Consider the following 55,590-nt stretch of genomic DNA (forward strand, 5'->3'; position numbering starts at 1 on the left):
TGCGCGTCCGCGCAAAGCCGTGCACATCTCGTCCGACAGCACCTGCATGTAGCGCGCGAGGACAACCAAGTCCGCCTGGTATTCATCGACCAGATCCAGCAAGCGGGCTTCGGCCTCTCGCTTGGTCGCTGGCGTGACCGGCACATGAATATAGGGCAGGCCGACAGCCTCGGCCATCGGTCGCAAATCCTCGTGATTGGAGACGACGGCGACGATCTCGGCACCGAGTGTGCCCGCGCGCCAACGGAAGATGAGGTCGTTGAGACAGTGCCCCAGCCGCGAGACCATCACGAGCACGCGTTGCGGCCGGTCGTCGGTGAGCTCGAACGTCGTGCCGAACTCGTCTGCCACTTCCTCGAACTCGGCACACAGTTGCGCAACGTCGGCTTCCTGCGCGGACACGAAAGCGGTTCGCATGAACAGCGAGCCACGGAGGACGTCGTCGAATTGCTGATGCTCGATGATGTCGCACCCGTGCCGGAAGAGGAACGAGCTGATCGAATGCACGATTCCCGGGCGTTCTTTGCAGGTCAACGTGAGCGTGAAGTTGGTTGTCATCGGTCGCCTTTCAACATTCGACGATGTTCAGCGCGAGGCCGCCGCGGGCCGTCTCCTTGTATTTGTCTTTCATGTCCGCACCGGTCTCGCGCATCGTCTTGATCGCCTTGTCGAGCGTGACGTGGTGATGCCCGTCGCCCCGAACTGCCATGCGGGCGGCGGTGATTGCTTTGATCGAGCCAACGGCATTGCGTTCGATGCAGGGAATCTGCACGAGCCCGCCGACGGGGTCGCAGGTCAGCCCGAGGTTGTGTTCGATGCCGATCTCGGCAGCGTTCTCGATCTGTTCCGGAGTGCCGCCAAGTACCGCAGCCAAGCCGGCCGCCGCCATCGAGCAGGCCGATCCGACCTCACCCTGGCACCCGACCTCGGCACCGGAGATCGACGCATTCTCTTTGAACAGCAACCCGATTGCGCCGGCGGTGAGCAAGAAATCGACGATTCCGTCGTCTGACGAGTTCAGAAATCGTCGGTAGTAGTGCAAGACCGCGGGAACGATGCCAGCAGCACCGTTGGTCGGCGCCGTGACCACCCGTCCGCCCGCGGCATTCTCCTCGTTGACGGCCAACGCGTACATGGTCACCCACTCCATAGCGCGCAACGCGTCGTGGTGATCGTCGGCCGCCTCCAGCGTGGCCAGCAGGTTGGCCGCTCGTCTGCGGACTCGCAGACCGCCGGGCAGCACCCCGCCGGTCTGCGAGCCGCGAGTGACGCATTCCTGCATCACCGACCAGATGCGCAGGAGGCCGGACCGAATCTCGTCCTCAGTGCGCCACGACAATTCGTTGGCCAGCATCAATTGGCCGATACTCAGTTCGGTTTCGTGGGTCAACGCGAGCAGTTGATCGCCGGAGTGGAAGGGATATCGCACCGGCGTAGGGTCTTCGACGATCGCAGCGTTGCCTGTGTCGTCCTCGTCGAGCACGAAACCGCCACCGACGGAGTAGTACTCGCGACTGCAGACCACCCGTCCACCAGCATTGCGCGCCTCGAACGTCATGCCGTTGGGATGGACGGCCAACTTGCGGCGACGGTGCAGCACGATGTCGTCGTCGATGTCGAATCCGATCAGGCGCGCACCGCCGAGTCGAAGCCGTCGTTGTGCACGCACAGTTCCGACGCGGGTGTGCGTGGTGGTCGGATCGACCAAGTCCGGCTGCTCACCTTCGAGGCCCAAGACGACCGCACCGACACTGCCGTGCCCGTGCCCGGTCGCGCCCAGCGATCCGAACAGTTCGACGTGCACGTGCGCCGTCGCGTCCAGCAGCCCCTTGTCGGCAAGCCTGGTCACGAAGCGATAAGCCGCGCGCATCGGGCCGACGGTGTGCGAACTCGACGGTCCGATACCGATCTTGAACAGATCGAACACGCTGATCGTCATGGGGTGCCGATGTATTCGGTCGCTGCATCGAGAAGCCAGGCGGCAAGGTAGTGCGCGAACGACGAGCGAACGAGGATCTGGAAGGTAGTGCCGGTGTCGTCGCCTGCCGCCAACACGACGTTCGCCTGGCCGAGCATGGTCTGCACTGCCGAGTTCGCCGCAAACACCCGTGGGTGCAGATCGATCGAGCAGCCCTGGGCGAGGACCTCCCTGGCGTGAGCACCGCTGAGCCACAGCGTCGTCCGTTGGGCGGACACATCGGCAGCAGTGCCACCGAGCTCGGAAACCGCTTCGCGCAGTTCGCGTTCGAAGGTCTCGGGGGCGTCGGTCGTGCTGGTGACGAGCCATTCGTCCGGGCCCATCCAGATTGCCGTCACCGTGCCCGCCACTGCATACGTCGACGCCACGGTCGGCAGGTCGATCCCCAATTGCGTGGTGAGCGCGGCCGCAGCGGCGGCGTCGGCCCGCAGGTCGATCATCGTGAGGAACGGCTCTTCGACGATGCGCACAGTGTCGGGCAGTTCCGCAAAACGCTGCGCGAATGCGTCGAGTGGGCTTGTGCGTCCCAATGTTTCAGCCATCGCGACGTGCTCCTTCGGGATCGACAAGCACGGACCCGGTGACCTCGACCGGCACCAGCGACGCACCGATCGGCACGTGCAGGGTTTCCCCGATCCGGGATCGTCCGGCCTTGACCAGTGCAAGCGCAAACGTCCGGCCGAGTTCGGCGCTGCGGTAGCTCGACGTGATGTACCCGAGCATCGGCACCGGTGGCGGAGGCAAGGTTTCGTCGGCGCGGTACTCGATGATCTGGGCGCCTTCCGGCAGGACGAAATCCCGATCCACTGGTAGCAGCCCGACGAGCTGCCGCCGCAACGGATTCTGGTTCTCGATGCGTGCAAAGGACCGCTTGCCGACGAAGTCGAGCTTCTTCTTCGAGACGGCCCAGCCCATTCCGAGGTCGTGCGGCGTGACCGTGCCGTCGGTGTCCTGACCGACGATCGGGTAGCCCTTCTCGGCACGCAGGACGTGCATCGTTTCGGTGCCGTACGGCGTGATCGCGTACGGCCGTCCGGCCTCGATCAGCCTCTCCCACAACGCAGGTGCGTACCAGGAGTTGACGTTCACCTCATAGGCAAGCTCGCCGGAGAAGCTGATCCGTGCGACTCGTACAGCCACTTCGCCGATGCAGGTGTCGCGCCACGTCATGAACGGAAACGCGTCGTTGGCGACGTCGAGGTCGGGGAAAACAGCCGCGACAACGTCACGTGACCGCGGACCCACGACGGGGAAGGTCGACCAATGCTCGGTGACCGACGTCAGCCGGACCCGCAGGTCTGGCCACTCCGTCTGCAGCCACTCCTCCATCCACTCCAAAATCTTGGCGGCCCCACCTGTAGTGGTGAAAACGATGAAGCGGTCCTGCGCGAGCCGCATGACCGTGCCGTCGTCGATCACCATTCCGTCGACGCCGCACATCACGCCGTATCGAACGCTGCCGACCTTCAGGTTGCTCATCAGGTTCGTGTAGATGCGGTCGAGGAGCTCGCCCGCGTCGGCTCCAGACACATCGATCTTGCCGAGGGTCGAACCATCGAGGATGCCGACCGACGCTCTGACAGCGCCACATTCGCGCAACACGGCGGCATCCATATCCTCGCCCGGCTGCGGATAGTACCGTGGCCGCTTCCACTGGCCGACGTCCTCGAAGACGGCACCGTGCTCGACGTGCCAGTTGTGCAGCGCGGTCGTACGTTCGGGATCGAAGAGCGCGCCCCGGCTACGGCCTGCCAACGCGGCGAACGCAACCGGTGTGTACGGCGGACGAAACGTCGTGGTGCCCAGGGTCTCGATTCCGACACCGAGAAGTTCGGCGGTGATTCCCGACGAGATCACTCCGGATGTCTTGCCTTGATCGTGCGCAGTGCCGATCGTGGTGTAGCGCTTGATGTGCTCCATCGAACGCATGCCAGCCCCGACTGCACGACGCAGGTCGGCGACCGTCGCATCGCGTTGCAGGTCGACGAACGCGTCCGCTTCGGAGCCATACGCCACGCGCCACAACACCACTGGATCCGACTCCGCGAGGCTTTCGTCGGAAGCTGTTGGCAATGAGAGGTTTCCGGCATCGTGCCCGAGATCGATTGCTGCGCGCACCCCGTCGCGCAGACATCCTGCAAGATCGAGAACGCCGTTGGCAGACCCGGCGACCTCGATGCCACCGAGCCGCTCGCCTGGCACGAACGCGCCCAGTTGGTCGTCGTAGCAAAGCTTGCCGCGCACCTGACTGAACAGATGCACCGCCGGATTCCAGCCCCCGCTGACGAGGAGCAAGTCGCAGGCAATCGACTCGTCGCCGACCAGTGCGTGGGTGATGCGATCGGTCCCGAGTGTTCCGGTCACTGCCGCATTCGTGCGGACCGCAATGCCGCGTCGAGCACACTCCTGGTGCAGCGCGACAGGTCCGTCGGCGCGGGCGTCGATGATCGCTTCGATGGTCACGCCCGCGGTCGCGAGATCCAGGGCCGCCGAGTAGGCGCTGTCGTTGGTCGTGAACACGACAGCTTTCTCGCCGGCCTTCACGCCGTACCGATGCAGGAAGGTCCGGGCACCGTGCGCGAGCATGATTCCCGGGCGGTCGTTGTCGGCGAACACCACCGGGCGTTCGTGGGCGCCTGCGGCGATGACGATCTGGCTCGCTCGGACTCGCCACACCCGTTGCCGGGAGACGTTTTTGGGAGCAGCGAAACCGAGGTGGTCGGTCCGGCGTTCCAGAGCGAGCACGAAACCGTCGTCGTAGTGGCCGAAGGCGGTGGTGCGTTGCAGGTGCCGGACCTCCGGGTAGGAAGCCAACTCGGCCACCGCGCCGGCCACCCATTCCATGGCGGGCGCGTCGTCGAGGGTGTCCGCGCTCCCGAGCAGCGAGCCGCCTGCCTCGGACTGCTCGTCGATCAGCACCACCCGAGCACCGGTGCGCGCTGCGGTGAGCGCAGCGGTCAGCCCTGCGGGGCCAGCGCCGACGACAAGGAGATCGGTGTGCAGATGCTGGGCGTCGTAGCGTGATTCGTCAGGAATATCAGCCAACCGGCCTTGCCCTGGAATGCCATGAGCGATCAGACCGTCGTACAACTCGACCGTGCTCGCGGACAGCATGGGCTCGGGAAACGGCTGCTCGATCTGGACGAGGCCACCCGTATCCTCGGCCCAGGCTGCGGTGATACCCCGCGGCCGGCCGAGCTTGATACTCGTCGTGATCGCGTGGATGCCATTGGCGAGCAGCGCCGAGGCCAAGGTATCGCCGCGTTGCCCGGTCAGGGTGCGACCGCCGAAAGTGAACTCGTACGAGGTGTTTCGGTCGATGCGGCCGCCGTCTGCGGTGCGAAATGGCGCGGTCATGGCAGTGCCGGCTTCTGCTCGTCGGGACGGTAGACACCGTGGAAGCGATAGGTGGCGGTATCGCGGAGTGCGTTGAACCATCGGCGACACCCGGCCGAGTGGTACCAGCGTTCGGCGAATGTGCCCTTGGGATTGCTGCGGAAGAACACGTAGTGCGCCCATTCCTCGTCCGACAGGTCGGCCGGATTCTCCGGGTAGGCGACATGCGCCTGGCCGCCGTAGTGAAACTCGGTTTCCTCGCGTGATCCGCACCAAGGACACTCGATCAACTGCATTTGCATCCTCCTAATGCGCGACGGCGGCAGCGCCGTGCTCGTCCACGAGCGCGCCTGTGACGAAGCGGTCGAGGCTGAACGGTGCGACGTACGGATGCGGCTCGTCGTAGGCCAGGGTGTGCGCCAGACACCAGCCGACGCCCGGAGTCGCCTTGAAACCGCCTGTCCCCCACCCGCAATTGAGATAGACGTTGTCGTATGGAGTGCGTCCGACGATCGGTGAGGCATCGGGGCACACATCGACGATTCCGCCCCAGCTGCGCAGCAAGTGCGCCCGGGCGAAAATTGGGAAAAGCTCGACAGCGGCAGCCATCTGACGCTCGATGATGTGAAATGCCCCGCGCTGACCGAACCCGTTGTAGGAGTCGATGCCCGCACCCATCACCAATTCACCCTTGTGCGCCTGCGACACGTAAACGTGCACGGCGTTGGACATCACGACGGTCGGATGCACCGGTTCCAGCAACTCCGAGACCAGCGCCTGCAATGGATGGCTCTGCACGGGAACGGCAATCCCCAGCATGTCGGTCAGCACGGACGTGTGGCCGGCCGCACACAGCGCGATCTTCCCCGCACCGATGGTGCCGAGATTCGTGCGCACTCCCGTCACCCGGTTCCCGTCGGTCTCGAACCCGACGACCTCGCAGCCCTGGATGATGTCCACCCCGGCCGCATCGGCTCGCCGAGCGAAACCCCAAGCGACATAGTCGTGTTTGGCGATTCCTGCGCGCGGCTGATAGGTCGCACCCAGTACCGGGTAGCGGATGTTGTCGGAGATGTTGACGATCGGGCACAGCTCCTTGACGCCCTCGGGTCCGACCCATTCGGCGTCGATTCCGTTGAGGCGGTTGGCTTCTACTCTGCGCACGCTGTCGCGAACGTCCTGCAGGCTGTGGGCGAGGTTCAGCACTCCCCGCTGGCTGAACAGGATCGGGTAGCCGAGGTCGTCTTCCAGCCCCTCCCACAACTTCAGCGAATGCTCGTAGATCGCCGAACTCTCGTCCCAGAGATAGTTGGAGCGGATGACCGTCGTGTTGCGGGCCATGTTGCCGCCGGCGAGCCAACCCTTCTCCAGCACAGCAACATTCGTGATGCCGTGGTTCTGCGCCAGATAGTGCGCCGTTGCAAGGCCGTGCCCACCGCCGCCGATGATCACGACGTCGTACGACGTGCACGGCTCCGGATTGCGCCACAGGAAATCTGGATGGTCGGGCAGGTCCGCGCCGGGGGCCAAAGTCATCTCGGTTCCCTTCTGTCGAACAGTTGCCGCGAACTGATATATCAGTATCAGGTTAGAGTAGAGTCACCGCTAGCCGAGGTCAACAGGTGCGGCAAGATTCGAGGAGGCACATCGTGAGCGTGGAGCCGCTGTTCGTCGAGCGCACTGTGTCGGAGGCCGACCGAGCGTACGAGATCATCCGGGAACGCCTGGTCATGCTCGATATCCGACCCAACGAGCCGGTCAACGACGAAGGCCTGGCGCGCGCACTCGGCTTCGGCAGGACGCCCGTGCGCGAGGCCCTCAAGCGCCTGGAACGCGACCGACTCATCGTGTCGTTTTCGCGTCGCGGAACCTTCGCAACCACCGTCGACATCACCGACCTGGCACACATCTCGGAAATCCGCACCCAACTCGAACCGATCGCCGCAGCCCGCGCCGCCCGGACCGCATCGGCACCTACTCGGCAGCGGCTAGCCGAACTGGCCGACGAGATCACCCAGATCAGCGACGATGACGACGACAACCGCGCCCTGCTGAAGACCGACGTGCGCGTGCACCGAGAAATCTATCGAGCGTCGGGTAACCCGTACCTCGAGGATGTGTTGATAACCCAGGACGCGCACGCCACGCGAATCTGGTGCCTGTTCTTGGACCGCCTCCCGCACGTCGCCGAGCACGTCCGCGAACATGCGCCGCTGTTGCGCGCGATCGTCGACGGCGACGCAGACCGGGCGGCCGAGCTGACTCTCGCGCACGTGATCGGCTTCGAAAAGTCGATTCGCGAGCTGTTGTAGCTAGCTGCAGCAACCGCCGTCGGGTGTCAGAGCAGCCCGAACCTCGCGGGTCGTGGTGTTGCGAGCGGCCAGTTCGTCGTCGGCGGGATAGTCGACGCCAACAAGACTCAGTCCGTGCGCCGGCGCCACGGTCACCGAGCTGGACCGCTCGCGCAATTCGAGCAGCGCGGCAATCGCACTCGGAGTGCGCCTGCCCTCGCCTACCGCGAGGACAGCACCGACCAGGCTGCGCACCATCGACCAACAGAATGCATCGGCGCTCACCCGCGCGGTCAGCAGGTCGCCGTCTCGCTCCCAGTCGAATCGCTGCAGCTCACGGACCGTGGTGGCGCCCTCACGGCGGCGGCAGAACGCTGAAAAGTCGTGCAGGCCGAGCAATCCGTCGCTGGCGGCCTGCATCGCATCCACGTCCAAGTCGCGGCGCCACGCGACCACTCCCCTGGCGGCGAGGGGCTGCGCCCCGAACGGCGCGGTCGTCAAGCGGTACACGTAGTGGCGACGCATCGCCGAGAAACGAGCGTCGAAGTCCGGCGGCGCCACAGCGATTCGCGTGATCCGGACGTCCGTCGGCAAGTACCGGGCCATGCGGAACACGAGGCGGTCAAGGTCGGCAGGCGCGTCGACGAGGTCCATGTGCGCGACCTGCCCCTCGGCATGCACGCCGGCGTCGGTCCGGCCTGCGACGGTCAGCTGCACCGGCTGCCGCAGCACGTTGCTCAGCGATTCTTCGAGCACACCGCATACGGTTCGCAGGCCGGGTTGCCGTGCCCAACCCTTGAAATCGGTTCCGTCGTAAGCGATATCGAGGCGATGACGCACAGCAGTGAGCCCGCCGTCCCCAATGGGAACGACGGGCTCACTGCGCGAATCAGTCATTGCTGGCCTACAAGCCCGACAAATCAGGACTCGTCGGTCTTCTCCCGCTGCGACGGCGGCAGCTGGTAACCAGCGGCTTCCGCGGCTTCGGCGTCGGCGAACCAGATCTCGGCGACAGTCGAGTTGTAGAAACGGCTGTCCGGCACGTGGTACAGCATCGAGTCGGCATTGCCCTTGATGGGGAAGCCCTCGGGCTGCGAACCATCTTCGAGCGGTGCGTGACTGCCTGCCGGGGCAACCTCTTCAGACGCTGCGACGGCAGACGACTGATCGGTCACGCCATCGGCAACAGCGTCCGCGTTGGCAACCTCGGCGTCGGTCGCGTCGGCCTCGACGGCCGCAACGACGTTGGCGGGTGCTGCGTCGGCCTTCTTCTTCGAAGCGGCGACGCGCGTTGCGCGGCTTGCTTCGTTGGAGACGGTCGCCTCGCGGACGAGCTCGATGATCGCCATCGGCGCGTTGTCACCCTTACGGGGAACGGTTTTGATGATCCGCGTGTAGCCACCGTCACGACCCTCGAACGAGGGACCGATCTCGGCGAACAGGGCGTGCACGACGTCCTTGTTGCGGATCACCTTCAGCACCTCGCGACGATGCGCGAGGGTGCCGGCCTTGGCGTGGGTGACGATCTTTTCTGCGTACGGACGAAGGCGCTTGGCCTTGTTCTCCGTGGTGGTGATCCGGCCATGCTCGAAGAGCGCTGTGGCCAAGTTGGCCAGAATCGCCTTCTGATGCGAAGCCGACCCGCCTAGACGGCGACCCTTACTGGGCTTGGGCATTGGAGTTTCTCCTGATTAATGTGAGCGAGCGGAGCGAGGGCCGCGCGATCTGGACTGACGAGCGGAGGAGCGAAGCGGAGGAGCGAGGAGGGAAGATCGTGCGATCAGCCCTCGCTCCGGCTCGCTCACAAATCACAACTGCTCGGTCTCGGCGAAGTCTTCGTTCGAATCGTCGCCGTGGAACGAGGCTGCGCTGTCGTCCCAGGTGCCGGTCGCGGCGTCGTAGCCCGCAACAGACGCGGGATCGAACGACGCGGGGCTGTCCTTGAGCGACAGTCCGAGCGAGTGCAGCTTGACCTTGACCTCGTCGATCGACTTCTGCCCGAAGTTGCGGATGTCGAGCAGGTCCGACTCGGTGCGGGCAACGAGCTCGCCGACCGTGTGAACACCCTCGCGCTTGAGGCAGTTGTACGAACGGACGGTGAGGTCCAGGTCTTCGATCGGCAGCCCGAACGATGCGATGTGATCGGCCTCGGCAGGCGAGGGTCCGATCTCGATGCCTTCGGCTTCGACGTTGAGTTCACGCGCCAGACCGAACAGCTCGACGAGCGTCTTACCGGCCGAAGCAAGTGCGTCGCGCGACGTGATGGAGTTCTTGGTCTCCACGTCGAGGATCAGCTTGTCGAAGTCGGTGCGCTGCTCGACACGAGTGGCCTCGACCTTGTACGTCACCTTCAGGACCGGCGAGTAGATCGAGTCGACCGGGATACGGCCGATCTCGGCACCGGATGCCTTGTTCTGCACTGCCGGCACGTAACCACGACCGCGTTCGACGACGAGCTCGATCTCGAGCTTGCCCTTGTCGTTCAGGGTTGCGATGTGCATGTCCGGGTTGTGCACGGTGACGCCCGCGGGGGGAACGATGTCACCAGCGGTGACGGTGCCCGGACCCTGCTTGCGCACGTACATGGTGACCGGCTCGTCCTCTTCCGAGCTCACGACGAGGCCCTTGAGGTTCAGGATGATGTCGGTGACGTCTTCCTTGACTCCGGGGACCGTGGTGAATTCGTGCAGCACGCCGTCGATGCGAATGCTTGTGACCGCCGCGCCCGGGATGGACGACAGCAGGGTGCGACGCAGCGAGTTGCCGAGCGTGTAGCCGAAGCCGGGCTCGAGGGGCTCGATGGTGAACTTCGAGCGGTTGTCGGCCAAGACCTCTTCGGTCAGGGTCGGGCGCTGAGAAATCAGCATGTGGTGTTCCTCCTGTTACGGGCGCCCACTATTTGACGCCCACGTGTGGGGATACGAAGCGCTGCCCGCGAGTGCGGGCAGCGACGACGCATTACTTCGAGTAGTACTCGACGATCAGCTGTTCGGTGAGCGGCACGTCGATCTGGGCGCGCTCAGGCTCCTGGTGAACCAGGATCCGCAGCCGACCGGGGACAACCTGCAACCAACCGGGAACCGGGCGGTCGCCGACGGTCTCGCGTGCAATCTGGAACGGCAGCGTCTCGAGCGACTTCGGGCGGACGTCGATGATGTCGTACTGCGAGACGCGGTAGGACGGGACGTCGACCTTCACGTTGTTGACCGTGAAGTGGCCGTGGCTGACGAGCTGACGAGCCTGGCGACGCGTGCGTGCCAAACCTGCCCGGTACACAACGTTGTCGAGACGAGTCTCGAGCAGACGCAGGAGGTTCTCGCCGGTCTTGCCCTTCTGGCGGTTCGCCTCCTTGTAGTACAGGCTGAACTGCTTTTCCATCACGCCGTAGGTGAAGCGAGCCTTCTGCTTCTCCTGCAGCTGGAGCAGGTATTCGCTCTCCTTGATCCGCGCGCGGCCGTGCTGGCCGGGCGGGTAGGGGCGACGCTCGAACGCTTGGTCTCCGCCGACGAGGTCGACGCGAAGACGACGCGACTTGCGGGTCATGGGTCCGGTATAACGAGCCATTTTGTTCTATTCCTTCCCGCTAGACGCGACGACGTTTAGGCGGACGGCAGCCGTTGTGCGGCTGTGGGGTCACATCGGAAATGGTGCCGACCTCGAGGCCTGCGGCCTGCAGCGAACGAATCGCGGTTTCGCGACCGGAGCCGGGGCCCTTCACGAAAACGTCGACCTTCTTGACACCGTGCTCCTGCGCCTTGCGGGCAGCGTTCTCGGCGGCGAGCTGAGCCGCGAACGGCGTCGACTTGCGCGAACCCTTGAAGCCGACATGGCCCGAGGACGCCCACGAGATGACGTTTCCGGCCGGATCGGTGATCGACACGATGGTGTTGTTGAAGGTGCTCTTGATGTGCGCGTTGCCGTGGGGAACGTTTTTCTTTTCCCTGCGCCGGGTCTTCTGGGTCTTCTTCGGACCAGCTGTACGTGACTTGGGTGGCATTACTTCGCCTTCTTCTTGCCGGCAATGGTGCGCTTGGGGCCCTTACGGGTACGCGCGTTGGTCTTGGTGCGCTGTCCACGAACGGGCAGCCCACGACGGTGGCGAAGACCCTGGTAGCAGCCGATCTCGATCTTGCGGCGGATATCCGCCTGAACCTCGCGGCGGAGGTCACCCTCGACCTTGAGCGAATCTTCGATGTACTCACGGAGCTTCGCGAGGTCGTCGTCGCCGAGATCCTTGCTTCGCAGGTCCGGGCTGACGCCGGTAGCCGTGAGAATTTCCTTGGAGCGGGTACGGCCGATGCCGTAGATGTAGGTCAGCGCGATCTCCATCCGCTTTTCGCGGGGCAGATCAACGCCTGCGAGACGTGCCATGTGGCAGTTTCCTTAATCGTTAGGAGGTTTTCTCCCAGCCCGTCCCCTCGTCTTGTGGGGCCCCGGCCTCCGGTCCGGGGGTGCTGCCATGCCAAGTGCATGGTTGGCGCTGGGAGGTCTTCTTTTGTTGCTGTGCCGAGCCGATTTGCGATTCGGTTGCGCGGTGGTCTAGCCCTGACGCTGCTTGTGACGCAGGTTCTCGCAGATCACCATGACTCGCCCTTTACGGCGGATCACCTTGCACTTTTCGCAGATCGGCTTGACGCTCGGGTTGACCTTCACGTCGTCCAATCTCCTGTTTCAGACCCGCCTTACGGCAGGCATGGGTTAACCCCGACGCTCGGCCGGGGAGTCGTTACTTGTACCGATAAACGATGCGACCGCGCGAGAGGTCGTAGGGCGACAGCTCGACGACCACTCGGTCTTCGGGAAGGATACGAATGTAGTGCTGACGCATCTTTCCGCTGATGTGCGCGAGAACTTTGTGGCCGTTCTCCAGCTCAATGCGAAACATTGCATTGGGCAGGGGCTCGACAACGCGTCCTTCGACCTCGATGGCTCCGTCTTTCTTCGCCATATCCTCCGCGATTCTTGGTTCATAAATCCTGGTTGGAAGCATTCGCTACCGCTACTGTGGTGCCCAGCGACGACCGCACCGGCTGAGCAGAATCCGTTCCCAGATGAGGGCACGCGAACAACCGGCACGCACAGCGCACCGTCCGCCTACTTTACCGGCATGTGACGCCCACGCCAAATGCCACATCTCGGGGCGACCTACGCTCGTCTCGTGCGGGTATTGGTGCAACGAGTTTTATCGGCTTCCGTGGCGGTCGACGGCGTCATCGTGGGCGAGATCGAACCTTCTCCAGGTCGTCAGGGCCTGCTTGCGCTGGTCGGCGTCACTCATTCCGACACCGTGGCGACGGCTGCGGCATTGGCCGACAAGTTGTGGCGGCTGCGCATCCTCGACGACGCGCGATCGGCGGCCGATACCGATGCGCCGATCCTCGTCGTCAGCCAGTTCACGCTGTATGCCGACACCACGAAAGGACGCCGACCATCGTGGTCGGCGGCAGCCCCCGGCGCGGCGGCCGAGCCGCTGGTCGAGGCCATGGTTGACGCGCTGCGAACGCTCGGCGCGACCGTGGCAACGGGAAGCTTCGGCGCTCATATGCAAGTCAGTCTGATCAATGACGGACCGGTCACTGTGATGTTAGAGTTCTAACTAGAACGATCTATCAACTCCGGGCGGGAGCTTTGATCATGGCTGTTGGCATCGAACGTCGTTCTCGTACCAAGTGGGCCTTCGTCCAATGGGCGGTGCTGGTCATAGCCGTCGCTCACGTCGTCCAAGCGATTGTCGGCTTCATCGCCGAACCGAGCTTCGCTATTGGCCCGGACGCCCCGACAGCACAAATCCTCGGCATGGATTACAACGGTTGGCACGCCGTGGCAGGTCTGCTCCTGTTCGGGCCGGCTCTGTTGTTCGCCACCCGCAAGTCGTGGTCGGTGCTCTACTGCTTCGCGGCTGGGGTGGCCGGCGGTCTTCCCGGCGTATGGGCGTTGTTCTCGCATCAGCCCGCGTACGTCTTCAACTTCCCTAACAACATTGCCGACGCGATCCAGCACTTCGTCGTCGCGGGAATCTTGATCGCCTGCGCACTGATACAGATCAGGCTCGACGGCAGCTTCGCCAAGTCGATGAGCGATCTGCGCGGCTAGCGGAGTTACTCCGGGCGCAGGGTCAAGATTCGCGGACCGTTTTCGGTCACTGCGACGGTGTGCTCCCAATGCGCGGCGCGGCTGCCGTCAGTGGTGACGACCGTCCAGTCGTCGTCGAGAATTGCGGTGTTCGACGTGCCCAGAGTGAGCATCGGCTCGATGGCCAGGACCGAACCGACGACCAGCTCCGGACCTTTCCCGGGTGGACCTTCGTTGGCGAGGAACGGCTCCATGTGCATTTCACGACCGATGCCGTGCCCGCCGTAGCCATCGACGATCCCGTATTGGCGACCGTGTTCCTTCTCCGCAGCGCGAGTACCCAACTCGATCGCGTGCGATATGTCGCTCAACCGATTGCCGGGGATCATCGCAGCGGCGCCTGCCTCCATCGACAAACGCGTGGCCTCGCTGAGCAAGCGGTCGGCTTCGATGATGTCGCCGACACCATAGGTCCATGCCGAGTCGCCATGCCAACCGTCGAGGATCGCACCGCAGTCGATCGACAGCAGGTCACCGTCGACGAGCACATCGTCTGCCGACGGAATGCCGTGCACGACGCGGTCGTTGATCGACGAACAAATGGAGCCGGTAAACCCGTGATAGCCCTTGAAGGACGGCACGGCGCCCGCGTCGCGAATCACCTGTTCGGCGATTGCGTCGAGTTCGAGAGTCGAAACCCCGGCCTTCGTCGCGGCACGAACGGCGACGAGCGCGGCCCCCACGACCGAGCCCGCAGCCGCCATCGCGTCGAGCTCGCCCGCGGATCGAAAGGGCACGACCTTACGCCGGCGGCGTATTCCCATCAGTGACCCAGCGCAGCCAGGGCCCGCTGGTTGACTTCCTCGATCTCGCCGACGCCGTCGATGCTGACAACCAGTCCGTCGTAATGGTCGAGCAGCGGGGCCGTCTCTTCGCGGTATACCCGAAGCCGGTTGCGGATGACCTCTTCGCTGTCGTCTGCGCGACCACGCGCGAGCATGCGCTCGACAACGACGTCCTCGTCGACAGTCAGCGACAGAACCGCATCGAGCTTGGTGCCCAGCGCCTGCAGAATTCCTTCGAGAGCCTCGGCTTGACCGACCGTGCGGGGGAAGCCGTCGAGAACGAAGCCTGCCTCGGCATCGGGCTCGGCCACGCGTGCCTCGACCATCCGGTTCGTGATCTCGCTCGGGACCAAGTCGCCCGCGTCGAGGTACTTCTTGGCCTCGAGGCCTACTGGCGTTTCCTCGCCGATGTTGGCGCGGAACAGGTCGCCGGTCGAGACGTGCGGTACGCCGAGTTTCTCCGCAATAAGAACGGCCTGGGTGCCTTTGCCCGCACCGGGAGGGCCAAGCAGTACGAGTCTCATTTGAGGAACCCTTCGTAATTTCTTTGCATTAGCTGGCTTTCGATCTGTTTAACCGTGTCGAGGCCGACGCTCACCATGATGAGCACCGCCGTGCCGCCGAACGGAAGGTTCTGCAAACCGCCCGAGGAACCGATGTTGAGGAACAGGTTAGGCAGAACGGCGACTGTACCGAGGTATATCGAGCCCGGAAGCGTAATTCGGCTCAACACGAAATTCAGATAGTCGGCGGTAGGTCTACCTGGGCGGATTCCAGGAATGAAGCCGCCGAACTTCTTCATCTCGTCGGCGCGCTCTTCTGGGTTGAACGTGATCGCCACATAGAAGTAAGTGAAGAACACGATCAAGCCGAAGTAGATGGCGATGTACACCGGGTTGCTGGGGTTCACGAGGTACTGCGTGATGATCTTCTGCCACCAGCTCGGTTCCGCCGCGGCGTCCTTCGAAGTGGTCAACTGTGCGATCAAGTTCGGCAGATACAGCAGCGACGACGCGAAGATGACGGGGATGACGCCGGCCTGGTTGACCTTCAACGGCAGGTAGGTCGAGGAACCGCCGTACATCTTCCGACCGACCATGCGCTTGGCGTACTGAACCGGAATTCGGCGCTGCCCCTGCTCGACGAACACCACGCCGGACACGATGGCGAGCGCCGCGAGGCAGACGAGGCCGAAGACGATGCCACCACGGGTGTCGAGGATCTGCTTGCCCTCGGACGGAATTCGCGAGGCGATACCGGCGAAGATGAGCAGCGACATACCGTTGCCGACGCCGCGCTCGGTGATGATCTCGCCGAACCACATGATCAGCGACGCGCCGGCGGTCATGACCAGGACGATGATGATCAAGCCGAAGATGCTCTTGTCGGCGATGATGTCTTTCTGGCAGCCCTGCAACAGTTGACCGCGAGACGCGAGCGCCACCAGACCGGTCGCCTGGAGGACCGCGAGAGCGATCGACAAGTAGCGGGTGTACTGCGTCATCTTCGCTTGGCCGGATTGGCCTTCTTTACGCAGCGCCTCGAACCGCGGAATGACCACGGTGAGCAACTGAATAATGATGCTGGCCGTGATGTACGGCATGATGCCGATCGCGAAAACCGACAAGTGCAGCAACGCGCCGCCGGAGAACAGGTTGATCAGCTGGTAGATACCAGCCGAATCGCCACCGGTTACTTGGTCGATGCAGCTCTTGACGTTCTTGTAGTCGACGCCAGGCGACGGAAGCGCTGCACCAAAGCGGTACAAGGCGACCAGCCCCAGCGTGAAGAGGATCTTCCGCCTCAAATCCGGGGTCCTGACGGCCGACACGAAGGCGGAAAGCACTAATCCTCCTGGGCATCACCGATTTCGGCGGCAAGCGGCAGAGCTGGACGAAACCAGCGATGGACAACATGACATAGACATACGCGCGAATCCACCAAAGCTCCGGATCACACAACCTCCGAGGATAACAGCCGCCGCGGGGTCTCCAGCACGGCCCCGTTGCCAGCCAGCGTCGGCAGGCGCTGTCTTTTTGATCAGCGATAACGCTTGCGTCACCGCGTAGGGCCGGAGCGCTTGTCCCGCCGGATTCTCTAAAAGACGTGGTAGAGCATGGGTACGGGTCCAAACCTGCTTCGTCGGAGCAATGAACGTCCGGCTTGTTTCGGTTGACGACACGTTGGACCGCGTCGCATCGGCGACAAATGTCACGTCGGTGACTGGTTCGCCTATTTGCAGGCAGATCGCAGCGACGAGCGCGATCCAGCAGTCGCTGAAACGCAGAAGGACCGCGACCGAAGCAGTGCTTCGATCGCGGCCCTCGCTGTCGGAATCTCTTTAGAGCTCGGTGACCGATCCCCCGGCAGCGGCGATCTTGTCCTTCGCCGAACCCGAGAATTTGTTGGCGCTCACCTGAACAGCGACGCCGATTTCACCTTCGCCGAGAACCTTGACGAGCTGGTTCTTGCGGACGGCTCCTGCAGCAACGAGCTCGTCGACACCAACCGTGCCCCCTTGCGGGAACAGTTCGGCAATCGCGCCCACGTTGACAACCTGGTACTCCGTGCGGAACGGGTTCGTGAACCCCTTCAGCTTCGGCAGGCGCATATGCAACGGCATCTGCCCACCTTCGAAGGCGGCCGGAACATTCTTGCGAGCCTTGGTGCCCTTGGTACCGCGACCTGCAGTCTTGCCCTTGGAGCCTTCACCGCGACCGACGCGGGTCTTGGCCGTCTTCGCACCCGGTGCGGGGCGAAGATGATGCAACTTGATGGTCATGTCAGACCTCCTCAACTGTGACGAGGTGGCGGACCGCGTTGATCAAACCGCGAGTCTGCGCGTTGTCCTCGCGAACAACGGTCTGGCGGATGCCGCGCAGACCGAGCGTGCGCAAGCTGTCGCGCTGGTTCTGCTTGGCACCGATCTTGCTCTTGACCTGGGTAACTTTCAGCTCAGCCATGGCTTGCACTCCCTGCTGCCAGTCTGCGCGCACGCAACATGCCGGCGGGAGCAACGTCCTCGATCGGCAGGCCACGACGGGCTGCCACTTCTTCCGGACGCTGCAGGCCCTTGAGAGCTGCAACTGTGGCGTGCACGACGTTGATGGCGTTGTCGCTACCGAGCGACTTGGCCAGAATGTCGTGGATACCAGCACATTCGAGGACGGCACGCGCTGCGCCACCCGCGATCACACCGGTACCCGGGCTGGCGGGACGCAGCATGACAACGCCTGCGGCCGCTTCGCCCTGAACCGGGTGAGTGATGGTGCTGCCGATCATCGGGACGCGGAAGAAGCCCTTACGCGCTTCCTCGACACCCTTCTGGATCGCCGCGGGAACTTCCTTGGCCTTGCCGTAGCCGACGCCGACCAATCCGTTGCCGTCACCGACGATCACGAGGGCGGTGAAGCTGAAGCGACGACCACCCTTCACGACCTTCGATACGCGGTTGATCGCGACGACCCGCTCGAGCTGGTTCGTCTTCTCGGCCGCGGGTCCGCGCTGGTCACGACCGCCACCGCGGCCGTCACGACCGCCGCGCTCGCCGCCACGCCCGTCAGTACTTGGTCCGTTGGCTCCGGCGGGTCCGCTTCCGCCGTCACGCCTTTGACGTCCCGGCATCAGACTGCCTTTCCGTTGTTCAAGTTCGTGCTGTTTGTCTTTGTCATCAGAACTTCAACCCGCCTTCGCGAGCTGCGTCTGCCAGAGCCGCAATCCGGCCGTGGTAGCCGTGGCCGCCGTGATCGAACACGATCGCCTCGATCCCCGCAGCCTTGGCGCGCTCCGCGATCAGCTGGCCGACCTTGGCGCTGAGCGCCTTCTTGTCGCCCTCTGCACCGCGGAAGGAGGTCTCGGTCGTCGACGCGGCAGCGAGCGTGCGACCGGCAAGGTCGTCCACAAGCTGAACGTGAATGTGACGCGAGGACCGGTTGACGACCAGACGTGGCCGCTCCGGGGTACCCGAAACCTTCTTGCGAAGACGGAAGTGCCTGCGTGCCTTCGACAAACGGCGCGCCGTGGACACATCGGTGCCCAGCGGAATTCTCTTCTTGGACTGTGCGGTCGTCATATCACTTACCCGTCTTTCCGACCTTGCGACGGACAACTTCACCCTCGTAGCGGATGCCCTTGCCCTTGTACGGGTCGGGCTTACGGAGACGGTGAATGTTCGCCGCGACCTGGCCGACTTTCTGCTTGTCGATGCCGGAGACCGAGAAACGGGTCGGCGTCTCGACAGCGAACGTGATGCCCTCGGGAGCCTCGATCGGCACCGGGTGGCTGAAGCCGAGCGCAAATTCGAGATTGCTGCCCTTGAGCGCGACGCGGTAACCGACGCCGTGGATCTCCATCTTGCGCGTGTAGCCCTGGGTCACACCGGTGATCAGGTTCGACACGAGCGTGCGCGTGAGACCGTGCAGCGCACGGCTGCGACGCTCGTCGTTCGGACGGCTGACGGTGATGACGCCGTCGTCGCCCTTCGCGATGGTGATCGGCTCTGCGACGACCAGCTCGAGGGTGCCCTTGGGCCCCTTGACCGAGACGTTCTGTCCGTCGAGGTTCACATCGACGCCCGCAGGCACCGGAATAGGAAGCTTTCCAATACGTGACATTGCGTGGCCTCCCCTACCAGACGTAGGCGAGGACTTCCCCGCCTACTCCCTGCTTGGCCGCCTGGCGATCGGTGAGCAGACCGGTCGACGTGGAGATGATCGCCACGCCGAGGCCGCCCAGGACCTTTGGCAGGTTGGTGGATTTTGCGTACACCCGCAGACCGGGCTTCGAGACACGACGCACGCCGGCGAGGCTGCGCTCGCGGCTCGGGCCGTACTTGAGGTCGACGATGAGCGTCTTTCCGACGGTCGCGTCTTCGGTGCGGTAATCGGAGATGTAGCCCTCACGCTTGAGGATCTCGGCGATGTTCGCCTTGATCTTGCTGTGCGGGAGCTTCACCTCATCGTGGTACGCCGAGTTGGCGTTGCGCAGACGTGTCAGAAAGTCTGCGATGGGGTCGGTCATGGTCATGGTTTGACCTCGACACCTTTCTCGCTGTGGTTCCCATGCAACACCGGCACGCTCGGTAAAGAGCGACCCGATCGTGGGCCTTCAGCAATTCGGCTGGTCCGCCTCGACAATTGCCTGGCGGATGAGTTCACGTCGCAACGGACACAACTGTGCCCGGGCAACCGCTCTAGTGTAGAGAACCACGCGGCGTGGGCCAAATCGAGCGTCAGAGCGGTCCGACGTGCACCAATGCTCGAACGTCGTCATCGACTGCAAAGGTCATTTCCACCGAGTCGTCGTCTGCTCGACGGGAGTGAATCCGGACCTCGTCACCCCATGTGATCGCCTTGACGTATTCGACGATCGCCCGATACGACGACTCCGGCATCGTGTCGAGAGTCTGCTGCACGCCGTGCCAGTACGCCGTGTTGTTGATGTGCTCGAAGTGGTCCAGGTCGGTGCGACGGAGCGGGAAAACCACGCCGGGTTCGTCCGATCGGCTGTCGGTGAGCCACGGCCGCCACCTCAGCCGGTGTTCCGTCGTCGTCGCCCCGAGATAGTCGAAGAAGTAATCCGTGAACCGGGACGGGCCCTTCGTCTCCATGTTCATGTTGATCCAGAAGGCCTCGGTCTCGACCAGGCCACCGTCACTGCCTTCGAGCCGCACCCGCATGTTGCACCAGCGAGGCGATACACCCGAACACCACCGCTGCAGCCGGACGACTTCCGGAAACTTGATCGGCTCGATCACGTCGATCACAGTTCGCCGAACGATCCAATGGGGATGGGTTTCGAAAGCGTTCGCGTCTTCCAGATGCTCGAGCCCGATGATTTCCAGGAAACGCGCTATCGCGTCGAGCCGCAATCGATAGTCCTCATCGATCTCGCTGCCCGCGAATCGCAATGAGGTCTCGTACACATTCTCGTGTTCCGGCACTGGTGGGAGTGGGTGACCTGGAGGCATTGGCAGACGATAGCCCGTCTGCATACGCGACGACCGTGCCACACTGGATGACGTGACTAGCCTCGCCCGCGGGGAGAACCGACCTGCACCGTCCGAGCAGTTGACGGTCACCGTCAGGTCGGCGTCCGCCGTCGATGTATCCGCACTACTCCTCGCCGCCAACGGCAAGGTGCGGACCGACTCGGACCTGGTGTTTTTCAACAATCCCGTCGGCCCAGGCGTGTCGTATCACCATGGCCAAGGCGCCGGCGACGTCATCGCAGTCAACACGAGGAGCCTGCCTGCCGACGTCGACAAGGTCGTCGTCACCGCGAGCCTCGACGGATCCGGTCCGTCGACGTTCGCCAGCGCGGGTTCGATCGTCGCCACAGTCGGTGACCTGACGTTCGAAATGTCCGGGCTCACAACGGAATCCGCCCTCGTCTGCGTGGAGATCTATCGGCGCGCCGAGGCATGGAAGGTCCGGGCGGTCGGTCAGGGGTACGACGACGGCCTTGCAGGCATCGCGACCGCGTTCGGAATCAACATCGATGACGAACCTGCGCCACCGCCACCACCTCCTCCTCCCCCACCGCAGGCTGCAGCCCCGCGCCCGTCAATGCCACCGCCGCCACCTCAGCAAGGAGCAAGCCCCATGCAGAGCGACCTGTTCAACGCCAGCCATGCCGAGGTCACCGGCAGGGGCATTCAGAAGCAGGGCGGCAAGATGATCAAAGTCGCCATGAACGGCGAGGTGATGGCCAGAGCCGGCTCGATGGTGGCCTACCAGGGCGACATGCGTTTCGAGGCACTCGGCGCCGGCGGTATCGGAAACGTGATTAGGCAGCGGCTGTCCGGCGAAGGCGTGCCGCTGATGAAGGTCTCCGGAAACGGCGATCTCTTCCTGGCCGACGCCGCGTCGGATGTTCACCTGATCGACCTCGACGGCACGGACGGTCTGACGATCAACGGCGCCAACGTTCTCGCATTCGACTCGACGATTTCGTACACGATCGGTCGCGTCCAGGGCGCGGCGATGGCCAGCAACGCAGGCCTGTTCAACTGCATCTTCACCGGACGAGGGCGAATCGCGATCACCACGCATGGCGTGCCCGTCGTCCTGAACGTCGATCAGCCGACGTTCGCCGACCCGCAAGCCGCGGTCGCCTGGTCGTCGAGCTTGCAGACCTCGGTCAAGCGCAACGACCAATTCAATATCGGCACCCTGATGGGCAGAAGCACGGGCGAGCGCTTCACCCTTGCGTTCTCAGGTCGCGGATTTGTGATCGTCCAACCTTCGGAACAGCCGCCCGGCGGAATCATCGGCGGCACCGGAGGTGGTCAGCAGGCCGGCTCCGGCGCAGGCGGCATGCTGGGCGGACTGCTCGGCCGCTGACTCACGACCCCACGAACGCGAAAAGGCACGGACGCGATTCGAGTCCGTGCCTTTTCGGTCTAGGTACGAATTACCAGGAGCTCTTGTGAACGCCTGGTAGCTCGCCGCGGTGTGCCATCTCGCGGAGGCAGATTCGGCACAGGCCGAACTTGCGGTACACCGCGTGCGGACGGCCGCATCGCTGGCAGCGCGTGTATGCGCGGACCGCGAACTTGGGCTTCTTGTTGGCCTTGTTGACCAGCGCTGTCTTCGCCATGCTCAGTTCTCCTTGAACGGGAAGCCGAGCAGCTTGAGCAGCGCGCGTCCCTCTTCGTTGTTGGTAGCGGTGGTCACGACGGTGATGTCCATACCGCGCGGCCGATCGATCTTGTCGACATCGATCTCGTGGAACATGGACTGCTCGTTGAGGCCGAAGGTGTAGTTGCCGTTGCCGTCGAACTGCTTCGGCGAGAGACCGCGGAAGTCCCTGATGCGGGGAAGCGCGATCGACGTGAGCCGGTCGAGGAACTCCCACATGCGGTCGCCACGAAGCGTGACGCGAGCACCGATCGGCATGCCTTCGCGGAGCTTGAACTGCGCGATGGACTTACGGGCCTTGCGGATCTCGGGCTTCTGGCCGGTGATCAGCGCGAGGTCGTGGACCGCACCGTTGATGAGCTTCGCGTCGCGGGCGGCGTCACCGACACCCATGTTGACGACAACCTTGACGACGCCGGGGATCTGCATGACGTTGTCGTAGGCGAACTCTTTGTTGAGCGCGTCCTTGATCTCTGCGCGGTAGCGGAGCTTCAGCCGCGGCTGAGTCTTGTTTTCAGTCGTGGTCATCTCAGATGTCCTTCCCGTTGCGACGGGAGATCCGCACCCGCTTGCCATTCTCGTCCGTGCGGTAACCCACGCGGGTCGGCTTGCCATCGGAGTCGACGACCTGCACGTTCGAGACGTGGATCGGCGCTTCCTGAGTGACGATGCCGCCCGACTGTGCGCCACGCTGGTTCGCGGACACTGCGGTGTGCTTCTTGATCCGGTTCACGCCTTCGACGAGGACCTTCGAGGTCGCGGGGTAGGCCTGGATGACCTTGCCCTTCGCGCCCTTGTCCTTACCGGAAACGACGAGCACGGTGTCGCCCTTGTGCACCTTCATCTACAGCACCTCCGGGGCGAGCGAAACGATCTTCATGAACTTCTTGTCACGCAGCTCGCGACCGACCGGTCCGAAGATGCGCGTGCCACGGGGATCGTGGTCGGGCTTGATGATGACGGCGGCGTTCTCGTCGAACTTGATGTAGCTGCCGTCTGCACGCCGACGCTCTTTGGTCGTGCGCACGATGACGGCCTTGACGACGTCACCCTTCTTCACATTGCCGCCGGGGACGGCGTCCTTCACGGTGGCGACGATGATGTCGCCAATCCCGGCATAGCGACGCGACGAACCACCGAGAACGCGGATGCAGAGAATCTCCTTGGCACCCGTGTTGTCGGCGACGCGCAGTCGCGACTCCTGCTGAATCAACTACTTCTCCTAGACCTGGCGATGATGCGCGCCGGATTCCGACCCGACGAGCGTGGTCTGTTGCCGTCCGAACGCGCGCCTGCCTGCGGATATGTACACCACAAGGGGTTCGCTGCCGGATCGCGGACACAAGTCCCGCAGGCAACCGGTCAAGTGTAGGCGAAACCGCAGGTGAGCTCCAAATCGCGAGCCCCCGTTACCCCGCGCAGACACAGAAAGCCCGCCCCTGTGCAGGGACGGGCTTCATGCGTGTTCTTCGAGTGCTACTTGGCGCGCTCGAGTACCTCGACCAGACGCCAGCGCTTGGTCGCCGACATCGGACGGGTCTCCATCAGCTGGACGCGGTCGCCGACACCGGCAGTGCCGTTCTCGTCGTGCGCCTTAACCTTGGTGGTACGACGGATGATCTTGCCGTAGAGCGGGTGCTTGACCCGGTCTTCGAGCTCGACCACGATCGTCTTCTGCATCTTGTCCGAGACGACGTAGCCGACGCGGACCTTTCTGCGGTTGCGAACTTCTTCTGTCGTGCTCACGTTCTTGTCCTCACTCATGCGGCATCGCCTGCAGGTCCGGTGGCCAGGCCGAGCTCGCGCTCACGCATGACCGTGTAGATCCGTGCAATCTCATGACGAACGGTGCGGAGTCGACGGTTGTTGTCGAGCTGTCCGGTCGCCATCTGGAATCGAAGGTTGAACAGCTCTTCCTTCGATTCACGCAGGCGAGAAATCAGCTCTTCTTCCGTGAGCTCGCGGAGCTCTGCGGCTGGGGTTCCAGTAGTAGCCATCAGAACTGCTCCTCTCTCGTCACGATCCTGCACTTGCAAGGAAGCTTGTGGATCGCGCGGGTCATTGCCTCGCGAGCCGTTGCTTCATCGGGGTAGGTCATCTCGAACATCACGCGACCCGGCTTGACGTTCGCGATCCACCACTCGGGGGAACCCTTACCGGAACCCATGCGGGTCTCGGCAGGCTTCTTGGTGAGCGGGCGATCCGGGTAGATGTTGATCCAGATCTTGCCGCCACGCTTGATGTGGCGGGTCATCGCGATACGAGCGGCCTCGATCTGCCGGTTGGTGATGTAAGCAGGCTCGAGCGCCTGAATGCCGTAGTCACCGAACGACACCTGCGTGCCGCCCTTGGCCGTGCCGGACCGGCTCGGGTGGTGCTGCTTGCGGTGCTTGACCCTTCTTGGCATCAACATTGGTCAGCTCTCCTGTGTTTCTGCAGGAGCGACGGTGACGTCCTCGGACGCCGACGCGGCGCGGCCTGCCTCAGTGCTGGTCGCGGTGGTACCCGACGCACCGGAGCGACGCGGACGAGCCGGCCGTTCACGACGCGGGCGGTCGCCTGCGGGCGCACCGGCATTTGCCGAGGGAGCAAGCTCGCGCTTACCGCCGACGATGTCGCCCTTGTAGATCCAGACCTTCACGCCGATACGACCGAAGGTGGTCTTTGCCTCGTAGAGGCCGTAGTCGATGTCCGCACGCAGCGTGTGCAGCGGCACTCGACCTTCGCGGTAGAACTCCGAACGGCTCATCTCGGCACCACCGAGACGACCGGAGCACTGAACACGAATGCCCTTGACGTTCGGCTGACGCATTGCCGACTGAATCGCCTTACGCATCGCGCGACGGAACGCCACGCGGTTCGACAGCTGCTCGGCAACACCCTGGGCGACGAGCTGGGCCTCGGCCTCAGCGTTCTTCACCTCGAGGATGTTGAGCTGCACCTGCTTCTTGGTGAGGGACTCGAGCGAGGCACGGATCTTGTCCGCTTCCGCGCCACGACGACCGATGACGATGCCCGGACGCGCGGTGTGGATGTCCACCCGAACGCGATCGCGGGTGCGCTCGATCTCGACCTTCGCAATGCCGGCCCGCTCCATGCCAGTGGCGAGGAGCTTGCGGATCGCGACGTCTTCCTTCACGTATTCCGCGTACTGCTTGTCTGCGTACCAGCGGGACTTCCAGTCGGTGGTGATACCAAGTCGGAAGCCGTGCGGGTTGATTTTCTGGCCCACTACTGAGCACCTCCCTTGGCTGCGGCTGTTTTCGAGCCCGAGCTGCGGCGTGACCGATTGCTGGTGCTACCAGTCTTCGGAATGCTCTCGACCTCGATCGTGATGTGGCTGGAACGCTTGCGGATCCGGAACGCACGACCCTGTGCACGCGGTTGGAACCGCTTCAGGGTGGTGCCCTCGTCCGCGTATGCCTTCGACACGACGAGCGTCGACGGGTCGAGTCCCAAGTTGTTCTCCGCATTCGCGGCGGCACTTGCGACAACCTTGGCGACCGGCTCGCTCGCAGACTGCGGCGCGAACTTCAGGATCGCGAGCGCATCTTCGACCGAACGACCACGAATGAGGTCGATGACGCGACGCGCCTTCATCGGCGTCACGCGAACGTGCTTGGCCGTTGCCCTCGCGGTGAGGGTCGCGGTTTCAGTCTCGCTCATCGCCTCTTCGCCTTCCGGTCATCCTTGATGTGACCCTTGAACGTGCGCGTCGGCGCGAACTCGCCGAGCTTGTGCCCGACCATCGAATCCGAAACGAACACCGGGACGTGCTTGCGGCCGTCGTGCACCGCAAAGGTGTGTCCGATGAAATCCGGAATGATGGTCGAACGGCGGGACCAGGTCTTGATGACCTGCTTGGTTCCCTTGTCGTTCTGAACGTCCACCTTCGCGAGGAGGTGATCGTCGACGAACGGGCCTTTCTTCAGGCTGCGTGGCATCCTTCTCTCCCTCCTGTTATCGCTTGTTCTTGCCAGTGCGGCGGCGGCGGACGATCAATTTGTCGCTTGGGCGACCGGGCTTGCGGGTACGGCCTTCCGGCTGTCCCCACGGGCTGACCGGGTGGCGACCACCGGAGGTCTTACCCTCACCACCACCGTGCGGGTGGTCGACCGGGTTCATGACGACACCACGGACGGTGGGGCGCTTGCCCTTCCAGCGCATACGGCCGGCCTTGCCCCAGTTGATGTTGCTCTGCTCGGCGTTGCCGACCTCGCCGACGGTGGCGCGGCAGCGCACGTCGACGCGACGGATTTCACCGGACGGCATACGCAGGGTCGCGTAGGTGCCTTCCTTACCGAGCAGCTGGGCACCTGCACCGGCGGAGCGAACCATCTTCGCGCCACCGCCCGGACGCAGTTCCACAGCGTGAATCGTGGTACCGGTCGGGATGTTGCGCAGCGGCAGGTTGTTACCCGGCTTGATGTCGGCGGTGGGGCCGGCCTCGATCGGGGAACCCTGCACGATGCCCTTCGGCGCGATGATGTAGCGCTTCTCACCGTCGGCAAAGTGCAGCAGCGCGATGTTCGCGGTGCGGTTGGGGTCGTATTCGATGTGCGCAACCTTGGCCGGCACGCCGTCCTTGTCGTTGCGACGGAAATCGATCAAGCGGTAGGCGCGCTTGTGGCCGCCACCCTTGTGTCGAGTGGTGATGCGACCGTGGGCGTTACGTCCACCCCGACCGTGCAGTGGGCGGATGAGCGACTTTTCGGGCGTCGACCGAGTGATCTCGGCGAAGTCCGAAACGCTCGCGCCACGACGGCCCGGGGTAGTCGGCTTGTACTTGCGGATAGCCATGAGTTCTCTTCTACTTTCTGGAGTCCGGGCGCCTAGGCGACCGGGCCCCCGAAGATCTCGATGGGCTTGCTATCGGCCGAGAGGGTCACGAGCGCGCGCTTGGTGCTCTTGCGCGTGCCGTAACCGAAACGGGTCCGCTTGCGCTTGCCCTGACGGTTGGCAGTGTTGACGCTGGTCACGGTCACGCCGAAGACTTTCTCGACGGCGATCTTGATCTGCGTCTTGTTCGAGTCCGGGTGGACCAGGAAGGTGTAGGTGCCTTCCTCGATCAGCCCGTAGGACTTCTCGGAGATGACCGGCGCGAGCAGGATGTCGCGTGGGTCTGCTTGGACAGTCACTTGCTCTCCTCCTGGGCAGCCTCTGAGGGCCCGTGGACGAACGTGTTGAGCGCCTCGACGCTGAACACGACGTCGTCGCTATCGAGCACGTCGTAGGTGTTGAGCTGATCGGGCGCGATCGGCAGCACACCAGGCAGGTTCGCAACGCTCTTCCACGCGGCGACATCTTCGCGGCCGACGACGAGGAGCAGCTTGCGGCGATCCGACAACTCGGCGAGGAAGCTCTTCGCCGACTTGGTGGACGGCGTCTGCCCCGCGACGAGCTCGGTGATGACGTGGATTCGCTCGTTGCGTGCCCGGTCCGACAGGGCACCGCGCAGTGCGGCAGCCTTCATCTTCTTGGGGGTGCGCTGGCTGTAGTCACGCGGCTGCGGACCGTGGACGACGCCACCGCCTGCGAACTGCGGGGCACGAGTCGAGCCCTGACGGGCGCGGCCGGTTCCCTTCTGGCGGTACGGCTTGCGACCGCCACCGCTGACCTGCGCGCGGGTCTTCGTAGCGTGCGTGCCCTGACGTGCGGCAGCGAGCTGCGCGACGACGACCTGGTGCATCAACGCGATGTTTGCGGTCACATCGAAGATCTCCGCGGGGAGATCGACGGTGCCGTTGGTCTTGCCTCCTGGAGCCTTGACATCGAGAGTCAAAGCCGCCGACGCCTTAGTTGTGGAGACTTTCTCGGCGTTGGTCATGCTCGCGCACCACCCTTCACTGCGCTCTTGACGATTACGACGTTGCCTCGACGGCCCGGAATCGCACCCTTGATCAGCAGCAGACCGTTCTCGGCATCCACCTTGTGGATCGTGAGGTTCTGCGTGGTGATGCGGTCGTTACCCATGCGGCCGGACATGCGCATGCCCTTGAACACGCGGCCCGGAGTGGCGCAGCCACCGATCGAACCCGGCCGACGGTGCACAGCCTGTGCGCCGTGGCTCGCGCCCTGACCCTTGAAGCCGTGACGCTTCATGGTTCCGGCGAAGCCCTTGCCCTTGCTGGTTCCGGTGACGTCGACGAATGCGCCGTCAGCGAAGACCTCTGCAGTGAGCTCCTGGCCGATCTCGAAGCCGGACGTATCGGCGATGCGCAGCTCGACGACGTGGCGACGCGGGGTCACACCTGCCTTCGCGAACTGGCCGCTGACCGGCTTGTTCACCTTGCGGGGATCGATTGCACCGAACGCGACCTGGATGGCGCTGTAGCCGTCCCGCTCCTGCGTCCGGATCTGGGTGACGACGTTCGGGCCCGCCTTGACGACGGTGACCGGAACGACGCGATTGTTCTCGTCGAAGACCTGCGTCATCCCGAGCTTGGTACCGAGGATGCCCGTCGCAGGCCGGTTTTTGTTGTCAGTCATGTTCTCGCTCACTGAATGTTCACGTCGACGCTGGCCGGCAGGTCGATGCGCATGAGCGCGTCAACCGTCTTCGGTGTCGGGTCGAGGATGTCGATCAGTCGCTTGTGCGTGCGCATCTCGAAGTGCTCGCGCGAATCCTTGTACTTGTGCGGCGAGCGGATGACGCAGTACACGTTCTTTTCTGTGGGCAACGGCACCGGGCCGACCACGCGGGCACCCGTACGGGTAACCGTCTCGACGATCTTGCGCGCTGACGCGTCGATCGCCTCATGGTCATAGGCCTTGAGCCTGATGCGGATCTTTTGTCCCGCCACGCTATCTGTCCTCTTCTCGACGTCTCACTACGGCGTTGTTCCTAAACCGCTGTCTTGCCCCCCGGACCTTGTCGGCGAACGCGTGGGCGGGCACGGGAATATCGCATCCCGATCCGCTGCCGCTGTTCATCTGTCAAGGTTGCTCCGGTCCACGCGGTCGGGCGTGTCGCCCTTTCGCACATTCGTCGGCCCTCGGCCGCAAGAATGTCGTCCCGGACGCACTCGTACGAGTGCTGGGGTTGGTGCTCGTGCTGATTACTCGCCCTACCAGGCCGCAGACAAGCGCGTCCCGGTTCAAGGCAACCTGAACAGTATGCCGGAACGGCCCTCCGAGTTCAAATCGCCCCGGAACGCCCGAATGCACTCGATTTCCACGTCGGTTCGCCATACTAAGAATTGCCGGGACGACGGACCGACCCATCGCCCGATTACGGCACTGACCAGCAGCAAGGGGGCTTCATGATGTCCATATCATTCAAGACACTCGGCCGCAGCATCGCAATCGCCGCCCTGACCGCGTCTGCAGTCACTGTCGGTGCCGCCACCGCGACGGCCGAACCGGCCACGGCGACAGCTCAAGCATCGCAGGTAAGTGCGAGCTTGGACGCCGCCACGAACTCGATCACCGCAACCCTCGCGTCGGGTCGGTTCGTCGACAATGCCGCAGCCCAAGCGATCGATGTCCTCGACGCCGCAGGGGCGACGATCGAGTCGATTCCGCTCACTGTCAGCGGCGAGCGAGTCCCAGTTGCCGCGACCGTCAGCCCCGACGGAAGCGCGCTGGTACTTCGCGATGTGTCGACCCTTGATACAGCCAATGCGCTGTGGAGTCAGTGGGTATGGGGCGTGACGAACGGCGGCTGGGTCGGCGCTGTCATCGGATGCCTCATCGGTGCGTTCCTGTTCTTCTTGGGTTGCATCCCCGGTATCGCAATCGGTGGAGCGATCGGCAGCCCCAACTCGGGCCAGATCAACGGAACGCTCGTCGACCTGCTCTCCGGTCGCTAAGCACCGCATTGACCGAAGGTCACCTTCGTGCAGCCTGACTGCACGAAGGTGACCTTCGGTTTGTGCGCGCGCCTGCGTGGCGATGCCGGTCCCAAAGCTGGAAGTTCGGCCGCTAACTGACTCTGGAGTAAGATAGCGCGCATGCCTCAGGAAACCGCGACGTACCGCAGCTGGAAGAAGCTCCCCGACAACCGCATCGGTCACACCCTGTTCTCTCTCGGGATGGTCGCCCGGGTGCCGTATTTCGGCACCGTGCTCCCCAATGTCGTCGCGCTCGAGCCCGGCCACTGCGAGGTCACCGCGCCGAAATGGATCGGTATCCACAATCACCTGGGAACATTTCACGCCATCGCTGCGTGCAACCTCGCCGAGGTCGCCATGGGCATGCTTTCCGAAGCCACTGTGCCCGGCACCCACCGGTGGATCCCCAAGGCAATGAACGTCCAGTACTTGGGTAAGGCCAACTCTGGACTGCGCGCGGTCGCGACATTGCCCGAGATCCCCGACTTCGCCGCGATCACCGAAGGCCAGGACCTCGTCATTCCCGTCGCAATCTATGACAAGTCCGGCACCGAGGTCGTTCACGCCGACATCACCACCTGGATCACGCCGAAGTAGATTAGGTCGCATGACCAATCGACGGCACGATGTCGACATCTGCGTAGTCGGACTCGGCCCCACCGGTCGGGCGCTGGCGTCCCGATGTGCCGCGGCCGGCCTGACTGTCGCAGTCGTCGACCCCAGGCCAGATCACCTGTGGAATCCCACGTACTCAGCGTGGGCCGACGAGCTTCCCGACTGGTTGCCGGAGACCGTAGTTGCCGCCCGTATCGAGGCGCCGACGGTGTGGACCAACGTCGAGCGGCGAATCGAGCGCCCCTACGTCGTGCTGTCGAAAACAGAACTGTGGAAAGCGCTGCCGATCGACAATGTCCAGGTCGAAGCGCAGCGGGCCATCGACGTCCGAGCCCACGAAGTCGACCTCGCCGACGGCGACACCATCCAGGCGGCCGTCGTGATCGACGCCCGCGGCCTCCCGCCGGTCCACAAACGGCCTGCCGCAAGCGCGCACGGGATTTTCGTCGACGCCGACCGAGTGGCCGAGTTCGTTCCACCGGGCGAAGCGTTGATGTTGGATTGGCGACCAGAAAACGGCGCAGGCAACGACGAACCGCCGTCGTTCCTCTATTCCGTGCCGATCGGCGACGGCACCGTCATCTTCGAAGAGACCACTCTCGGAGTGCCAGGCGGCCTTACCCAAGGTGAGCTGCGCAAGCGGGTGCTGCATCGCCTCGCCACGCACGGCATCGAGCTCACCGGTGACGAGCCGACCGAAGGCTGCCACTATCCCCTCGATCAGCCTCCACCCCGTCGTTTCGGGCGCGGCGACTCCCCCGTTCCGTTCGGCTCTCGTGGCGGGATGATGCATCCCTGCACCGGCTACAGCGTCGCGGATTCGCTCGCGCTCACCGACACCGTCGTCGCCGCATTGCAGGCCGGTGCGGATCCGGTCGATGCGCTGTGGACCAACAAGGCGCGCCTCGTCTATTGGATGCGGATGCGTGGTGTCGCAGGCATGGGCAGGCTGACCACCGAGCAGATGCGATCGATGTTCGACGCCTTCTTCACTGCCACACCCCGTCAGCAGCGGGCGCTGCTTTCCGAGCACGACGACGCCAGTGCGCTTGCGACAGTGCTGTTTTCGACCGTCGCACACACGTGGCCGTTCCGTTGGCGCTACGACCTCGTCGGGTGGACCAATCGCAAACGATGGGTCGACTGGTCCGCGAGCTGACCTGATCGATCAGGAAAAGAGAAGCGCGGGGCACCGCGCCGCATCTAGCGTGGACGAAACGGACTTCACCATTCCAAAGGGGGACCTGACGAGCATGCCTACACCGACCAAGGCCCAGTCGCCTGCAGCGCACGTTGCCGACAGCCACGACTTGATCAGCGTGCAGGGTGCGCGCGAGAACAACCTCAAGAACGTCAGCGTCGAGATCCCGAAGCGCAGACTGACGGTGTTCACCGGCGTCTCCGGTTCGGGCAAGAGCTCGCTGGTGTTCGCCACGATCGCCGCCGAGTCGCAGCGGATGATCAACGAGACCTACAGCGCATTCGTACAAGGCTTCATGCCGAACCTGGCGCGGCCCGACGTCGACCGGCTGGAAGGCCTGACGACGGCGATCATCGTCGACCAGGAGCGGATGGGCGCCAACCCCCGCTCCACCGTCGGCACCGCGACCGACGCGAACGCGATGTTGCGAATCCTGTTCAGCCGCCTCGGAAAACCGTTCGTCGGTCCGCCGACGGCCTTTTCGTTCAACGTCCCGACGCGAGTAGCGAGCGGTGTGATGAGCACCGAAAAGGCCGGCCGGGTCGAGAAGGACGTTGTTCGCGACGCCGTCTACCTCGGCGGAATGTGTCCGCGCTGCGAGGGCATGGGGTCGGTGAGCGATTTCGATCTCACCGCGCTGTACGACGAAACCAAGTCACTCAGCGAGGGAGCTCTCACAGTCCCCGGCTACAGCATGGACGGCTGGTACGGCCGGATCTTCGCCGGCGCAGGCCTGCCGATGGACAAGCCGATCGGCAAGTTCACGAAGAAGCAGCTGAACGATCTGCTCTACAGCGAGCCGACCAAGATCAAGGTCGAGGGCATCAACCTGACGTTCGAGGGCGTGATCCCGAAGATTCAGAAGTCGATGCTGTCCAAGGACGTCGACGCGATGCAACCCCACATCCGGGCTTTCGTCGAGCGTGCGATCACCTTCCAGTCCTGCCCCGAGTGCGGTGGAACCCGACTGACCAAGGCCGTCCTGGCGTCGAAGATCAAGGGACGCAACATCGCCGATCTCTGCTCGATGCAGATCAGCGACCTGGCCGATTGGGTGCGCCAACTGAAGGAGCCGTCGGTCGGTCCGCTGCTGGCGGGTTTGCAGCACCTGCTCGATTCGTTTGCCGACATCGGTTTGGGCTATCTGTCGCTGGACCGTCCGGCCGGCACTTTGTCGGGTGGAGAAGCGCAGCGCACCAAGATGATTCGGCACCTCGGATCGTCACTGACCGACGTCACCTACGTCTTCGACGAACCGACCATCGGCCTGCACCCGCACGACATCGAGCGGATGAACCACCTCCTGCTGCGGTTGCGCGACAAGGGCAACACCGTTCTCGTCGTCGAACACAAGCCGGAGGCGATCGCGATCGCCGATCACGTCGTCGACCTCGGACCGAAGGCGGGAACCGCGGGCGGCGAGGTCGTATTCGAGGGCACAGTCGAGGGACTGCGCGCCAGCGACACCTTGACCGGTCGCCACCTGGACGATCGCGCAGCCGTCAAGTCGACGGTGCGGACCGCGTCCGGCGCGCTCGAAGTACGCGGCGCTAACACCCACAATCTGCAGAACGTCGACGTCGACATTCCCCTCGGCGTTCTCGTCGTGCTGACCGGCGTCGCGGGCTCGGGCAAGAGCTCGTTGATCCAAGGTTCGGTGTCGGAGCGCGACGGCGTCGTGGCGATCGACCAAAGCGGGATCCGCGGGTCGCGGCGAAGCAACCCCGCCACCTACACCGGCCTGTTGGAGCCGATCCGCAAGGCCTTCGCCAAGGAAAACGGCGTCAAGCCCGCGTTGTTCAGCTCCAACTCCGAGGGCGCGTGCCCGTCGTGCAATGGCGCAGGCGTGATCTACACCGAGCTCGGTGTCATGGCCACCGTCGAATCCCCCTGCGAGGAGTGCGAAGGCAAGCGATTCCAGGCCTCGGTGCTCGAATACACCCTGGGCGGCCGCAACATAGCGGAGGTGCTCGCGATGCCGGTTGCGGAGGCGGAGGAATTCTTCGGCGACGGTCCCGCGAAATTGCCTGCGGCGCACAAGATTCTCGACCGGCTGGCCGACGTCGGGCTCGGCTACCTCAGCTTGGGCCAGCCGCTGACGACGCTGTCCGGTGGCGAGCGCCAACGGATCAAGCTGGCCAATCAGATGGGCGACAAGGGCGATATCTACGTGCTCGACGAGCCGACGACCGGTCTGCACCTTGCCGATGTCGAACAGCTGCTCGGGCTGCTCGACCGGCTCGTCGACTCCGGTAAGTCGGTGATCGTCATCGAGCACCACCAAGCCGTCATGGCGCACGCCGACTGGATCATCGACCTCGGACCGGGCGCAGGCCACGACGGCGGCAAGATCGTCTTCGAAGGCACCCCTGCAGACCTGGTTGCCGCCCGCTCCACCCTGACCGGCGAGCACCTGGCGGCATACGTCGGCTAGTCGGCGAGGTTGTCGCGCCAGTACTTCCAGAGCACTGGCGCGTATTCGGCGAGCGGGGGCACCGCGATCTTCGTGCCTGCGAGCGCAGCCTGGGCACGGGTCGAGTCGAACCGGCAGGTGAACTCCGCATGCTCGAGCACCTCGGCCGGAACGCCCGCGCGCGGCATCAGCATGCTCTGCACGCCAGGAACATGCATCGAAATGGTGAAGGCCGATTTCGGTAGCGCCTGAATCATCCGTGGCGCGCCGGCAAGCTCGGCGAAGACGTTGATCACTTCGATGTTGTTCTGCGGCTCGGGATTTACCAAGTGGAACGCATGACCGTCCAGGTCTGGCAGGTGTGCGATGTGGTCGACAGCGCGGGCCACGTAGTCGACGGGCACGAGGTTGGTGCTGCCCATGTCCGGCATCGGAAACGGCATGCGGCCAGGTAGCCGACCGAGCGTCCGCAGCAACTTGAAGAAGTAGTACGGTCCGTCGATTTTATCCATTTCGCCTGTCACAGAATGACCTACGACGGCGGAGGGTCGGTAGACACGCCACGGGCGCTCGCATCCGTTGCGAACAATCTGCTCGGACTCGAACTTCGTGCGGTAGTACGGCGACTTGAATTCCTGACCTTCGTCGAGCATGTCCTCGGTGAAGGTGCCTTCGTACTGACCGGCGGCCGCGACAGACGACATATGGTCGAAGCAACCAACTTCCAGCACGTTGGCTACCTCGACAGCATGCCGCGTGCCGCCGTTGTTGAGGCGCTCGTTCATCTCGTCGGACGCTGTCAGGTCATAGATCGCGGCGAGATGAAACATGTGGTCGATGCTGCCGCGATGGTCGACGAGCCAGCCAGGATCGATGCCGAGCCGGTCCTGGTTGAGATCGCCGGTCACCGGCTTCACTCGCTCAGCACCGGCCCAGCGCGCCACCTGGCGCGCCAGCTTGTCCTCCGACCCCGCACGGACGAGAACGTGCACGTCCTCGCCGCGTCGCAGCAGTTCGGGAACGAGGAAACGGCCGATGAAACCTGTGGCGCCGGTCACAAGATAGGACATGTGGCCACCCTACTTGTCGTCAAATGGCGCTGCCGTAGTCCTTTCGCAATTGGTGTTTGACGACCTTGCCGCTCGCGTTGCGAGGCAGCTCCGGCACGACGACGAGATGCTTCGGATGCTTGTACCTCGCCAGGTTGTCGTTGAGCATCGGCTCCAAGTCGCCCAAAGAAATCGGGTCGTCGCCTGCCAATGCCACGACAGCGACAGGGACCTCTCCCCATTTGTCGTCGGAGCGGCCGATCACCGCGGCTTCGCGAATCTTCGGATGCGCGAACAGGACGTTCTCGACCTCGGCGCAGTAGATGTTCTCGCCGCCCGAGATGATCATGTCCTTCTTGCGGTCGACGACGTAGATGAACCCCTCCTCGTCCTGTCGTACGAGGTCGCCGGAATGGAACCAGCCACCGGCGAACGCGTCTGCAGTCGCCTCTGGCTTGTTCCAGTACTCCGCCATCATCGTCGGACCGCGGTAGACAATTTCGCCGATCTCGCCCGGCGCAACGTCGTTCATGTTGTCGTCGACGACGCGGGCGGCGATGGTCGGAATCGGCTTACCGACCGAGCCGAGCTTGCGCAGCGCGTCCTTGCCCTCGAGCACACACGTGATCGGCGACATCTCGGTCTGTCCGAACACAGCGACATTGCGCGCTTCCGGGAAGGTGTCCGACATCGCCTTCAGGACCGTGTCGGACGCGGGCGCGGCGCCCCAACTGATGGCCCGCAAGTACAGCTTGCGTTGCCGGACAGTCGGTTCCGCGCAGACAGCTTGCCACTGCACCGGCACGAGGAACACCGAGGTCACCTTGTCGCGTTCCCACGCATCGAGCAGTTCGGTCGCGTTGAACGCGCCGAGTGGGTGGACGACGGTGAGGCCGCCCAGCAACAGGCTCGGCGCGATGCTGCCGAGACCGGCGATGTGGAACATCGGCGCCGCGCACAATGCGATGTCGTCGCTGACGGCCTCGAATGCACGAATGGCGGTGAGTGCCTGGCACTGCAGATTGCCGTACGAGAGGACCGCACCTTTCGGGCTGCCCGTCGTACCCGAGGTGTACATGATCAACGACGGCGTGTCTTCGGGAAGGTCGACCGGCGCATGTGGTTCGCCTTGTTCCGCGATCAGATCCTCGTAATCACCGCCGACGACGATGCACGTATCGAGCCCAGGCGTTTGTGCCCGGACCGCATTGACGAGCGGCGCCAACGTCGAGTCGGTGACGACGGCGCGGGCGCCGCTGTCGGCAACGATGTACCCGATCTCCGGCGGTGTCAGCCGGAAGTTCACCGGCACTGCGATCGCACCGAGCGCGTTGATCCCGAGGACGGCCTCGATGTACTCGACGTGATTGAGCATGACGATCAATACTCGATCGCCCCAGCCCACACCTCGTCGCGCCAACGCATCGGCGAACGCTTCGGAACGGTCGTGCAGCTGCTTCCAGCTCGTGTCGGTACCCAGATAGCGGAATGCCGGTGCGTCAGGACGCATTTGGGCATGAATCGCAACCTGGTTGACCCAGTGATTGCGGCGGGAGCGCAGGGGTTCGGCGACTGCAGTCTTTTGCCCGAGAGTCATTCCGTCACGCCCCGAAATTCGGCTCGCGCTTGGTGAGCTTCGCGGTCACGCCTTCGATGAAGTCGGCCGATGTGAGCAACTCCATCTGTCCCGCCTTCTCCAACTCGAGTGCTGCCTCGAGGCCGCTCAAGGACGCAGCCACCATTGCCTTCTTCGTCAGCTCGATCGCGCGACGCGGTCCGCGTGCAAGCTTGCCCGCCACCGCACCGATGTGATCGTCGAGTTCATCGACAGCAAGGACCTTGGTGATCAGGCCAGCCGCTGCGGCCTCGGTTGCCGACACACGGTCACCCAGCAGGGCCATTTCAGTGGCCTTCGCCCGGCCTGCAGCAGCGGTGACCAGCGCGCTGGACCCACCGTCCGGCATCAAGCCGATGTTGATGAAGGCAAGTAGCAGGTATGCGTTGTCGGAGGCGTAGGTGAGATCGGCGGCAAGAGCCATCGACACACCAACCCCCGCAGCCGGACCGTTCACTCTGGCGATCACTGGAATGGGCAGCGCCACAATCGATCTGATCACTCGATTTGCACAGTCCATGATCTGTTCGGGCGTCACCTCGACCCCGCCTGCCGCGGCACCGGCCGCAATATCCGAACCGGTACAGAAGGCTTTGCCCTCACCGGTCAAGACGACAACACGGACCGACGAATCGGTCGCCGCGGCCTCGAGGACGTTGCCGATCTCGTTCATCGTCGCGTAGTCGATGGCGTTCATCCGGTGCGGACGAGTGATGGTGATGGTCAGAACTCCGCCATCGCGCTCGGTCCGCAAACCTTCGATCGCAGGTGCACTCATGCCCGGCTCCCCACTCGTTCGACGACGATTTCGCCTAGACGGTTCGTGATCAAATCTTCCGCTTCCGCAACCATGCGGTCCACAAGTTCGGCGACGGTCGGGATGTCGTCGATCAGTCCCTGGCACTGCCCGACCGACCAGATACCTGCTTCCAGGTCACCGTTCTCGAACACCTTGCGGCCGCGCGCACCGGAGACGAGGTCGCGGATTGCGTCGAATCCGCCTCCGCCGCGCTCGATTTCGACGACCTGCTCGCTGATCGTGTTCTTCGCAACGCGCGCGGTGTTCCCGAGCGTGCGGAAGATCAGCTTGGTGTCCAGTTCGCTGTTGGCGACGATCTGCTCCTTGACCTTCTGGTCGATCGACGATTCCTGCGTACAAAGAAAGCGGGTGCCCATGTTCACGCCGTCGGCGCCGAGTGCGAGAGCCGCGACCAAGCCCTTCGCATCTGCGATACCGCCGGACGCGATCATCGGGATCTTCATGTGGCGTGCGGCGGCCGGGATGAGGATCAAGCCAGGAATGTCGTTCTCACCGGGGTGGCCGGCGCACTCGAAACCGTCGATGCTCACACCGTCGACGCCGACCGCCTGAGCCTTCAGCGCGTGCTTGACGCTGGTGCACTTGTGCAGGACCTTCACGCCGGCTTCTTTGAAATGGTTGAGGTGAGTCGCCGGATTTCCACCCGCGATTTCGACGATCTTCACACCGCTGTCGATGATCGCCTGCCGGTACTCCTCGTACGGCGGCGGCGTGATCGAGGGCAGGATGGTGAGGTTGACGCCGAACGGCTTGTCCGTCAGGTCGCGCGTCTTCTTGATCTCTTCGACCAGGTCTGCGGGCGTGGGCTGAGTCAGTGCGGTGATGAAGCCCAACGCGCCCGCGTTGGCGACTGCAGCGACCAACTCGGCGCGGCCGACCCACATCATGCCGCCTTGGACAATCGGGTGCTCGATTCCGAATTCTTCGGTGAATCGTGTACGTAGCATGGGGGTCCTCTTCCGATGTGTGCGAATCGTGGTTAACTTATTGCGAGATTGGCACACTGTCAACAAAGGCCGGATCGAATGGAAGGAGGCGCAGGTGACGACTCAACCTCAGACGTCGGACGACGCCGCGGCTCCCCCCGCGCCCACGCGCCGCCGCCCACGCGACAGAAAGGCCCAGATCGTCAAGGTCGCAGCGCGAGCGTTCAGCGAGCGGGGTTACCACTCGGTCGGTGTGGACGAAATCGCCGCCGAAGTGGGCATCTCCGGGCCTGCCTTGTACCGTCACTTCCCCAACAAGTACGCACTCTTCGTGGCCGCGGCCGACGAGTCCGTCCTGGCACTGATCCGCGCCACCGACTGCGCCGAGCCGTACAAGGATCCGCGCGAGCAGCTCGAGGCCAGGATCACCGAACTCATCTCGATCACCATCGAAAACCGCCGCTTCGGTGGCATTTATCGGTGGGAGGGCCGCTATCTGGAGGAGCCGGACCGCGAGCGAATCGGCGCATACTTCACTGAACTCAACCGACGCCTCATCGAGCCATTGCGCGCGCTGCGACCCGACCTGGTCGACCAAGATCTGTCGATGCTCGCGGCAGCGACCCTGAGCGTGATCGCCAGCATCACCGTGCATCGGATCGCACTGCCTGCGAGTCGTATCGAGGCCCTCACCAGGAACCTCGCGCAGAACGTGGTCACGATCGACCTTCCCCCGCCACCCAACGAGCCGACCACGCAGCCGACCGAGCGCAGTGGCCTCACGATGAACTCCAAACGCGAGATGCTGATCCTGGCGGCGCTCGACATCTTCCACGACAACGGCTATCACGATTCCAACATCGAGGACATCGGCGCGGCGGCGGGCATCAACGCGTCGAGCGTCTATCGATACTTTGCGAGCAAAGCGGAGTTGCTGGCGGCGGTCTACTACCGAGCCAACGACCGCCTTGCGATGGCCACCTCTGAAGCGCTCGGTGCGTCCGCCACCCCGGACGAGGCCCTCGGCAAGCTTGTCGAGCGGTACGTCAGCCTGTCGTTTGCGGCGCCGAAGCAGCTCGCGGTGTACTTCGCCGAATTCGGCAACCTCCCCGCCTCCGAGCGGTCCGTACTTCGCTCGCTGCAGCGCCAGCACATCGAAGAATGGGTGCACCTGCTGACCACGGTGTATCCGGCCACCCCTGCTGTCGATGCCCGCTTTCGGGTACACGCGGCGCTCGGAATGGTCCTCGACGTCGGCCGACTCATTCGGTTCGACCGCAGCACACAAAGCCATGACCGCGTGTGCGCCCTGATGCGTAATGTCTTATTCGAGGGACACGAATCCAGTTAGGAAACAGCTATGTCAACCGACACAACGCTCGAAACGCCGTCCGAGACGGTCTCGCCGATCCTGAAATCCGTGAACCCCGCGACGGGTGAAGTCATCGCGGAGTGGCCGGTCCACGATGCCGACGCTGTGACCGCCGCGGTCGGCCGCGCGCGAGTGGCGTCGGCCGCCTGGCGCGAACTCGGCTTCGACGGCCGCAAGAAAGCGCTGCTGCGCTGGGTCTCGTACTTGGTCAACCACGCCGACGAACTGTCCGAGCTGATCCGCAAGGAGAACGGCAAACCGCTCGAAGACGCCTATCTCGAGCTGATCCTCGCCGTCGAACACACCGACTGGGCCGCCAAGCACGCCAAGAAGCACCTGTCCGCGAAGAAGGTTTCGCCAGGCATGTTGCTCGCGAACTTCGAAGCCGTCATCGAAGAGCGCCCGGTCGGCGTCGTCGGCGTCATCGGCCCGTGGAACTATCCGATCTACACGCCGAACGGCTCGATCGCGTACGCGCTCGCCGCAGGCAACGCGGTGGTGTTCAAGCCAAGCGAGTTCACCACCTCGATCGGCAACTACTACGCGGACGCATTCGCCAAGGCCAACCCCGAGCTGCCGTCCGGAATCTTCTCGACGGTCAACGGATTGGGTGCGACGGGCGCTGCGCTCGTTGCGTCAGGCGTGGACAAGATCGCCTTCACCGGCTCGACCGCGACCGGCAAGCGCATCATGGCTGCCGCTGCCGAGCGCATGACACCGCTGGTCCTGGAATGCGGCGGTAAGGACGCCGCAATCGTCGCCGACGACGCTGATGTCAATGCAGCTGCAGACGGCATCGCGTGGTCGTCCTTCGCCAACAGTGGCCAGACCTGCGTCGGCACCGAGCGCATCTACGTCGTCGACGAATTGGCAGACCAATTCGTTGCGGCATTCAAGGACAAGCTGAAGACAGTGGCTCCTGGGTCCGGCGACACAGCAACCTACGGACCGATGACCATGCCCAGCCAGGTCGAGGTGGTTCGTAGCCACATCGCCGACGCAATCGCCAAGGGCGGCAAGGCCGTTGTCGGTGGACCCGAGTCGGTCCGGGCGCCCTACATCGAGCCGGTCGTGCTGATCGACGTGCCGGAGGATTCGCTTGCCGTCACCGAGGAGACGTTCGGTCCGACGGTGACGATCAAGCGGGTGAAGAACAACGACGAAGCCATCGCTCTCGCCAACGCGTCGAAGTACGCGCTCGCGTCAACCGTCTACTCGAAGTCCAAGGGAATGGAGATCGCCCGCCAACTTCGCGTCGGTATGACGTCGGTGAACTCGGTCCTGGGCTTCGCTGGAGTTGCCGCACTGCCCTTCGGTGGCGTCGGCGAATCCGGCATCGGCCGCATCCACGGCGAGCAGGGTCTCCGCGAATTCACCCGCCCGCATTCGATCGCGCGCCAGAAGTTCGCCATCCCCGGCATGGAACTGTTGTCGTTCAGCCGGAAGGCATCGACGGTCAAGCTGATCAAGCAGGTCATCAAGCTCAAGCACGGCCGCCACACCTGATCAACGGTCGTGAGTCTTTTTGGAGTCCAGGGACTCCAAAAAGACTCACGAGGGTCAGCGGTCGAGGAGAAGGTTCACGCAGGTCGCCGGGTCGTCGCCGAACGGGACGTGCCCGGCGCCTGGAATCGTGATGTGCTGCGCGTGCGGCAGTAGCTTGCGCGCTCGGGCTGCCTGGGTCCAGTAGGTCAGTACCACGTCACGGCTCCCCCAGGCGACCGTGACCGGGACGTCGGCCAACTCGTCGGGGTCGGTGAATTGGTAGTCGGCGAAAGAATCGAGTGTCTCGGCTATGCCCGTCGAATCGAGCACACCGTCGACGTCGAGCCGACGTTGGTCATGCGCAACCTTCGTCGGTTTGCCGTAGAAGAATGCGAGCAGCGGAACGAGTGCAGGGGATGCTGCCGCGTCCCGGAACCGGGGAATCCGGCTGATGACGCGGTAGAGGTTACCGATCGACTGTTGGCACCAGATCCGACCAGCGGTGTCCCAGAAGCCAATTGGCGAAAATGCGATCGCGCGACCTGCGGCTCCTCGACGTGCGAGCTCGAGAGCGATCCCGCCACCCATCGAGTTGCCACCGACATCCGGCTTGTCCAGGCCCAGTTCTTCGATAAGGGCTTCGACGATATCGATATTGCGGTAGACGCCGCATTTTCCGAGGCGCGGTGTCGCTCCGAATCCTGGCAGGTCGACGGCGATCACGTCGCGCTCGGCGGTCAGCGCATCGGCTACCGGATTCCAGACTTCCTTGCGACTCCCGACGCCGTGCACCAGCACGAGAGGCTTGCCTGCCCCGCGTCGCGAATAGACCAGACCTTCGGCGGATACGGGCATGGCGTCACAGTACCGCCTATTGACTCACCGCCAACGCGAGCACTCTCGTCAGCCCAGAGTCTCCGCCAGCACCGCGCGATGGGTCACAACGGCAGCCTTGTGCGCTAGCCGGCCTGCTTCAGTCAACTTGACGAAAATTGCCCGACGATCGTTTTCGCACATCGAACGTTCGACGAGCCTGTCTTTTTCCAACCTTGCGACGGCACGCGACAGCGCACTCTGGCTCAAGTAGATGTCCCTACCGAGATCACTCATCTTCTGCTTGCTGTGCGCGGCCTCGACGAGTCGGTCGAGCGTCTCGAACTCGCTCACGCCGATCCCGTGCTTGTCCTGCAATGCCTTTTCCAACGCACACGAGACGGACGCGTGGCAGGCAAGCAAGTCGCGCCAGCGATCGACGAGCGCGTCATCACTTCCTCGATTTTCAAGCTCACGCTTCGTTGCGGTCAGCTCGGTCATGGCCACATCGTAGCATGCGCCGACATTTATTGCACAGGCATTAATTGCTGTTGCATCTTATGCGTGTGCATGTAATGCTCGTCTTCATGACCACTACGGCAACCATCACAGATGCCTACGACACACCTGCTCCACCCGCAGCCGACGCATCGAATACGAGCTGGCCATTGCGGCTCTGGGGCACATTGGTCGTTCTCTGCATCGTCTTGTTCCTCGACGGCCTCGATGTATCCATGGTTGGTGTCGCACTACCGTCTGTCGGCTCGGAACTGGGCATGTCCACATCGACCGCACAGTGGTTGATCAGCGGATACGTCCTCGGTTACGGCGGACTGCTTTTGCTCGGCGGTCGCACAGCGGACCTACTGGGGCGCCGCAAGGTATTCCTGATCGCCCTGGCCGTGTTCGCGGCGGCCTCGCTGCTCGGCGGCGTCGTCGATTCCGTGCCATTGCTGATCGCGACGCGCTTCATCAAGGGCTTGGCCGCCGCATTCACCGCACCGACCGGGCTCTCGATCATCACGACCACCTTCGCCGAAGGCAAGATGCGCAACAAGGCACTCGCGATCTACACCGTCTTCGGCGCGAGCGGCTTCTCGTCCGGCCTGGTGTTCGGCGGATTGATGACCGGAATCGGCTGGCGCTGGACTTTCCTTCTGCCCGTTCCCGTCGCAATCCTGGCCCTCGTCGGCGCATTCATATTCATCCCGCGCGATAAGGCAACCGAACAAGGTGGATTCGATATTCTCGGCGCCCTCGCGTCGACCTCGGCAATGTTGCTGTTGGTCTACACCGTTGTCTCCGCACCCGAAGCCGGCTGGGCCTCGGCCCGCACACTCGGTTCGTTCGCACTCGTGGCGGCGTTGCTGACCGCCTTCGTCAGCATCGAGCGTCGCGTGCGTCATCCATTGATCCGGCTCGGCATCCTGCGCAAGGCGAACCTCCTGCGCGCGAATGCCGCGATCATCGCGATGGCAGGCTCGTTCGTCAGCTTCCAGTTCATCGTGACGATCTACGTGCAGAACACCCTGGGCTGGACGCCGATGCACCTCGGCCTCGCATTGCTGCCCACCGGTTTGCTCGTCGCATTCAGCGCACCGTGGGCCGATAAGGTCATCGACCGACTGGGCACACCGCGGCTGATCATCGCGGGCCTGGTCAGCATGACCTTGGGTTACCTGCTGTTCCTGCGCATCGACAGCACCCCGACGTACGCGACCGACATCCTGCCGACGGTGTTGTTGCTCGGACTCGGGTTCGCACTCGGGTTTTCAGCCATCAACGTGCAGGCAACCAGCGGCATCCAAGATCACGAACAAGGGTTGGCCGCGGGGCTCGTCCAGACCTCGATGCAGGTCGGCGCGGCGCTCGTGCTCGCCGTGACGACCGCGGTCATCGCGTCCGATCCGGGCGGACACGCCGAGTCCGCGGCGCAGGTACTCGACGATTACAAGCCCGGCCTGGTGTTCATCTCCTTCGTCGCCCTGGCCGGTGTCGCTGCCACGCTCACCCACTGGGTCGGAAGAAGGCCGGCCACTGTGCGCGACGAAGTGCTCGTGTAGATCTGGAGGGATGATCCGCGTCGGCACGTCAGGGTGGGTGTACCCACCCTGGCGTGCCAGTTTCTATCCCGAGGGCTTGGCGCACAAGCGCGAACTCGGCTATCTCGCCAGCCGACTGAACTCGGTCGAGATCAACGGCTCGTTCTATGCGCTCCAACGCCCAAGCAGCTATCTCAATTGGGCACGGCAAACGCCCGACGACTTCGTATTTGCAGTGAAGGGATCCCGGTTCATCACGCACATGAAGCGACTCCGGGATGTGGACGAGCCGCTCGCAACATTCTTCGCGTCCGGCGTGTTGGCCCTCGGGCCCAAGCTCGGTCCCATCCTGTGGCAGTTGCCGCCGAACTTCGCTTTCGACTCGACCACCATCAGGCAGTTCGTCGCAAAGCTGCCCCGAACTACTGCGGCAGCAGCACTTCTCGCCGCAGGGCACAGCGATCGAATCGCGGACCGCGCGTGGACAACAACCGACCAGGACCGCCCGCTTCGCCATGCATTCGAAGTGCGAAATCCGACTTTTGCGAATCCGGATTTTCCAGAACTTTTGCGCGATGAGGGAATTGCCCTGGTCACCGCAGATACGGCAGGCAAATTCCCGTACTTCGAAGAACTCACCGCGGACTTTGTGTACGCCCGCCTCCACGGCGACGTCGAGCTGTACACGAGCGGTTACACCGACGCCGCCCTCGACACCTGGGCGGCGAAGTTCGCAGCATGGGGCGCAGATCGCGACATGTTCGTGTACTTCGACAACGACGTGAAGGTCCGCGCGCCGTACGATGCGATCGGCCTACTCGACCGACTCACCGACCGGGGCGCTTTATGACACGGGGGCCGGCGTTCGTTCAACCCAACACAGTTACTGGCGACACTCTCACACTCTGTGACCGCCAGGTAAAACGACGGCGTTCGAAATCCCAATTCTTGTAAAGCGGCCATTGAACGGTATGCATAACGAATACCGCAGCCGCACAGAAGCGGATTGGAAACGTTATCTTCCAACCTTGGTTTCGAATTGTTTCAAACGAGTGCCTGTTGTACGTCCACATGCCCGCAGGGCTCATCGCGCGCCGCCGCGCAGAGACCGTGACATTTAGATTCGTGAGTTGATCGATACGGAAGCCATTGTTTGTCATCGCAATAGCAAGGTCGACATCCTCATGGACATCCGGACGCCTACTCGCGCGGGTCCGGATCTTGTGCCAGTACTCGCGTCGGATTGCCATGTTGGCTCCGTGCAAGTTGCACTGCTGCCCGCCGACCAAACCGAGCGCGACCAGCGCACTGACGGCCCACTTTCGGAAGATTCCGATCGGCGAATCGTGGTACGTGGACAATCCGGTCACTGCGGCCGTGTCAGGACTTTCCTTGAAGTACCGCTCGATGATGTCCGCCCAGCCGCGCGTCACCCACGTATCGGCGTCGATCCGGCCGACGATGTCGTTTGTCGCAGCATCGAAGCCGGCGTTCCGTGCGTTCGCAACGCCCCGTCGAGGCTCGTCGATAAGGCGGATATGCGGGTGTCGATCACAATAATCGGCCACGATATATCGCGTCGCGTCACAACTGCCGTTATCGACAACGATAATTTCACCGACGCCGTCACCATGCTCCACAAGAGCATCCAGGCAATTGCCAATTATCGTTTCTTCGTTGAACACGGGAATTACGACTGAGATCATCACGGGCTCCCCGACAGGGCTCGAAAATGGGTCGCGGTGATGCTAGCAGCAATGTTGACGCCATTTCAAACACCGACAATCGGCCATCCCAATTAAATTCGTTCAACCGACAGTGATTCCTGAGAGGCGGAACTTATCGAGGCTGAAAGACGATTATGACCGAATTAAAAAATGAGTCGGTTCGTGATCTTGATCGGAATAAGACCTCGGGTTTGTAGTTGTCTGCGCAACAAGTCAGGCGTCCAGTTTGGTATGGATCCACCAAGGCTCACGGACGCCAGCGCGCGTGCCGACGCCTGAACAGCCACTTCGAGACGCGCAGATGGCGCGGCTTTCGCTCGAGGGTCATCAAGTGCAGCGGTGAGCGGAAGCGCTCGCGGGTGATCGACTTGGCGCGGGCGAACTCCCGCAATCCGTCGTCACCGTGGACGCGACCGAAGCCCGACTCCCCCACCCCGCCGTACGGCAGCGCGGCGACCCCGGCGAAACCGAGCGCCGAGTTGATCGTGATGACCCCCGCCCGTAGGCGACGGGCTGCCCACTGCGCGGTCCGGATGTCGCGCGTGAAAATAGACGCGCCCAGACCGTACGGAGTGGCGTTGGCACGCTGGATCGCTTCTTCGAGATCGGTGACCTTGTTGACGACCACCAACGGACCGAGCGTCTCTTCGGTGACCGCACTGCTGTTCTCGGGCACGTCGACCAGAATGATCGGCTCGATATACGGCTCCCGGAACGACTCGAGCCCGCCGACGATGGCCTTGCCGCCCCGAGCGAGTGCGTCACGCAGATGCGCCCGCACCACTTCGACCTGCGCTTCGTCCGTCATCGGACCGTACGATGCCCCACGGTCGGCACCGGGTTTGAGCCGCTTCGCCTTCGCCACCAGAAGCTCGAGAAACCTGTCGTAGACCGATTCGGCGACGTAGATCCGTTCGATACCGGCGTAGGTCTGCCCACTGTTGCCCATGGCTCCGAACACCGCCGCTTCGGCGGCCCGGTCGAGCTTTGCGTCGACGTGGACGATCATCGCGTCCTTACCGCCGCCCTCGATGACGGCGGGCGTCAACGACTCCGCGCAGGCCGCGAGCACTTTTTTCGCCGCTGCGGCCGATCCGGTGAAGGCAATCTTGTCGAGCCTGGAACGACAGAGCGCTGCCACAGTCGACTCGTCGCCGGTAACAACCTGCAGCACAGGCTGATTCGGCGCGAGCGTCTGCCAGCTTTCCGCCAACCACATGCCGACGCCGGGGGTCAGCTCACTCGGCTTGAACACCACTGCGTTGCCTGCCGCCATCGCAAATGCGATCGAACCCATCGGCGAGTAGACGGGGTAATTCCATGGGCCGATGACACCGATGACGCCGAGCGGTTCATAGCCGACCGAACTCGCGAGGTTCGCCCCCGCCAATCCCGACCGCACCTTGTGCCGGTCGAGCACCTTCGCTGCATTGCGAGCCGCCCAGTCGAGTTGCTCGACCGCCAGCATCACCTCGAGCAGTGCGTCGTCCGCCGGCTTACCCGTCTCCTGCGAGACGACCTCAGCGAGCTCACCAGCGCGCCGCGCGATCAGCTTCTTCCAGTCCTTGAGCCAACGCTCGCGTCCAGAAAAATCCAAGCGCGACCACCACGTCTGCGCCGACCGCGCCTCCCGCAACGTGCGCGTCAGTTCGTCGTGCCCCATGATCGCGTAGTCCCCCGCGATCTCGCCTGTGCGAGGGTCGTACGACGTCAGCACACGCGGCCGCAAGTCCGTTTCTGGCTTCTGGACCGACTCCGTCATGAGCTCCCTCCCTCAGTTCAGGCTTCCCACGCAGCCTACCGACAAAAGCAGTCACGATTGCTCCGCCGAGTCGAATGCGAAGGCACCATCCATAACCCGCGCCGCCGCGAACTGATCGTGTGGATACACATGTCGCGCTCGACGCGAAGCGCCGTCAACTACCTCGTCCGGTTTCGCAGCGAGGGTCGACCGGTAACATGCCCGAAGACGCTCACGATCGTTACGTGAGCGCACAATCGAGTCCGAACGTGGAGAGTTGATGCCCAACGAGCAGGACATGTCGGTGCTCGTCGAGGACGTACACAAGTCCTTCGGGGAAATAACCGCTTTGAGCGGAATCAGTTTCACCGCTGAACGCGGCAAGGTTCTCGGTGTGCTCGGTCCGAACGGCGCAGGCAAGACGACCATGGTCAAAATTCTGTCGACCCTGCTGCGACCGACCTCCGGGCGCGCGATCGTCGCAGGTCACGACGTTGTCAAGGACGCGCCCGCGGTACGCCGTTCGATCATGATGACCGGCCAGTACGCAGCGCTGGACGAAAATCTTTCCGGCCGGGAAAACCTGGAGCTCTTCGGGCGGTTGATGGGTCTGTCCAAGCGCAGCGCGCGTGCCCGTGCCGACGAGCTTCTCGAGGCGTTCGACCTGGTCGAAGCTGGACGAAGGTCCGTTCGCTCGTATTCCGGCGGAATGCGGCGCAGGGTCGACCTCGCGTGCGGACTCGTCGTTCGACCCGAGGTCGTCTTTCTCGACGAACCGACAACCGGGCTCGACCCGCGCAGTCGTCAGGGCGTGTGGTCGCTGGTGACCGCGCTGAAGGAACAAGGCATCACGGTCCTGCTGACGACTCAGTACCTCGAAGAAGCCGATCACCTCAGCGATCACATCATCGTCATCGACAAGGGCACCGTGATCGCCGAAGGCACGGCGGACAACCTCAAGGCCATGACCGGTGGCGCGTACTGCGAGATCGTCCCGCTCGACCCCGGGCTGCTCGACACCGTGGTAGCCGCGCTCGGCGAACTGGTGCCGCCGAGTTCGCGGCACGACGATTCCGCTCGCGTCGACCGGTTGTCGATTCCTGCACCGGCGGGCGCCGCCACGTTGGCCGAAGCATTGCGACGCCTCGATGCTGCGGGAATCGAACTCGCCGACATCGCATTACGCCGCCCCTCCCTCGACGACGTGTTCCTCTCCATCACGGGGCACGCTGGTAGTTCCACATGACCGTTGCGCCGACGTGGACAAGCAGCGACGTTCTGCACCCGCATCCATCCGGATTTCAGCAATGGCTTGCGCTGACCAGTCGCATTCTGCGGATCATGGCGAAGGGCGAGCTGATCGTCGCGCTCATCGTTCCCCTGGTCTTCGCGCTCAGCTTCTATCTGCCGCTGAAATACATCATGCAGGCGCGCGACGTCGTCGATAACTATGCCCAGTTCGTCATGCCGATCATCGTGCTGCAATCGATGGGCTTCACGGCGATGTCGGCAGCTCAGCGTGCCGCCTTCGAGGCACTGACCGGATTGAACACCCGGATGCAATCTATGCCGGTCGCGCTGCTGGCGCCGCTCGCGGCACGCATGGCCAGCGCGTTCGTCCGATCGCTCTTCGCGATGATCGCCGCTATCGGGTGGGGCTATCTGATCGGCTTCCGCTTTGCCGCTGTCGACCAAGCCATCTACTTCATGGCCTTCGTCATGGCGGTCGGCACCGTCCTGGCACTCGGTGCCGACGCGATCGGCACGTTGACCGAAAGTCCCGAAGCCGTCAGTCAGGCCATCACGTTGCCGTATCTGATCCTCGGCATGCTGTCGAGCGGCTTCACGCCGGTCTCGGAGTTCCCCGACTGGATCGAGCCGTTCGTGCGCAATCAGCCGATCTCGCACTTCTCCTACGTCCTTCGAGACCTCTCCGCCGGCGGCGTGTCTGTCGAGGTCCTGACGCCTGCGCTGGCCTGGTTGATCGGTCTCGCCGTCGTGCTGTGCCCACTGGGCGTGTGGGCAGGGACGAGGCGCGGATGACACACCGTCTGGAAGACGCAGTGCGCCGCAATCTCGAAGAGGCCGCCCGCCGCGATTTGGTGAAACCGCCGGTTGCCCCGCCTTCGATGCAGCTGCCGATCGTCGAGCATCGCGTCTCGGAATTCTCGTTACGAGCCCTGTTCGCGCACAGCTTCATTCACTGCAACCGCATCCTGTTGAAGTGGGTGCGCGATTATTCGACCACGATTCAGGCACTGCTGTATCCCGCGCTCACATTGGTCATGCTTCGCATCGTTTTCGGCGATTCGATCTCCAAGGCGACGGGAGTGTCGAGCATCTACGGCACGACAGCGATGATCACGATCATCGCTGCCATGACTGGATCCATGGTCAGTGCGCTTGGCCTGAAATCCGAGGCCGAGACCGGTCTGCTCGGCCGCTTCGCCACGCTTCCTGTGCATCGCGCGTCGGGACTGGTCGGTCGAATGCTCGCCGAAGCGTTCCGAATCGTCTTCACGACCATTCTCATTCTCATGGTCGGTGTGTTTCTCGGGTTCCGCTTCACCCAAGGTCCGGTGGCCGGATTCACGTTGATTCTGTTGCCGATGATCTTCGGTATGGCGTTCGTCATGTTCGTCACCGCCTTGGCAACCGTGCCAGGCCGTGCGCCGCTCGTCGAGATCGTGTCGATTCTCACGACCCTCTTGATGTTCTTCAACACCGGTTTCGTTCCGAAGGTCGCCTACCCCATCTGGCTGCAGAACACTGTTGCCAATCAACCGATGTCGTGCGCGATCGACGCAATGAAAGGCTTGGCACTCGGTGGCCCGGTCTCCGAACCGCTGCTGAAAACCGTCGCGTGGAGTATCGGCATCATCGTGGTTTTCGCATATCCCGCAGTTCGCGGCTACCGACGCGCAGCGGAAACTGGCCGCTAGCACCAACCGAACGAAACAAAAGCGCCAGGACCGATTCGCATCGGTCCTGGCGCTTTCGACGTTCGGAGTGTCAGATACCCAGCGGTGCCGAGATGATCGGCCACGAGTCCTTGAGATCGTCCTGCCAGTAGCCCCATGAATGCGTGCCCACGGGTGGCAGATTGAAGTGAGCTGGAATGCCCAACTCGTTCAAGCGCGTCTGCAAGTTATGCGTGCAGAAGTTGGTGCCCGCCTCGATGATCCCGCCGATGACGACCTGGTTTGCCAACCCGTCCGGTCCCGGCAGCGCGTACGGACCGTTCAGCGTGTCGTACGGACCAGGCAAGCCATTGCCGTTCGAGATGTACAGCGCTAGACCGCGCAACTTCTCTGCGTGCACGTAAGGGTCGTTCGCCGCCCACATCGGGTCGTTCGACGCACCGTACATGTTGCGGGTGTCGCCACCACCCCACGTCTCGACAGCCAACTTCACGAACTGCTGGCCGACCGGGTCGCTGATCTGGGCGCACCCGCTGTAGGCAGCGGCGCTCTGGTAGAGGCCGGGAGCCGCTTCCGGCAGGGACAGCACGGTCGTTCCCGACGTGGACAACCCGGCGATGGCGTTCTTGCCGTTCGTACCGAGACCCGCATCGATGAGCGGCGGCAGCTCCTGCGTCAGGAAGGTCTTCCACTTGTTGACCCCCAGCACCGGGTCTGGTTGCTTCCAGTCGGCGTAGTAGCTCCACTTGCCACCGATGGGGGTCACGACGTTGATGTTCTTGTCGGCGAGGAAGGTCATGGCATCGGTCTTCGATTGCCACGACGCGAGGTCTTCGCCGCCGCCCGCACCGTTCAGCAGGTACAGCACCGGACGGGGTTCACTGGTGTCGGCGGGCCGCTGAATCAGAACTGGGAAAGTTTTGTCCATCGCAGCCGAATGGACGAACACGTACAGCAGACCGTTGATGATCTCGGTCTTCTCGATATACGACCCGTCCGGAGAAGTGACCGACGCGAGCAATTGGCCGGACGCGACGGGGTCCGTCGACGTCGGGCCGTCCGCGCTCGCTGGGCCAACTCCGCCGAACGAAAACAGCGCGGCAGCCAGTGCGGCAACGAGGACTACACGAGTCGATGATGTTCTCGAGCGCCGAGTCAATGGAACCACCTTCACCTGTCGGACTACACGATTCGAAACCCACCTACGGGGCGACCTGCGCCCGACCCCCGATGATCGAGAACCTATCACTAGACCAAATCCAATCGTTCGTCCAGTAACGGTCGAGTTACAACATGATCGAAATCTATCGTCCGGCGTTACGTAGCCACCCATCCAGCAACGGCCCGACAACGCTCAACGACTCGGCGCCGAGCATCGCGCCGTGGTTTGTCGGGACCGTGTGGTTGACGATCTCGCCGCCGACGAACGGCTGCCACGTCAACGCAGCATCCGCGCTTGTCGGGTGTTCTACTTCAGCGCTGAAGAACAAGAGATCTCCACCGAAGACACCTGGTTGGTGGTCGTTGATCAGGTGTGGCGAACGGACGGCGAACGCGAACATTCGTTGCACCTGCTCTGCCGTGAGGCCGACCTCCGCCGCCCCCATGACGTCCACCAAATGCTGGGCTTGTTCGAGCGAGAAGTCGGCAAAGTCCTGATCTGCTGCAATCTCTATGCCACCCGACCGGAGTTCGTCACGCATTTCCGACCCGAACACTGCGAGATCGATCTGCCGGACGCTGTCCACAAGCGCCAACGTCGAAACGGTCTCGCCGGCAGCCTCCAACTCAACGGCCATCGCGTGTGCGAGCACGCCGCCGAACGACCACCCGAGCAGATGGTACGGACCGCTCGGCTGCACCCGCCGAGCCTCGCGGACGTACACGGCGGCAAGTTCGGCGATCGACTGCGGGGCGACGCTGGCATCCAGAATGGATGGCGACTGCAGCCCGTACAGCGGGTGCGCGGGATCGACGACCTGAGCCAGCGCGAAGTACTGCCAGGAGAGCCCACTCATCGGATGAACACAGAACAACGGCGCGTCCGACCCTGCGGTCCGGATGGGCAGAAGAACGTCCAGCCCGGCCGATCGGTCTCGACCGGCAACCGAAGGATCTTCGGCACTCAGCAGTTCGGCAAGTTCGCCGACCGTTCGGTGCGAGAAGAGATACTGCATTCGCATCCGCGGATTGACCGAATCCTGGATCTGTGCAACAACTTTCGTTGCGATGAGCGAGTTGCCGCCGAGTGCGAAGAAATCGTCGTCGAGACCGATCCGCTCGACGCCCAACACGCGCGCGAACACCTCGGCCACCGACAGCTCGATCGGCGTCCGTGGCTCCCGAAACTCCCGCTCACTCACGAACTCCGGCGCGGGCAATGCCCGACGATCCAGCTTCCCGTTCACGGTCAACGGCAAGGCGTCCAACACCACAACCGCGTCCGGCACCATGTACGACGTCAAGAATCCCGAAGCGAACTCCGTCACCGCCACCGGATCGACGCTCGCCCCAGCCTGCGGCACCACGTAGCCCACCAGGCGATCGCCGATCAGCTCATCGGTCCGCACCACGGCCACGGCCGAGGCCACGCCGGCAAACGACGCCAGTACCGACTCGATCTCACCCAACTCGATCCGGAACCCACGCAACTGCACCTGCGCATCCGAACGCCCCGCATACTCCAACTGCCCCTGGGCATTCCACCGCGCAACGTCTCCGGTGCGGTACAACCGTGAACCCGGCTGTCCGAACGGATTCGCGACGAACCGGCCTGCGCTCAGCGCTGCCCGGCCCACGTACCCGCGCGAGAGTTGCTCACCCGAGACATACACCTCGCCCGCAGCGCCCACCGGCACCGGCGCCAAGCGCGAGTCGAGGACGAACACACCCAGCCCCGGCAGGCCTCGACCGATCACCGACGCTCCACCCGCAGCGACCAACTCCGCGGTCACCTCGACGAACGACACGTGCACCGTCGTCTCGGTGATGCCGTACATGTTCACCAACTGCGGACCGTGCGGATACCGGGCCACCCACCCCGACAACCTACCCAGATCCAGCGCCTCGCCACCGAACACGATGTGGCGCAACGCCAACCGATCAGCGCCCGCCTCAGCCGCCACCCGCTCGGCCTCGGCGAACTGGTAGAACGCCGACGGGGTCTGGTTCAGGACCGTCACACCTTCACGGCGCACCAGTTCGACAAAATCCTGCGGGGAGCGTGAGGTGAAGTAATCCACCACCACCAGTCGCCCGCCGAAGAGCAACGGACCCCACAACTCCCACACCGAGAAGTCGAACGCCGGCGAATGGAACATCGTCCACACATCGGAGGAATCGAACCCGAACTTCGGCGCCGCATTCGCCATCAACTCGACCACATTGCGATGGGTGACCGCCACACCCTTCGGCCGACCCGTCGACCCCGACGTATAGATCACATACGCCACATCCTGTGATCGCAACGGCGACAGTCGATCTGCATCCGATATCGGTGCAGTGGAGAACTCCGACACCTCGACCTCGTCGATCAACACCCGTGCCGCCGTCACCGACTCCGGCACCGAACCCACCGACCCCGAATCGGTCAGCACACACACGGGTGCCGAATCGGTCAGCGTGTAGGCGATCCGCTCGGCCGGATAGGTCGGATCGACCGGCACATACCCGCCACCAGCTTTGAGGACCGCCAGGATCGCGACCACCACATCCAGCGACCGGCCCAGCACCACACCGACCAACGACTCCGGACCCACGCCCACCGAGATCAGCTGCCGTGCAAGCGCATTCGCCCGCGTGTCGAGCTCGGCATACGTCAGCGACGCATCCTCGAAGCACACCGCCACCGCATCCGGCGTCGCAGCGACCTGCGCGTCGAACAACGACACCAAGGTCACGTTCGGGTCGACCACCGCACCGGGGGCCAATGCCCACGACGACACGAGTAGCTCCCGCTCCCCCGCCGCGAGCAACTCGACATCGCCGACTGCCGCAGCGGAATTCGCGAGGAACGCCGCCAACGCCCGAATCAACCGACCCGCAATCGTGGTTACGGTTTCCTCGTCGAGCAACGACTGCAGGTACTCGAAGGTCACCGTCAATCGCGCACCGGCGTTGATCACCATCGACAACGGGTAATGCGGCGCATCGTTGGAACTGACCCCCTCGATGCTCATTCCCTCGATGGCGCCGGCCTGGTCAGCCAGGCCCGCAGTGTCCACCGGGTACGACTCGAACACCGTCAACGTGTCGAACAGCGACCCCGCACCCACAGCCCGTTGAATATCGGCCAACCCGACGTGGTGATGATCGAGTAGATCCGCCTGCTCCCCCTGCAACCGCACCAACAACGACTCGACCGACTCGTTCGGATCGAAACCCACCCGCACCGGCAGCGTGTTGATGAACAACCCCACCATCGACTCCACGCCCGCCAACTGCGCAGGCCGACCCGACACCGTCGCCCCGAACACCACATCGCTACGACCGGTCAACCGGCCCAACACCACACCCCAGCCCGCCTGCACGACCGTGTTCACTGTGACGCCCACCCGCGCCGCCAGCCCGGACAACCGCGCCATATCGGCCTCGTCGAGGAACACCTCCACTTCACCGGTACGCGCAGAAATCACCTCCGACCCAGCACGCTGCGGCACCAGAATCGTTGGCTCGGCACCCTCTAGCGCATGCGCCCACGCCCGCATCGACACCGCCGGATCTTGCTCACCCAGCCATGCCAAGTAGGACCGATAGGACCGCACGCGCCCCAGCACCGACGCGTCCCCACGCGTGGCGTAGAGCACCAACAGATCCTTCATCAGCAGCGGCATCGACCAGCCGTCGAGCAGGATGTG

General features: G+C 63.5%; 64 protein-coding genes (2 of these 64 running past the window's edge). 15 read left to right on the plus strand and 49 right to left on the minus strand.

Translation table 11 applies throughout. The annotated features are described in order from the left end of the window. The 6 genes in view from purU to FGL95_RS14780 are tightly spaced (at most 10 nt apart) and all read right to left on the minus strand, a layout consistent with a single transcriptional unit that may run on beyond the window. On the minus strand, positions 1-558 hold the 5' portion of the coding sequence (gene purU / locus FGL95_RS14755) for a formyltetrahydrofolate deformylase (RefSeq protein WP_169587988.1). Its footprint begins 291 nt before the window's first position; the window shows 558 of its 849 coding nt (coding positions 1-558); its start codon is at positions 556-558; its stop codon lies off the left edge, out of view. 10 nt (positions 559-568) lie between these two features. Next, positions 569-1,939, minus strand: a complete 1,371-nt coding sequence (locus FGL95_RS14760) for an L-serine ammonia-lyase (RefSeq protein ID WP_169587990.1) — start codon at positions 1,937-1,939, stop codon at positions 569-571. Further along, complete coding sequence (locus FGL95_RS14765; protein WP_169587992.1) at positions 1,936-2,520, minus strand: sarcosine oxidase subunit gamma; 585 nt, start codon at positions 2,518-2,520, stop codon at positions 1,936-1,938. Before FGL95_RS14765 ends, FGL95_RS14760 begins: the two co-directional genes overlap by 4 nt. Beyond that, positions 2,513-5,335: a 2Fe-2S iron-sulfur cluster-binding protein gene (locus FGL95_RS14770; protein WP_169587994.1), complete on the minus strand. Its 2,823-nt coding sequence runs from the start codon at positions 5,333-5,335 to the stop codon at positions 2,513-2,515. The genes FGL95_RS14765 and FGL95_RS14770 overlap by 8 nt, the downstream gene beginning before the upstream one ends. Next, a complete protein-coding gene (locus FGL95_RS14775) occupies positions 5,332-5,610 on the minus strand; it encodes a sarcosine oxidase subunit delta (protein ID WP_169587996.1) in 279 nt (92 codons plus the stop codon). Before FGL95_RS14775 ends, FGL95_RS14770 begins: the two co-directional genes overlap by 4 nt. 10 nt (positions 5,611-5,620) lie before the next feature. Then, on the minus strand, positions 5,621-6,850 hold the full coding sequence (locus tag FGL95_RS14780) for a sarcosine oxidase subunit beta family protein (RefSeq protein ID WP_169587998.1): 1,230 nt from the start codon (positions 6,848-6,850) through the stop codon (positions 5,621-5,623). 113 nt (positions 6,851-6,963) lie between these two features. Here FGL95_RS14780 and FGL95_RS14785 point away from each other — a divergent pair, with 113 nt between their 5' ends. Continuing rightward, entirely contained in the window at positions 6,964-7,626 is a 663-nt protein-coding gene (locus FGL95_RS14785; protein WP_338079863.1) for a GntR family transcriptional regulator, read from the plus strand. On the opposite strand, the gene truA is transcribed toward FGL95_RS14785, so the two are convergent. The 8 genes from truA to infA form a co-directional block, all read right to left on the minus strand. Continuing rightward, positions 7,627-8,502, minus strand: coding sequence for a tRNA pseudouridine(38-40) synthase TruA (gene truA / locus FGL95_RS14790; RefSeq protein WP_169588000.1), 876 nt, complete (start codon positions 8,500-8,502; stop codon positions 7,627-7,629). 23 nt (positions 8,503-8,525) lie between these two features. After that, complete coding sequence (rplQ, locus tag FGL95_RS14795; RefSeq protein WP_169588003.1) at positions 8,526-9,281, minus strand: 50S ribosomal protein L17, sunset domain variant; 756 nt, start codon at positions 9,279-9,281, stop codon at positions 8,526-8,528. A 132-nt stretch (positions 9,282-9,413) separates the two neighbouring features. Beyond that, positions 9,414-10,472, minus strand: a complete 1,059-nt coding sequence (locus tag FGL95_RS14800) for a DNA-directed RNA polymerase subunit alpha (protein ID WP_169588005.1) — start codon at positions 10,470-10,472, stop codon at positions 9,414-9,416. A 91-nt stretch (positions 10,473-10,563) separates the two neighbouring features. Further along, on the minus strand, positions 10,564-11,169 hold the full coding sequence (rpsD, locus tag FGL95_RS14805; RefSeq protein WP_169588007.1) for a 30S ribosomal protein S4: 606 nt from the start codon (positions 11,167-11,169) through the stop codon (positions 10,564-10,566). Between the two features lie 19 nt (positions 11,170-11,188). Continuing rightward, positions 11,189-11,602, minus strand: a complete 414-nt coding sequence (gene rpsK / locus FGL95_RS14810; protein WP_169588009.1) for a 30S ribosomal protein S11 — start codon at positions 11,600-11,602, stop codon at positions 11,189-11,191. Next, the gene (rpsM, locus tag FGL95_RS14815) at positions 11,602-11,976 is read right to left on the minus strand and encodes a 30S ribosomal protein S13 (protein ID WP_169588011.1); all 375 of its coding nucleotides are present in this window, start codon (positions 11,974-11,976) and stop codon (positions 11,602-11,604) included. Before rpsM ends, rpsK begins: the two co-directional genes overlap by 1 nt. 168 nt (positions 11,977-12,144) lie before the next feature. Beyond that, positions 12,145-12,258, minus strand: coding sequence for a 50S ribosomal protein L36 (rpmJ, locus tag FGL95_RS14820; protein WP_169588013.1), 114 nt, complete (start codon positions 12,256-12,258; stop codon positions 12,145-12,147). A gap of 73 nt (positions 12,259-12,331) precedes the next feature. Next, entirely contained in the window at positions 12,332-12,553 is a 222-nt protein-coding gene (infA, locus tag FGL95_RS14825) for a translation initiation factor IF-1 (protein ID WP_003418601.1), read from the minus strand. 210 nt (positions 12,554-12,763) lie between these two features. Here infA and dtd point away from each other — a divergent pair, with 210 nt between their 5' ends. Next, the gene (gene dtd / locus FGL95_RS14830; RefSeq protein ID WP_169588015.1) at positions 12,764-13,201 is read left to right on the plus strand and encodes a D-aminoacyl-tRNA deacylase; all 438 of its coding nucleotides are present in this window, start codon (positions 12,764-12,766) and stop codon (positions 13,199-13,201) included. 38 nt (positions 13,202-13,239) lie between these two features. After that, positions 13,240-13,698, plus strand: a complete 459-nt coding sequence (locus tag FGL95_RS14835; protein ID WP_169588017.1) for a DUF4383 domain-containing protein — start codon at positions 13,240-13,242, stop codon at positions 13,696-13,698. 5 nt (positions 13,699-13,703) lie between these two features. On the opposite strand, the gene map is transcribed toward FGL95_RS14835, so the two are convergent. The 10 genes from map to FGL95_RS14885 form a co-directional block, all read right to left on the minus strand. Further along, complete coding sequence (gene map, locus FGL95_RS14840) at positions 13,704-14,501, minus strand: type I methionyl aminopeptidase (RefSeq protein ID WP_169588019.1); 798 nt, start codon at positions 14,499-14,501, stop codon at positions 13,704-13,706. After that, positions 14,501-15,046, minus strand: a complete 546-nt coding sequence (locus FGL95_RS14845) for an adenylate kinase (RefSeq protein WP_169588021.1) — start codon at positions 15,044-15,046, stop codon at positions 14,501-14,503. Before FGL95_RS14845 ends, map begins: the two co-directional genes overlap by 1 nt. Next, positions 15,043-16,368 carry a preprotein translocase subunit SecY gene (gene secY, locus FGL95_RS14850; protein ID WP_169588023.1) on the minus strand — a complete coding sequence of 442 codons (1,326 nt, stop codon included), beginning with the start codon at positions 16,366-16,368 and terminating at the stop codon, positions 15,043-15,045. Before secY ends, FGL95_RS14845 begins: the two co-directional genes overlap by 4 nt. Before the next feature lie 495 nt (positions 16,369-16,863). Further along, positions 16,864-17,304: a 50S ribosomal protein L15 gene (gene rplO / locus FGL95_RS14855; RefSeq protein WP_169588025.1), complete on the minus strand. Its 441-nt coding sequence runs from the start codon at positions 17,302-17,304 to the stop codon at positions 16,864-16,866. Between the two features lies 1 nt (position 17,305). Beyond that, positions 17,306-17,485: a 50S ribosomal protein L30 gene (rpmD, locus tag FGL95_RS14860; protein ID WP_169588027.1), complete on the minus strand. Its 180-nt coding sequence runs from the start codon at positions 17,483-17,485 to the stop codon at positions 17,306-17,308. Further along, entirely contained in the window at positions 17,478-18,146 is a 669-nt protein-coding gene (rpsE, locus tag FGL95_RS14865) for a 30S ribosomal protein S5 (protein ID WP_169588029.1), read from the minus strand. Before rpsE ends, rpmD begins: the two co-directional genes overlap by 8 nt. Before the next feature lie 46 nt (positions 18,147-18,192). Then, positions 18,193-18,594 (minus strand): 50S ribosomal protein L18, encoded by a 402-nt coding sequence (rplR, locus tag FGL95_RS14870; RefSeq protein ID WP_169588030.1) that lies wholly within the window; start codon positions 18,592-18,594, stop codon positions 18,193-18,195. A 1-nt stretch (position 18,595) separates the two neighbouring features. Next, the gene (rplF, locus tag FGL95_RS14875) at positions 18,596-19,135 is read right to left on the minus strand and encodes a 50S ribosomal protein L6 (RefSeq protein ID WP_169588033.1); all 540 of its coding nucleotides are present in this window, start codon (positions 19,133-19,135) and stop codon (positions 18,596-18,598) included. 13 nt (positions 19,136-19,148) lie between these two features. Continuing rightward, entirely contained in the window at positions 19,149-19,547 is a 399-nt protein-coding gene (gene rpsH / locus FGL95_RS14880) for a 30S ribosomal protein S8 (protein ID WP_169588035.1), read from the minus strand. Positions 19,548-19,752: 205 nt separating this feature from the next. Then, positions 19,753-20,490: an acyl-[acyl-carrier-protein] thioesterase gene (locus FGL95_RS14885; RefSeq protein ID WP_169588037.1), complete on the minus strand. Its 738-nt coding sequence runs from the start codon at positions 20,488-20,490 to the stop codon at positions 19,753-19,755. A 43-nt stretch (positions 20,491-20,533) separates the two neighbouring features. Here FGL95_RS14885 and FGL95_RS14890 point away from each other — a divergent pair, with 43 nt between their 5' ends. Further along, positions 20,534-21,865 carry an AIM24 family protein gene (locus FGL95_RS14890; protein ID WP_169588247.1) on the plus strand — a complete coding sequence of 444 codons (1,332 nt, stop codon included), beginning with the start codon at positions 20,534-20,536 and terminating at the stop codon, positions 21,863-21,865. A 70-nt stretch (positions 21,866-21,935) separates the two neighbouring features. On the opposite strand, the gene FGL95_RS14895 is transcribed toward FGL95_RS14890, so the two are convergent. The 15 genes from FGL95_RS14895 to rpsJ form a co-directional block, all read right to left on the minus strand. After that, positions 21,936-22,121, minus strand: coding sequence for a type Z 30S ribosomal protein S14 (locus FGL95_RS14895; protein WP_169588039.1), 186 nt, complete (start codon positions 22,119-22,121; stop codon positions 21,936-21,938). A 2-nt stretch (positions 22,122-22,123) separates the two neighbouring features. After that, positions 22,124-22,690 carry a 50S ribosomal protein L5 gene (gene rplE / locus FGL95_RS14900; RefSeq protein WP_169588041.1) on the minus strand — a complete coding sequence of 189 codons (567 nt, stop codon included), beginning with the start codon at positions 22,688-22,690 and terminating at the stop codon, positions 22,124-22,126. Between the two features lies 1 nt (position 22,691). Beyond that, entirely contained in the window at positions 22,692-23,006 is a 315-nt protein-coding gene (rplX, locus tag FGL95_RS14905) for a 50S ribosomal protein L24 (RefSeq protein WP_169588043.1), read from the minus strand. Continuing rightward, positions 23,007-23,375, minus strand: a complete 369-nt coding sequence (gene rplN, locus FGL95_RS14910) for a 50S ribosomal protein L14 (RefSeq protein WP_169588045.1) — start codon at positions 23,373-23,375, stop codon at positions 23,007-23,009. A gap of 263 nt (positions 23,376-23,638) precedes the next feature. Continuing rightward, on the minus strand, positions 23,639-23,926 hold the full coding sequence (gene rpsQ / locus FGL95_RS14915; protein ID WP_169588047.1) for a 30S ribosomal protein S17: 288 nt from the start codon (positions 23,924-23,926) through the stop codon (positions 23,639-23,641). Next, entirely contained in the window at positions 23,923-24,159 is a 237-nt protein-coding gene (rpmC, locus tag FGL95_RS14920; RefSeq protein WP_169588049.1) for a 50S ribosomal protein L29, read from the minus strand. The genes rpsQ and rpmC overlap by 4 nt, the downstream gene beginning before the upstream one ends. After that, on the minus strand, positions 24,159-24,575 hold the full coding sequence (gene rplP, locus FGL95_RS14925) for a 50S ribosomal protein L16 (RefSeq protein ID WP_169588051.1): 417 nt from the start codon (positions 24,573-24,575) through the stop codon (positions 24,159-24,161). The genes rpmC and rplP overlap by 1 nt, the downstream gene beginning before the upstream one ends. A 3-nt stretch (positions 24,576-24,578) precedes the next feature. Then, positions 24,579-25,394 carry a 30S ribosomal protein S3 gene (rpsC, locus tag FGL95_RS14930; RefSeq protein WP_169588053.1) on the minus strand — a complete coding sequence of 272 codons (816 nt, stop codon included), beginning with the start codon at positions 25,392-25,394 and terminating at the stop codon, positions 24,579-24,581. Beyond that, a complete protein-coding gene (gene rplV, locus FGL95_RS14935; RefSeq protein ID WP_169588055.1) occupies positions 25,394-25,828 on the minus strand; it encodes a 50S ribosomal protein L22 in 435 nt (144 codons plus the stop codon). The genes rpsC and rplV overlap by 1 nt, the downstream gene beginning before the upstream one ends. Further along, entirely contained in the window at positions 25,825-26,106 is a 282-nt protein-coding gene (gene rpsS, locus FGL95_RS14940; protein WP_169588057.1) for a 30S ribosomal protein S19, read from the minus strand. The genes rplV and rpsS overlap by 4 nt, the downstream gene beginning before the upstream one ends. Before the next feature lie 16 nt (positions 26,107-26,122). Next, positions 26,123-26,962: a 50S ribosomal protein L2 gene (rplB, locus tag FGL95_RS14945; protein ID WP_169588059.1), complete on the minus strand. Its 840-nt coding sequence runs from the start codon at positions 26,960-26,962 to the stop codon at positions 26,123-26,125. 32 nt (positions 26,963-26,994) lie between these two features. Continuing rightward, positions 26,995-27,300 carry a 50S ribosomal protein L23 gene (rplW, locus tag FGL95_RS14950; protein WP_169588061.1) on the minus strand — a complete coding sequence of 102 codons (306 nt, stop codon included), beginning with the start codon at positions 27,298-27,300 and terminating at the stop codon, positions 26,995-26,997. Further along, a complete protein-coding gene (gene rplD / locus FGL95_RS14955; RefSeq protein ID WP_169588063.1) occupies positions 27,297-27,989 on the minus strand; it encodes a 50S ribosomal protein L4 in 693 nt (230 codons plus the stop codon). Before rplD ends, rplW begins: the two co-directional genes overlap by 4 nt. Then, positions 27,986-28,651: a 50S ribosomal protein L3 gene (gene rplC / locus FGL95_RS14960; protein ID WP_169588065.1), complete on the minus strand. Its 666-nt coding sequence runs from the start codon at positions 28,649-28,651 to the stop codon at positions 27,986-27,988. Before rplC ends, rplD begins: the two co-directional genes overlap by 4 nt. An 8-nt stretch (positions 28,652-28,659) precedes the next feature. After that, entirely contained in the window at positions 28,660-28,965 is a 306-nt protein-coding gene (gene rpsJ, locus FGL95_RS14965) for a 30S ribosomal protein S10 (RefSeq protein ID WP_003938093.1), read from the minus strand. Between the two features lie 459 nt (positions 28,966-29,424). Between rpsJ and FGL95_RS14970 the strand changes: the two genes are divergently transcribed. The 4 genes from FGL95_RS14970 to FGL95_RS14985 all read left to right on the plus strand — a co-directional run bounded on the left by FGL95_RS14970 (position 29,425) and on the right by FGL95_RS14985 (position 34,244). Next, positions 29,425-29,973 carry a DUF8020 domain-containing protein gene (locus FGL95_RS14970; protein ID WP_169588067.1) on the plus strand — a complete coding sequence of 183 codons (549 nt, stop codon included), beginning with the start codon at positions 29,425-29,427 and terminating at the stop codon, positions 29,971-29,973. A 141-nt stretch (positions 29,974-30,114) separates the two neighbouring features. Continuing rightward, positions 30,115-30,591: a hotdog fold domain-containing protein gene (locus FGL95_RS14975; RefSeq protein ID WP_169588069.1), complete on the plus strand. Its 477-nt coding sequence runs from the start codon at positions 30,115-30,117 to the stop codon at positions 30,589-30,591. Positions 30,592-30,601: 10 nt separating this feature from the next. Further along, entirely contained in the window at positions 30,602-31,768 is a 1,167-nt protein-coding gene (locus FGL95_RS14980; protein ID WP_169588071.1) for a lycopene cyclase family protein, read from the plus strand. A gap of 94 nt (positions 31,769-31,862) precedes the next feature. Then, the gene (locus FGL95_RS14985) at positions 31,863-34,244 is read left to right on the plus strand and encodes an ATP-binding cassette domain-containing protein (RefSeq protein ID WP_169588073.1); all 2,382 of its coding nucleotides are present in this window, start codon (positions 31,863-31,865) and stop codon (positions 34,242-34,244) included. Here the strand turns inward: FGL95_RS14985 and FGL95_RS14990 are convergent. Genes FGL95_RS14990 through FGL95_RS15005 form a run of 4 tightly spaced genes read right to left on the minus strand, consistent with a single transcriptional unit; the run spans position 34,241 to position 38,654 of the window. Then, positions 34,241-35,293: an SDR family oxidoreductase gene (locus tag FGL95_RS14990; protein WP_169588075.1), complete on the minus strand. Its 1,053-nt coding sequence runs from the start codon at positions 35,291-35,293 to the stop codon at positions 34,241-34,243. The two genes, FGL95_RS14985 and FGL95_RS14990, sit on opposite strands and share 4 nt — an antisense overlap. 19 nt (positions 35,294-35,312) lie before the next feature. After that, positions 35,313-36,869, minus strand: a complete 1,557-nt coding sequence (fadD5, locus tag FGL95_RS14995) for a fatty-acid--CoA ligase FadD5 (protein WP_169588077.1) — start codon at positions 36,867-36,869, stop codon at positions 35,313-35,315. A gap of 4 nt (positions 36,870-36,873) precedes the next feature. After that, positions 36,874-37,665 carry an enoyl-CoA hydratase gene (locus tag FGL95_RS15000; protein WP_169588079.1) on the minus strand — a complete coding sequence of 264 codons (792 nt, stop codon included), beginning with the start codon at positions 37,663-37,665 and terminating at the stop codon, positions 36,874-36,876. Then, positions 37,662-38,654, minus strand: coding sequence for an NAD(P)H-dependent flavin oxidoreductase (locus FGL95_RS15005; protein ID WP_169588081.1), 993 nt, complete (start codon positions 38,652-38,654; stop codon positions 37,662-37,664). The genes FGL95_RS15000 and FGL95_RS15005 overlap by 4 nt, the downstream gene beginning before the upstream one ends. Positions 38,655-38,748: 94 nt before the next feature. Between FGL95_RS15005 and FGL95_RS15010 the strand changes: the two genes are divergently transcribed. Further along, entirely contained in the window at positions 38,749-39,984 is a 1,236-nt protein-coding gene (locus tag FGL95_RS15010; RefSeq protein ID WP_338079864.1) for a TetR/AcrR family transcriptional regulator, read from the plus strand. Positions 39,985-39,993: 9 nt separating this feature from the next. Continuing rightward, positions 39,994-41,511 carry an aldehyde dehydrogenase family protein gene (locus tag FGL95_RS15015; RefSeq protein ID WP_169588085.1) on the plus strand — a complete coding sequence of 506 codons (1,518 nt, stop codon included), beginning with the start codon at positions 39,994-39,996 and terminating at the stop codon, positions 41,509-41,511. A gap of 54 nt (positions 41,512-41,565) precedes the next feature. On the opposite strand, the gene FGL95_RS15020 is transcribed toward FGL95_RS15015, so the two are convergent. Both FGL95_RS15020 and FGL95_RS15025 read right to left on the minus strand, forming a co-directional pair. Beyond that, the gene (locus FGL95_RS15020; protein ID WP_169588087.1) at positions 41,566-42,345 is read right to left on the minus strand and encodes an alpha/beta fold hydrolase; all 780 of its coding nucleotides are present in this window, start codon (positions 42,343-42,345) and stop codon (positions 41,566-41,568) included. A gap of 48 nt (positions 42,346-42,393) precedes the next feature. Continuing rightward, complete coding sequence (locus FGL95_RS15025; RefSeq protein ID WP_169588089.1) at positions 42,394-42,804, minus strand: MarR family transcriptional regulator; 411 nt, start codon at positions 42,802-42,804, stop codon at positions 42,394-42,396. Between the two features lie 86 nt (positions 42,805-42,890). On the opposite strand from FGL95_RS15025, the gene FGL95_RS15030 reads away from it, so the two are divergent. Both FGL95_RS15030 and FGL95_RS15035 read left to right on the plus strand, forming a co-directional pair. Next, positions 42,891-44,366, plus strand: coding sequence for an MFS transporter (locus tag FGL95_RS15030; protein WP_240962988.1), 1,476 nt, complete (start codon positions 42,891-42,893; stop codon positions 44,364-44,366). Positions 44,367-44,376: 10 nt separating this feature from the next. Continuing rightward, on the plus strand, positions 44,377-45,195 hold the full coding sequence (locus tag FGL95_RS15035) for a DUF72 domain-containing protein (RefSeq protein ID WP_169588094.1): 819 nt from the start codon (positions 44,377-44,379) through the stop codon (positions 45,193-45,195). 19 nt (positions 45,196-45,214) lie between these two features. Here FGL95_RS15035 and FGL95_RS15040 read toward each other — a convergent pair whose 3' ends face one another. Continuing rightward, positions 45,215-46,051 (minus strand): glycosyltransferase family 2 protein, encoded by an 837-nt coding sequence (locus FGL95_RS15040; RefSeq protein WP_169588096.1) that lies wholly within the window; start codon positions 46,049-46,051, stop codon positions 45,215-45,217. 268 nt (positions 46,052-46,319) lie between these two features. Beyond that, positions 46,320-47,834 (minus strand): aldehyde dehydrogenase family protein, encoded by a 1,515-nt coding sequence (locus FGL95_RS15045; protein WP_169588098.1) that lies wholly within the window; start codon positions 47,832-47,834, stop codon positions 46,320-46,322. 259 nt (positions 47,835-48,093) lie between these two features. Here FGL95_RS15045 and FGL95_RS15050 point away from each other — a divergent pair, with 259 nt between their 5' ends. From FGL95_RS15050 to FGL95_RS15060, 3 genes are all read left to right on the plus strand, one after another. Continuing rightward, positions 48,094-49,059, plus strand: a complete 966-nt coding sequence (locus tag FGL95_RS15050) for an ATP-binding cassette domain-containing protein (RefSeq protein ID WP_169588100.1) — start codon at positions 48,094-48,096, stop codon at positions 49,057-49,059. Next, positions 49,056-49,856: an ABC transporter permease gene (locus FGL95_RS15055; RefSeq protein ID WP_169588102.1), complete on the plus strand. Its 801-nt coding sequence runs from the start codon at positions 49,056-49,058 to the stop codon at positions 49,854-49,856. Before FGL95_RS15050 ends, FGL95_RS15055 begins: the two co-directional genes overlap by 4 nt. A gap of 86 nt (positions 49,857-49,942) precedes the next feature. Then, positions 49,943-50,755: an ABC transporter permease gene (locus tag FGL95_RS15060; RefSeq protein ID WP_169588248.1), complete on the plus strand. Its 813-nt coding sequence runs from the start codon at positions 49,943-49,945 to the stop codon at positions 50,753-50,755. Positions 50,756-50,825: 70 nt separating this feature from the next. Here the strand turns inward: FGL95_RS15060 and FGL95_RS15065 are convergent, their stop codons facing one another. Further along, positions 50,826-51,893, minus strand: coding sequence for an alpha/beta hydrolase (locus FGL95_RS15065; protein WP_420838048.1), 1,068 nt, complete (start codon positions 51,891-51,893; stop codon positions 50,826-50,828). Positions 51,894-52,038: 145 nt separating this feature from the next. After that, positions 52,039-55,590, minus strand: the 3' portion of a protein-coding gene (locus FGL95_RS15070; protein WP_240962989.1) for a non-ribosomal peptide synthetase. It continues 10,191 nt past the right edge of the window; the window shows 3,552 of its 13,743 coding nt (coding positions 10,192-13,743); the start codon falls outside the window, past its right edge; the stop codon is at positions 52,039-52,041.

This window comes from Antrihabitans stalactiti (genome assembly GCF_012932915.1).
GTDB lineage: Bacteria > Actinomycetota > Actinomycetes > Mycobacteriales > Mycobacteriaceae > Antrihabitans > Antrihabitans stalactiti.

Bases quoted from the DNA above. Each gene is read 5' to 3' on its own strand.
- FGL95_RS14760 (WP_169587990.1), bottom strand. From the start codon at position 1,939: ATGACGATCAGCGTGTTCGATCTGTTCAAGATCGGTATCGGACCGTCG.
- FGL95_RS14765 (WP_169587992.1), bottom strand. From the start codon at position 2,520: ATGGCTGAAACATTGGGACGCACAAGCCCACTCGACGCATTCGCGCAG.
- FGL95_RS14770 (WP_169587994.1), bottom strand. From the start codon at position 5,335: ATGACCGCGCCATTTCGCACCGCAGACGGCGGCCGCATCGACCGAAAC.
- FGL95_RS14775 (WP_169587996.1), bottom strand. From the start codon at position 5,610: ATGCAGTTGATCGAGTGTCCTTGGTGCGGATCACGCGAGGAAACCGAG.
- FGL95_RS14780 (WP_169587998.1), bottom strand. From the start codon at position 6,850: ATGACTTTGGCCCCCGGCGCGGACCTGCCCGACCATCCAGATTTCCTG.
- truA (WP_169588000.1), bottom strand. From the start codon at position 8,502: ATGACTGATTCGCGCAGTGAGCCCGTCGTTCCCATTGGGGACGGCGGG.
- rplQ (WP_169588003.1), bottom strand. From the start codon at position 9,281: ATGCCCAAGCCCAGTAAGGGTCGCCGTCTAGGCGGGTCGGCTTCGCAT.
- FGL95_RS14800 (WP_169588005.1), bottom strand. From the start codon at position 10,472: ATGCTGATTTCTCAGCGCCCGACCCTGACCGAAGAGGTCTTGGCCGAC.
- rpsD (WP_169588007.1), bottom strand. From the start codon at position 11,169: ATGGCTCGTTATACCGGACCCATGACCCGCAAGTCGCGTCGTCTTCGC.
- rpsK (WP_169588009.1), bottom strand. From the start codon at position 11,602: ATGCCACCCAAGTCACGTACAGCTGGTCCGAAGAAGACCCAGAAGACC.
- rpsM (WP_169588011.1), bottom strand. From the start codon at position 11,976: ATGGCACGTCTCGCAGGCGTTGATCTGCCCCGCGAAAAGCGGATGGAG.
- infA (WP_003418601.1), bottom strand. From the start codon at position 12,553: ATGGCGAAGAAAGACGGAGCCATCGAGGTCGAAGGACGCGTTGTCGAG.
- FGL95_RS14835 (WP_169588017.1), top strand. From the start codon at position 13,240: ATGGCTGTTGGCATCGAACGTCGTTCTCGTACCAAGTGGGCCTTCGTC.
- map (WP_169588019.1), bottom strand. From the start codon at position 14,501: ATGGGAATACGCCGCCGGCGTAAGGTCGTGCCCTTTCGATCCGCGGGC.
- FGL95_RS14845 (WP_169588021.1), bottom strand. From the start codon at position 15,046: ATGAGACTCGTACTGCTTGGCCCTCCCGGTGCGGGCAAAGGCACCCAG.
- rplO (WP_169588025.1), bottom strand. From the start codon at position 17,304: ATGACCATCAAGTTGCATCATCTTCGCCCCGCACCGGGTGCGAAGACG.
- rpmD (WP_169588027.1), bottom strand. From the start codon at position 17,485: ATGGCTGAGCTGAAAGTTACCCAGGTCAAGAGCAAGATCGGTGCCAAG.
- rpsE (WP_169588029.1), bottom strand. From the start codon at position 18,146: ATGCCGGGACGTCAAAGGCGTGACGGCGGAAGCGGACCCGCCGGAGCC.
- rplR (WP_169588030.1), bottom strand. From the start codon at position 18,594: ATGACGACCGCACAGTCCAAGAAGAGAATTCCGCTGGGCACCGATGTG.
- rplF (WP_169588033.1), bottom strand. From the start codon at position 19,135: ATGTCACGTATTGGAAAGCTTCCTATTCCGGTGCCTGCGGGCGTCGAT.
- rpsH (WP_169588035.1), bottom strand. From the start codon at position 19,547: ATGACCATGACCGACCCCATCGCAGACTTTCTGACACGTCTGCGCAAC.
- FGL95_RS14885 (WP_169588037.1), bottom strand. From the start codon at position 20,490: ATGCCTCCAGGTCACCCACTCCCACCAGTGCCGGAACACGAGAATGTG.
- FGL95_RS14895 (WP_169588039.1), bottom strand. From the start codon at position 22,121: ATGGCGAAGACAGCGCTGGTCAACAAGGCCAACAAGAAGCCCAAGTTC.
- rplE (WP_169588041.1), bottom strand. From the start codon at position 22,690: ATGACCACGACTGAAAACAAGACTCAGCCGCGGCTGAAGCTCCGCTAC.
- rplX (WP_169588043.1), bottom strand. From the start codon at position 23,006: ATGAAGGTGCACAAGGGCGACACCGTGCTCGTCGTTTCCGGTAAGGAC.
- rpsQ (WP_169588047.1), bottom strand. From the start codon at position 23,926: ATGAGTGAGGACAAGAACGTGAGCACGACAGAAGAAGTTCGCAACCGC.
- rpmC (WP_169588049.1), bottom strand. From the start codon at position 24,159: ATGGCTACTACTGGAACCCCAGCCGCAGAGCTCCGCGAGCTCACGGAA.
- rplP (WP_169588051.1), bottom strand. From the start codon at position 24,575: ATGTTGATGCCAAGAAGGGTCAAGCACCGCAAGCAGCACCACCCGAGC.
- rplV (WP_169588055.1), bottom strand. From the start codon at position 25,828: ATGAGCGAGACTGAAACCGCGACCCTCACCGCGAGGGCAACGGCCAAG.
- rpsS (WP_169588057.1), bottom strand. From the start codon at position 26,106: ATGCCACGCAGCCTGAAGAAAGGCCCGTTCGTCGACGATCACCTCCTC.
- rplB (WP_169588059.1), bottom strand. From the start codon at position 26,962: ATGGCTATCCGCAAGTACAAGCCGACTACCCCGGGCCGTCGTGGCGCG.
- rplD (WP_169588063.1), bottom strand. From the start codon at position 27,989: ATGACCAACGCCGAGAAAGTCTCCACAACTAAGGCGTCGGCGGCTTTG.
- rplC (WP_169588065.1), bottom strand. From the start codon at position 28,651: ATGACTGACAACAAAAACCGGCCTGCGACGGGCATCCTCGGTACCAAG.
- FGL95_RS14970 (WP_169588067.1), top strand. From the start codon at position 29,425: ATGATGTCCATATCATTCAAGACACTCGGCCGCAGCATCGCAATCGCC.
- FGL95_RS14975 (WP_169588069.1), top strand. From the start codon at position 30,115: ATGCCTCAGGAAACCGCGACGTACCGCAGCTGGAAGAAGCTCCCCGAC.
- FGL95_RS14980 (WP_169588071.1), top strand. From the start codon at position 30,602: ATGACCAATCGACGGCACGATGTCGACATCTGCGTAGTCGGACTCGGC.
- FGL95_RS14985 (WP_169588073.1), top strand. From the start codon at position 31,863: ATGCCTACACCGACCAAGGCCCAGTCGCCTGCAGCGCACGTTGCCGAC.
- FGL95_RS14990 (WP_169588075.1), bottom strand. From the start codon at position 35,293: ATGTCCTATCTTGTGACCGGCGCCACAGGTTTCATCGGCCGTTTCCTC.
- fadD5 (WP_169588077.1), bottom strand. From the start codon at position 36,869: ATGACTCTCGGGCAAAAGACTGCAGTCGCCGAACCCCTGCGCTCCCGC.
- FGL95_RS15000 (WP_169588079.1), bottom strand. From the start codon at position 37,665: ATGAGTGCACCTGCGATCGAAGGTTTGCGGACCGAGCGCGATGGCGGA.
- FGL95_RS15005 (WP_169588081.1), bottom strand. From the start codon at position 38,654: ATGCTACGTACACGATTCACCGAAGAATTCGGAATCGAGCACCCGATT.
- FGL95_RS15015 (WP_169588085.1), top strand. From the start codon at position 39,994: ATGTCAACCGACACAACGCTCGAAACGCCGTCCGAGACGGTCTCGCCG.
- FGL95_RS15020 (WP_169588087.1), bottom strand. From the start codon at position 42,345: ATGCCCGTATCCGCCGAAGGTCTGGTCTATTCGCGACGCGGGGCAGGC.
- FGL95_RS15025 (WP_169588089.1), bottom strand. From the start codon at position 42,804: ATGACCGAGCTGACCGCAACGAAGCGTGAGCTTGAAAATCGAGGAAGT.
- FGL95_RS15030 (WP_240962988.1), top strand. From the start codon at position 42,891: ATGACCACTACGGCAACCATCACAGATGCCTACGACACACCTGCTCCA.
- FGL95_RS15035 (WP_169588094.1), top strand. From the start codon at position 44,377: ATGATCCGCGTCGGCACGTCAGGGTGGGTGTACCCACCCTGGCGTGCC.
- FGL95_RS15040 (WP_169588096.1), bottom strand. From the start codon at position 46,051: ATGATCTCAGTCGTAATTCCCGTGTTCAACGAAGAAACGATAATTGGC.
- FGL95_RS15045 (WP_169588098.1), bottom strand. From the start codon at position 47,834: ATGACGGAGTCGGTCCAGAAGCCAGAAACGGACTTGCGGCCGCGTGTG.
- FGL95_RS15050 (WP_169588100.1), top strand. From the start codon at position 48,094: ATGCCCAACGAGCAGGACATGTCGGTGCTCGTCGAGGACGTACACAAG.
- FGL95_RS15055 (WP_169588102.1), top strand. From the start codon at position 49,056: ATGACCGTTGCGCCGACGTGGACAAGCAGCGACGTTCTGCACCCGCAT.
- FGL95_RS15060 (WP_169588248.1), top strand. From the start codon at position 49,943: ATGCAGCTGCCGATCGTCGAGCATCGCGTCTCGGAATTCTCGTTACGA.